This is a genomic window from Streptomyces aurantiogriseus (genome assembly GCF_014649375.1).
GTDB lineage: Bacteria > Actinomycetota > Actinomycetes > Streptomycetales > Streptomycetaceae > Streptomyces > Streptomyces aurantiogriseus.
The window spans coordinates 56,176-109,081 of record NZ_BMSX01000030.1; the positions used below are offsets into that span (position 1 = coordinate 56,176).

The window sequence follows — 52,906 nt, forward strand, 5'->3', positions numbered from 1 at the left end:
GACGCCGGGAAGAAGGCGTACACGGTGCAGACGTACAGCGAGCAGGGCGCGATCTGGTCCTCCGTCCAGCAGGGCCGCAGCGACGTCGTGATGTCCACCATCAACGGCCTGCGCTACGCCGTCGCGCACCAGGAGGGCGTGAAGTTCCTCAACGAGTTCCACCGCCTCGACGTCGGCTTCGCCTTCAAGAAGGGCACGAAGCTCGCCCCCGCCGTCCAGGCGGCGGTCAACAAGCTCATCGCGGACGGCACGTACGCGAAGATCCTGAAGAAGTGGGGCACGACGGGCTCGGCGATCGAGAAGTCACAGATCTCCCCGCCGGAACTCACCGACTGAGTGCTGCGGGGCCGCGGCGCGACTAACAGTCGCAGCCGCAGCCGTCGCAACAGCAACCGTCACAGCAGTTCCCGCAGCCGTCACAGCAGTCGCAGCAGTCGGAGCAGTCGTCGCAGCGGTGGCAGAGGCCCTCCTTGCGCTCCCCCGTCCACGGGTCGTCGTACTCGCCGCAGCACATCTGGCACGTACAGGCGAGCCCCGCCCAGACGAGGCACCCCGCGAGGAGGCCGCGCCGGTCGCGACGCGGCGGCTCCGGGGGCGAGGGCGGGCCGCCGGGACCGGACGGCGCGTAAGGGTTCCCCGGCGGCGGCCCGTACTGCTCCGCCGGATGGGCGTGCCCGCACGAGGTGGTCCCGAAGGCGCGGTCGACGGAAGCCCGCAGCTCGTGCACGAGCAGCACATGGGCCAGCTTCGGGTCACTGAACTCGGCCTCCCGCAACGCCAGCCGGATCCCGTGCACGGCGTCGTCGGCGAGCCGCCGGGCCTCGGCGAGGGAGGTGCCGGTCGCGGTGAGCGGGTTCCACGCGCCCGACGCGGCGTCGGCCTCCCGGTCCTCCACGGCGTCCAGGAGGTGCGCGAGCCGGCCGAAGAGGCGCCCGGCCTCGGCGAGCGGCTCGGCGTTGCCCGGCCGCCCCGCCAGGACCGCGGTGTGCGCGAAGGCCGCAGCGGTGGCCGTCTCGGTCGGCTCGGTGACCGTCAGGATCGGCGTCCCGGGCCCGGCGAGCGCCTCGATGCCGACCTGCCGGTCCACGGCGTCGACGAGTACGGCGGTGTCGAACCCGACGGCGGATCCGGTACGGGCCCCCGCCGCGCCCCAGCTCGCGGCGACCCGGCGCGCGGCCAGGGCCACCGGCCGCCGGGCCAGCCATCCGTCCCCGTCGGCGACGTGGTCGCGCACCTTGGCGGAGGCCAGCACCAGCGAGACGGCGGCCGCGAGCCGCGCCCCCTCGCCGTGCGCGACGGACGCGCCGCGCATCCCGCGCAGCGGACAGGGCCCGGCCGTACGCCGCCCCCCGCCGCCCCGCTCGGCGGCCTGAGCCTCCGTCAGGACCGATATCAACAGCCCGTCGTAATTGGTCACGACCCGTGCGAACTGCCCGTGATCCCTGCGCAGCGCGAGGCACAGCCCGCACAGGTGCGCCATCCACTGGGTCTTGAGCCCTTCACCGAGCCGATGACGGCACGGCCTGACGATTCCGAACACGACGATCCCCCGTGATCCGTACGATGTTGAGCTGCCGCATCGTATCGACGGATTGTCACGCGGGAAGGCCTCACCCCGTTCACCCGTACGCTCCGGCCGTCACCCGTACGCCGCGAAGAATCATATTTCACTCACAGTCAGCAGCCGTATACACCAAGACCCTTGGGAGACACGGACTCTCGACGGATCGGCTGTGCACCAGTACCGTCACAAACCCCCCGCGCGGCGTCTATCCACTTGGCGCGACATCCGCATCATGGACGACCATGGGGAATGCGGAAAGCAAGAAAGACCGCTGTGAGAGGAGGCGTCCATGGGATCGGTACGCAAGGCGAGTGCCTGGCTTGGCCTCGTCGACGACAACGATGACGAGCGTTACTACGACGACGACTATTCCGAGGGGACCGACTCCGGTGACGCCTGGGTCACCGACCCGCGAGTCAAGGTCGCCGCGGACACGGCCGAGGAAAAGGGCCGCCGGATCGGCACCGTGACCCCGGACAGCTTCCGGGACGCGCGGGCGATCGGTGAGCTGTTCCGCGAGGGTGTCCCGGTCATCATGAACCTCACGGCCATGGAGGCCGCCGACGCCAAGCGCGTCGTCGACTTCGCGGCCGGGCTCATCTTCGGCCTGCGCGGTTCGATCGAGCGGGTGTCGACCCGAGTGTTCCTGCTCACCCCCGCCCACACGGAGATCGTCAACGGGGACCCGGCCGGGCACCGCGCGGACGGCTTCTTCAACCAGAGCTGAGGCGGGGCCGCTCACCGGCCCTGCCTCCGGCGGGCTCCACCGCAAGGCGCCGAACCCGGTGAGCGCCCCGCCCGGCACGAGCTGACGCATCTCGAGGATGCCCTCGCAACTGAGCACCGACCCGAGGGTGGCCGCGTGCCGCGTGACGGGGTGGAGACGATCACGGTCGGGCGGCGCGTGGGCGGGCTCCCCCGGCGTCAAGCCGAGACGCGGGACTCCGTGGCATCCCGAGGCCCGGGCAGCTCCACCGCGCAGGACTCGGCCTCGTCGCAGGACTCGACCTCGTCGCAGTGCATGACCCGCGGCAAGCGCAACGCCATCACCGCCCCCAGCAACAACAGCCCCGCGCTCACCAGCAAGGTGACATGCAGCCCGTGCACGAAACAGTCCCGGGCCGTCTGCCGCAGGGCCACCCCCGCCGGCCCCCCGAGCCGCCCGGCGACCTCGTAGGCCTCCCCCAGCGAATGCCCCGCCGCGGCCGACGCCGACGCCGGCACCCCGGGCACCGACGACAATCCGGGCGCGTACGCCGCGTTCATCACGCTGCCCAGCAGGGCGATCCCGATTCCGGCCCCCAGCTGGTACGACGTCTCCCCGATCGCCGCAGCCCCACCCGCCTGCTCCGGCGGAGCCTCGCTCAGCATCGACTCGTACGCCGCGAACAGGGTCGTCTCCAGCCCGAAGCCGAGCAGCACGAACCCGAACAGCAGCAGGCCCGTGTTGTCCGCCTCGCCCATCGCGGTCAGCGTCAGCACCGCCGCCGCCGTGAGACAGAACCCCCCGCTCACCATGCGCCGCGGCCCGAACCGCCGTAGCAACCGTGCCCCGGCCAACCCCGCGGCCATCGCCGCGAAGGTCAGCGGCAGCAGCCGCAGCCCCGTCTCCAGCGGGGACAACCCCAGCACCAGCTGCAGGTACTGCGCCGCGATCAGCTCGAGCCCCACCAGCGCCAGCATCGCCAGCACGATGCACCCCACCGATGTGCTGAACGCCGGCCGGCCGAACATCCGCAGGTCCACCAGCGGATGGGTCCGCCGCCGCTGACGCCGTACGAAGACGAGGATCAGCGCCACGCCCGCCACCAGCGGCACGAGGGTGAACGCGCCCACCTCCCCGCCGCCCAGCCGCTTTACGCCCAGCACGACGCCGAACAGCCCGGCGGCGGCCATCAGCGCGCCGACGACGTCCCACGGCCCGTCCCCCGCGCCCCGCGACTCCGGCAGCAGCAGCCGTCCCACCGGGAGGCTGACCAGCATGAGCGGGATGTTGACGAGGAAGACCGAGCCCCACCAGAAGTGCTCGAGCAGGAAGCCCCCGAGCAACGGCCCCACCGCCGCCCCCACCGCGGCCACCGCACTCCAGATACCGATGGCGAGCGCCCGCTCCCGTCGGTCGGGAAACACCTGCCGCAGGATCGACAACGTCGCCGGCATGATCATCGCACCGCCGACACCGAGCAGCGCCCGCGCGACGATCAGCACCTCGGCACTGCCGGCGAACGCCGCCATCGCGGAGGCGACACCGAACAGCGCGTACCCCAGCAGCAGGACCCTTCTGCGGCCCACCTTGTCACCGAGGGTGCCGAAGAGGATCAGCAGCGAGGCGCAGACCAGCGGGTAGGTGTCGACGATCCAGAGCAGCTCGATCGCGCCGGGCCGGAGGTCCTCGGTGACGGCGGGCACCGCGACGTGCAGCACGGTCGCGTCGACGGCGACCAGCAGCAGGCTGACGCACAGCACCACGAGCACGATCCAGCGGTTGGCACCGGCCCCGGCCGCCCGACGGCGCAGCCCGACGGCAGCCGTGGTCGTCCCGGACATGTACGTACCTCCCAGGTGTTCCTCGGGTTCGGCGGGCTCGCGGGGTGGGGACTCCCCGCGACTCGGCCGGAGAGGAGCGGTGGTCTCCGGCCCGCGCAGACGAACGGCGAGTGACACGCAGCGTACGCGAGTTCGCGGCGCGGCCACGTGGCGGACCTCTCACAGTCCAGGGGGATCGGTGTGGCGTACACCACTCTCCTCACAGCCCGTACACCCCGGCACACCCTCCGGTGGTGCGCCCGGCCGATAATCGAGCCCGTGACCGATCTTGAAACGCGCGCGGCGCCCGGCTCTGCGGCCCTGCGCCGGGCGGCCCCGGCCCTCCTCGGGTACGCGGCCGTCCGCGCCCTGGGGCTGCTCGCCCTCGCCCTGTGGAGCGCCGCGCGCGACAAGAGCGCGTACACATTGCTGACGGCCCGCTGGGACTCCCTGTGGTACGTGCGGGTCGCCGAGCTGGGGTACGGCTACGAGGTGCGCCTGCCGAACGGCGACGTGCACTCCAACCTCGCCTTCTTCCCGCTGCTGCCGTGGCTGGAGCGCCTGCTGCACGCGACGACCCCGCTGTCGTACGCCGGCGCCGGTTTCACCGTCTCCCTGCTCGCCTCGCTCGCCGCGGCCTGGGGGATCTTCGCGGTCGCCGACCATGTGTACGGGCGCCGGGCCGGGGTGTGCGCCGTCCTGCTGTGGGCGGTGCTGCCCGTCGGGATCGTGCAGTCGATGGCGTACAGCGAGTCACTGTTCACCGCGCTGGCCGCCTGGTCGCTGTACGCGGTGCTGACCGGCCGGTGGGTGACCGCGGGCGCGCTGGCGTCGCTGGCCGGTCTGACCCGGCCGGTGGGGCTCGCCGTGGTGGCGGCGGTGTGGGTGTCGGGTGTGCTCTCGTTCGTGCGAGACAGGAGCGCGGCGCGGACCGAGGGCGCACAGACGGCCGCACGCGCTCCCCAGTCGCCCCCTGGCGCCCCTCCCCGGCGTGCACCGACCCCAGGAGGCGGGGGCGTCGCGGAACGCGCCCTCGGCCTCCTTCTCGCGCCCCTCGGCGCCGTCGGCTATGTCCTCTGGGTCGGCCACCACACCGGCAAGGGCCCTCTCGGCTATCTCGACGTCCAGGCGGGCTGGCGCAACGGCTTCGACGGCGGCTACGCCTTCGCCCGCTTCATCATCGACAAGTTCACGTCAATTCCGTCGGCCTTCGCCGGGCTCGGCCTGATCGTCGGCGTCGCCCTGCTGCTCTGGCTGTATCTGGTCTGCGTACGACAGCGCCAGCCGCTTCCGCTGCTGGTGTACGCGGGTGTCGTCCTCGCGCTCGCCCTGTGCGCGTCGAGCTACTTCGGCTCGAAACCGCGCCTGCTGCTCCCCGCGTTCCCGCTGCTGCTCCCCCTCGCCCTGGCCCTCGCCCGGCTGCGGACGCCGAGATCCGCGCTGGTGGTGGCCGGTGTCGCCGTGGCGTCGGCGGTGTACGGCGCCTGGTGGCTGAACGGCTCCGGTCCGCCATGATCATCTCCGTACTACCGGTGAGCGGGCCGGGAATGCCGCCCGAGGATTCGGTGAACTCATTCATAAGCCCCCTAAAACTATCCCTCGAAATGATCAAAAGAATTGAAGGGAAGGGCGTTCGACGATTACCGAATCCTGAGGAATAAAGGCCGTCCTGAGAGCAATCCCACATCACATGGTCATCACAAACCCGTGGATTCGACCGAGAACTGAGCTCACTCGCTGTAACGTCGATTGGGTGCGTACCAAACGAACCCTCACCCGTCTGGACCGGGTGTTCGCCAGGCTCGACCGGGAGCCGGAACGGCCGACCCACATCGATGTGCCGAAGATGAGCCGGCACCGGGTCGCGCTGTTCGCCTCGACCCTGGCCTTCTATCTGGCGATCGTGTGGCTCGTGGTGATCACCTCGTGGCTGGTCCGCCTCGACTGGCAGGTCATGTTCTTCCGGCCGTACCAGCAGTGGTCCGAAATCCACTGGTTCGTCGACTACTACGTGGTCCTCGGCCAGCGCGGCCCCACCGCCGTGATGGTCGCCGCCTGGCTCGGCTGGAGATCCTGGCGCCAGCACACCCTGCGCCCGCTGCTCACACTCGGCACCTCGCTGCTGCTGCTGAACATCACCGTGGGCGCCGCGAAGATCGGCATGGGCCGTCTCGGACCGCACTACGCCACCACGATCGGCTCGAACGAGATGGGTCTGGGCGGCGATATATTTCCCAGCGGCCACACCGCCAACGCGGTCGTGACCTGGGGAATCCTGGCATATCTGGCCTCCACCCCGAGAGCCCGCAGATGGCTGTCCGCCCTCTCCGCGGTCACCTCGCTCGGCGTCGGCCTGGCCACGGTCTACCTGGGTACGCACTGGCTGAGCGACGTGGTCCTCGGCTGGGCCGCCGGTCTGCTGATCCTGCTGGCGCTGCCCTGGTTCGAGCCGCTGATCGCCCGCGCCGAGGTCTGGATCTTCACCCTGCGCGACCGCTGGCGTGCCCGCAGCGCCGGTACGGTGCCCGCGCCCGTCCCGGTCCCGGTGCCCGTGCCGCTCAAGCCGCGCGCCGCGGCCCAGGACGAGGCCGCGGCCCGTGCGCCCAGGGCGCCGGTCTACCTCGCTCCCAGCCCGCACACGGTCCGTTCGGAGCGCACCCCGGTCACCCCCGTCGGCAGCCGCCGGCCGCCGCACCCCGACCGGCTGCCACGGGGTACGACCACCTCGACGGCCCGCCCCTGACAGGCGGCTGACCGGCTGCGGGGCCCTCGGTACGCACAGCCCGGCCCCGCACGCCAAGGCCCCGGTTCCTGGTCCAGGAGCCGGGGCCTTCGTCGTCGGTACGGGTGTCCGGGGGTCTCAGCCCTTCCAGGCGCGGACCACGCGGCCGTCGCTCACCTCGAAGTTCAGCCGGCCCACGCGGTACTCCATGGTGATGATCGTTCCGGGCGCCAGCGAGCGCACCGTCGACCACCCCCGTTCCCGGGCGAGGTGCTCGGCCCGCGCGGCCTCGAGGCCGACGTACCCGTCCGGACTGTCCTGGGGCTCCGCTGGCGGAGTGGGAATCGGTGCCATACCGCCACGCTAGGCCGAGGGCGCCGCTCCGGGAACCCCGAACCAGAGATGTGGATCACTCCGGTCACACTTCTGTCACAGGATCACGACGTGCGTTTCGGCCGCGATGACATCGGTTCCGCCACAGCGGACCGTCACACGTACGAGCGGTTCCGTACGCCTTCCGCGCGCATTCGAACGCAATTCCCGCGTGTCGTCCCGGCTGCCCGGAATAACCCGGCGGAAAGTTCCCGGAGAACCGTCCCCGGGCCCCGTTCCATTCCGATTCCGTGCGGCTCCGCCGGAGCTGATTCCTCATAGGAAATACACGGCTCCCTCACACATCCTCCGTCCGCTCCTGCCGGTGCACGCGGCGGCGCGAGCATCACGGCGGCAGCTCGCGGGCACCCGTGCGGCGCGGGCGACGGCGGGCCCGGGGCGCGACGAGCGAAGGGGCGAGCGAGCGATGGGGACGGAGACCGTACCGGCGACGGCGCGAGCCGTGGGGGCCAGACGGGCCGGCCGGGTCGTCGTGGACTGGCTGACCACCACCGACCACAAGAAGATCGGTCACCTCTACCTGATCACGTCGTTCGCGTTCTTTCTGATCGGCGGGGTCATGGCACTGATCATGCGGGCCGAGCTCGGCCGGCCGGGGATGCAGATCGTGAACAACGAGCAGTTCAACCAGCTGTTCACGCTGCACGGCACGATCATGCTGCTGCTGTTCGCGACCCCGAGCTTCGCGGGCTTCGCCAACGAGCTGATGCCGCTGCAGATCGGCTCCCCCGATGTGGCCTTCCCACGGCTGAACATGTTCTCGTACTGGCTGTTCCTCTTCGGCGGTCTGATCGTGCTCGGTTCGCTGCTCACGCCGGGCGGGCCTGCCGCCTTCGGCTGGTTCGCCTACGCCCCGCTGAACAGCCTGGAGCGCTCCCCCGGTGTCGGCCCCGACCTGTGGATCATGGGGCTGGCGCTGGCCGGCTTCGGGACGATCCTCGGCGCGGTCAACTTCATCACCACCATCGTCGGGATGCGCGCGCCCGGCATGACGCTGTTCCGGATGCCGATCTTCACCTGGAACACCCTGTTCACGTCGATCATGATCTTGATGGCGTTCCCCGTGCTCGCCGCGGCGCTGCTGGTCCTGGAGTCGGACCGGCGGTTCGGCTCGCAGGTGTTCCAGGCGGCCAACGGCGGGGCGCTGCTGTGGCAGCACCTGTTCTGGTTCTTCGGGCATCCCGAGGTATACATCATCGCGCTGCCGTTCTTCGGGGTCGTCACGGAGATCATCCCGGTCTTCAGCCGCAAGCCGATCTTCGGCTATCTGACGCTGATCGGCGCGACGATGGCGATCACCGGTCTCTCGATGATCGTGTGGGCGCACCACATGTTCGCGACGGGCGCGGTGCTGCTGCCGTTCTTCTCCTTCCTGTCGTTCCTCATCGCGGTGCCCACGGGCGTGAAGTTCTTCAACTGGACCGGGACCATGATCAAAGGCTCGGTGTCCTTCGAGACGCCGATGCTGTGGGCGGTGGGCTTCCTGGTGACGTTCCTGCTGGGCGGTCTGACCGGGGTGATCCTGGCGTCGCCGCCGATGGACTTCCACGTCACCGACTCGTACTTCGTCGTCGCGCACTTCCACTACGTCGTCTTCGGCACGGTGGTCTTCGCGATCTTCGCCGGGTTCTTCTTCTGGTGGCCGAAGTTCACCGGCAAGCTGCTGGACGAGCGGCTCGGCAAGATCCAGTTCTGGACGCTGTTCGTCGGCTTCCACGCCACATTCCTGGTGCAGCACTGGCTGGGCGCGGAGGGCATGCCGCGCCGCTACCCGGACTATCTGGCCGCGGACGGCTTCACCGCCCTGAACACCGTCTCCACGATCGGCTCGTTCCTGCTCGGCCTGTCGACACTGCCGTTCCTCTACAACGTCTGGAAGACCGCCAAGTACGGCAAGAAGGTCGAGGTCGACGACCCCTGGGGCTTCGGCCGCTCCCTGGAGTGGGCGACCTCCTGCCCGCCGCCCCGGCACAACTTCACCGCACTGCCCCGGATCCGCTCGGAGTCCCCGGCGTTCGACCTGCACCATCCGGAGTACGCGGCCGGGATCCCGCAGCCCGAGCCGGAGAAGCACCAGGCCGGCCGCGAGCCGTCCTGACCGCCTCGGCGGCCCGACCCGACGAGCCCCGGCTGCCACAACGGCTCCTGGCGTACGACGGTGCTGCGCGCGCCGGCCGGAACGGTGCCGCTCGCCGCCGGCACGCGGTCACGTCCTCGCCGTCCCACACCACCGCGCCCCCGCGACGGCAGGCGGCCCCACCCGGTCCGCGCACCGGGTGGGGCCGTGCGGCCCGGGAGCCTCAGAAGGTCAGGCGGAGCCCCGGCATGATCAGGTCGGGGTTCTTGCCGATGGCGGCCTTGTTGGCGGCGTAGATCCGCTGCCAGGTGGTCCCGTTCCGGGCGGCGATGGTGCTGAGCGTGTCGCCCTCGCGGACGGTGTGGTCGCCGCGGGAGCCGTTGCGTGAGCTGTGGCCCGTCGAGCGCTCGGAAGCCTGCGCCGACGAGGCCGAGGCACCGTTCGTGGAGGAATTCTTCTTCGACGAGCCCGACTTGTTCGAACCCGACTTCGTCGACCCCGACTTGGTGGAGGCCGAGCCGGCCGAGGAAGCGTCGGGTGCGCTGCCGGACGCCCCGGCGCGCGTCGAGCAGGTGGGCCACGCGCCCCACCCCTGGGCCCGCTGGACCTTGGTGGCGACGGCGATCTGCTGTTCCCTGGTGGCCTGGTCGGCGGTGGGTGCGTAGGCGGTACCGCCGTAGGCGCGCCAGGTGGAGGCGGAGAACTGCAGTCCGCCGTAGTAGCCGTTGCCGGTGTTGATGTGCCAGTTGCCGCCGCTCTCGCACTGGGCGATGCGGTCCCACACTCCGCCGTCCGCCGCAGCGGCGTTGCCGGTCGCGGCCAGCAGTCCGAGGGGGGCGAGGAGCGCCGCCCCGGCGAGGACCGCCGTCGTACGCGCCTTGCCGGCGCGAGCGTTGACGCGAGTGTTATCGGCACATTCGGACATGTAGATCCCTCTCTACGGACCCGGGCCTCCCCCTGCGGGGCACGCCGTCCGCGCGAGGGCGCGGGCGTCGCGCTCCGCCCCGTCCGTCGGCGGTCGTGCTGCGCGATGTCTGGTTCTGCGCGGCCGGCGGACGTACCCGAGCGGTGCTCGTTGCACACGGCGGAGCAATCTAGGGACCCTGACAAGTCGTTAGCAACCAACTCCCCGTCATCGCAGGCCAGTTCGCCGTTACCGGGGGTAGTAGGAGTTTCCGGTCACCCCCTTCATTCGCTGATTTCCGGATTTGTCGGCCGGTGATTCGGAGAAGCTGTGAGCCAGTTCACGGAACCAACTTCCGTGACCTCCCCGTTACTTGACGTGGAGTGCTCAGTTCCGTACGCATCGTGACCGTCCGCGTTCGACGGTTCGATTCCGTTCGCCGTACAGCGTGACTCCCACCACAGATCGTCCGTTGTCTTCTTCATGAGCCGGGGAGCCAACCCGGTCCCGCCAACGCACCGTATTCCGAGGGAGTCACCCGTGCCGCGCATGCTCGACGTCAGCGACGAGGTACGCGCCGAGATCGGCGACGAAGAAGCCAACCGGCTGCTCGCCGGAGAGAACGCCCCGGGCAGTTACGACTGCACGTCCTGCCGCACCCCGGGCGACTCCGAGCTCGAGCGCACCAGCACCGTCCTGTTCATCGGGGACGAGACCGCCGTCCTCGCCTTCGCCCACGCCACCTGCCTCCCCTCACAGGTCGTCCAGGTCACCGAGGAGCAGCTCCGGGGCGCGGTCCGCTCCATCAGTGGCGAAAACACCGTCGACCCGGAGGCCGAGAAGGTCGTACCCGAGCAGGCCATGCTCGGGGTGACCAGCGGACTCGTCCTGATCGCCGGGGAGTTGCACCCGGCCCTGGTCGTCGAACCGACCGCGCCCATCGTCCGGCCCGGCAGCACCGGGTCCGGCGACGACTTCCTGCCGCTGCTCATCGAGCAGGGCTTCATGCCGCTGACCGAGCTGTCCGAGGTTCCGCCGGTGCAGCACGGGTGGTCCGTGCTGCTGGCGATGGGGCAGCTGCACGCGGTGCTGCAGCCTTCCCCGAACGGGGGGCAGCCGGTGGCCTGGTGGCAGGCGCACCAGCCGCTTCAGGTGACCGACGGGTGGCGGGCCGCCGCCAACAAACACCAGCAGGTGCTGATGTACGCGGCGCCGGTCGGTTCCATCGGGCGCCAGCCCAGGGAGGACCTGCTGCGGGACGCGCTGGACAAGGCCGCGGCGAACGGAAAGCTGGTCGGTGCGGCTCTCCCTCTGGCCGGGACCTGAGTTCACCCCCCGCTCCCCGGGGCCCGTCCAGCCGCATCTCTTCCAGTCCAACCTCGTTTGGACATACGTGCACACCTACGACGTTCCTCGCCGCCAGGCCTACCAGTCGATCCCGTCCGCGCGACCGGCTCAGGAACCCCAGGGAGGCCCATCGGCCACGCCGATCTACGACGCGCTCTACGCCGAGTACGTCAGGTCGTTCCGCTCGCTGCCGGGGGACCGCAGTGGGGAGGAAGACCTGGGGTTCACCGCCTTCGGGAACATCCCGCACAGCACGGGGTCGTTCAGCAGCTCGTTCAGCAGCTCCTACAGCGCGTACAGCGCGGGCGCGCAGAGTGCGCGCAGCGGACTCGGGCAGCAGTCGCAGTGGCAGCGGGTCGGACCGCTCGGACAGGCGGGCCAACAACAGACGGGGCGGCAGCAGACGGGCCGGCAACAGGCGAACACGCAGCAGGCCAGCACGGGGATGCACCCCCTCCCGGCGGCGCTCCCGCCGGGGCCACGGAGAGGCCGGTGAGCCACGGAAGTCCGTGACACGGCTGGAGGGCGGCACCCCACACTCGGGGGCCGCCCTCCAGCCGTTGCGTCACTTCTTCCTGCCGCGCTTCTCGCGCACCCGCACCGAGATGTGGATCGGCGTGCCCTCGAAGCCGAACTCCTCGCGCAGCCGGCGTTCGATGAAGCGCCGATAGCCCGCCTCGATGAAGCCGGAGGCGAACAGCACGAACCGCGGCGGCTTGGTGCCGGCCTGGGTGCCGAAGAGGATGCGCGGCTGCTTGCCGCCCCGGATCGGGTGCGGGTGGGCCGAGACCAGCTCGCCGAGGAAGGCGTTCAGCCGGCCCGTGGGGACCCGGGTCTCCCAGCCGGCCAGAGCGGTCTCGATCGCGGGGACCAGCTTCTCCATGTGCCGTCCGGTGCGCGCCGAGACGTTCACCCGAGGCGCCCAGGCGACCTGGCCGAACTCGGTCTCGATCTCCCGCTCCAGGTAGTAGCGGCGCTCCTCGTCGAGGGTGTCCCACTTGTTGTACGCGATGACCATCGCGCGGCCCGCCTCGACGGCCATGGTGACGATGCGCTGGTCCTGGACCGAGATGGACTCGGAGGCGTCGATCAGGATGACCGCCACCTCGGCCTTCTCAACGGCGGCCGCGGTACGCAGCGAGGCGTAGTAGTCGGCGCCCTGCTGGAGGTGGACGCGCTTGCGGATGCCCGCCGTGTCGACGAACTTCCAGGTGACGCCGCCGAGTTCGATCAGCTCGTCGACCGGGTCACGGGTGGTCCCCGCGAGTTCGTTGACGACGACGCGCTCCTCGCCGGCCACCTTGTTCAGCAGCGAGGACTTGCCGACGTTCGGGCGGCCGATGAGCGCGATGCGGCGCGGGCCGCCGATCGCCGTGCCGAAGGTCTGCTCGGGCGCCTCCGGGAGCGCCTCCAGGACGGCGTCCAGCATGTCGCCGGTGCCCCGGCCGTGCAGCGCGGAGACCGGGTGCGGCTCGCCGAGGCCCAGGGACCACAGGTAGGCCGCGTCGGCCTCGCCGCTCGGGCCGTCGACCTTGTTGGCGGCGAGCACGACGGGCTTGCCGGCCTTGCGCAGCAGTCGTACGACCGCCTCGTCGGTGTCGGTGGCGCCGACCTTGGCGTCGACGACGAAGACGACGGCGTCGGCGGCCTCGATCGCGTACTCGGCCTGCGCGGCCACGGAGGCGTCGATGCCGAGGACGTCCTGCTCCCAGCCGCCGGTGTCGACGACCTTGAAGCGGCGGCCCGCCCACTCGGCCTCGTAGGTGACGCGGTCGCGGGTCACACCCGGCTTGTCCTCGACGACGGCCTCGCGCCGCCCGATGATCCGGTTCACCAGGGTCGACTTGCCGACGTTCGGCCGGCCGACGACGGCGAGCACCGGCAGCGGACCGTGACCGGCCGCCTCGATGGCGCCCTCGACGTCCTCGAGATCGAAGCCCTCTTCCGCGGCGAGCTCCATGAACTCCGCGTACTCGGCGTCGCCGAGCGCCCCGTGATCGTGCTCGAAACCGTCCGAGCCGTCGGGCTGGATGTGGTCGTTCATGAAGTCCGTACCTCGTTCATCGTGGTGATCGGTGGAATGCCCGGTGTCGTCCGGTTGATCCACTACTCAGTGTCGCCTAGCGGCTGGTCAGCCGCCTCGCGTTTTCCAGGTGCGCGGCCAGCTGCTTCTGGATGCGCTCGGTCGCCTCGTCCAGCGCCTTGCGCGTACGCCGTCCGCTGCCGTCGCCCGCCTCGAAGGGGTCGCCGAAGACGACGTCGACGCGGGACCGCAGCGGGGGCAGCCCCTTCATCAACCGTCCGCGCCGCTCGGAACTTCCCAGCACCGCGACGGGGACGATCGGCGCCCCGCTGCGCACCGCGAAGTAGGCGAGGCCGGCCCGCAGGGAGGCGAAGTCGCCCTCGCCCCGGGTGCCCTCGGGGAAGATCCCGAGAACACCGCCGTTCTCCAGGACACCCAGCGCGCGGGTGATCGCGGTGCGGTCGGTGCTCCCGCGGTCGACCTTGAGCTGGCCGATGCCGGTCAGGAAGGGGTCGAGAGGGCCGACGAACGCCTCCTTCTTGATCAGGAAGTGCGTCGGCCGGGGCGCCACGCCCATGACCATCGGCCCGTCGATGTTGTGGGAGTGGTTGACGGCGAAGATCACCGGGCCGGTCGCGGGCACCTTCCAGGCACCCAGCACCCGCGGCTTCCACAGCCCGTACATCAGGCCGACGCCGATGCGCCGCCCGACCTCCGCACCCCTCTCCGAGGGCAGTTCGCTCACCGTGCCGCCCGCTTCTCCTCGACGAGCGTGACGACGCACTCGATGACCTGGGCCAGCGTCAGCTCGGTGGTGTCCACCTCGACGGCGTCGTCCGCCTTGGCGAGCGGGGAGGTCTTACGGGAGGAGTCGGCCGCGTCCCGCTTGATCAGCGCCTCCCGGGTGGCGTGGACGTCGGCGCCCTTCAGCTCACCGTTGCGGCGGGCGGCGCGGGCCTCCGGCGAGGCGGTGAGGAAGATCTTCAGATCGGCGTCCGGCAGCACGGTCGTCCCGATGTCGCGCCCCTCGACGACGATCCCCTTCTCCACGGAGGCGGCCAGCGACCGCTGCAGCTCCGTGATCCGCGTCCGCACCTCCGGTACGGCACTCACCGCGCTGACCTTGGAGGTGACCTCCTGGCTGCGGATCGGGCCGGCCACGTCGGTGCCGTCGACCGTGATCGTCGGGTGGGCCGGGTCGGTGCCGGAGATGATCTCCGGCTTGCCCGCGACGGCGGCGATCGCCGTGGGGTCCTCGATGTCGATCCCGTTGTTCACCATCCACCACGTGATCGCCCGGTACTGCGCCCCGGTGTCCAGGTAGCTCAGGCCGAGCTGCGCGGCCACGGCCTTGGACGTGCTCGACTTGCCCGTGCCGGAGGGGCCGTCGATGGCGACAATCACGGGCTGGGCGGCGCCGTTTTCCACGGGGGGACACCTTCCTGGTGCGAGGCGGTGGGCTGCGGGGCGAGACTGTGCCCCGCACAAGGTTACTGGGTGCGGGTCACTCGTCCGGCCGCACAGGGGGTGCCGCACCGGCCCTGGTCCAGTAAGCGCGTCCGGCGCCTTGTCGGCGAGGGCAGGCATATCCAGCCCGTCCGGCGTTTGAGGACGAGGCCCGTTCAGGGCCGATGCGGGGGTCTGGGGGCGCAGCCCCCAGGGCACGGCCACTTCTCGGCCGACCGAGACGGGCGGGTGGGCACAGGCCCAGAGGTCGAAGGCGGAGCCCCCAGCGCCCTACTGCCGGATGGCCCACCCCCGCTCCCGCAACGCCGCCGACAACACCGCCGCCGACTTCGGTTCCACCATCAACTGCACCAGCCCCGCCTGCTGCCCCGTCGCGTGCTCGATCCGCACGTCCTCGATGTTGACCCCCGCCACACCCGCGTCGGCGAAGATCCTCGCGAGCTGCCCGGGCTGGTCGTCGATCAGCACGGCGACGACCTCGTACACCCGCGGAGCGGACCCGTGCTTGCCGGGGACACGCACCTGCCCCGCGTTGCCGCGGCGCAGGACGTCCTGGATGCCGTCGACGCCCTCGCGGCGCTTGTCCTCGTCGGAGGACTGCAGCGCCCGCAGCGCCTGGACGGTCTCCTCCAGGTCGGCGGCGACGTCGGTGAGCAGGTCGGCGACCGGCCCCGGATTCGCGGACAGGATGTCGATCCACATCCGGGGGTCGGAGGCGGCGATCCGGGTCACGTCCCGGATGCCCTGCCCGCACAGCCGTACGGCGGCCTCCTCGGCGTTCTCCAGACGCGCGGCGACCATGCTGGAGACGAGGTGGGGCATGTGGGAGACCAGCGCGACCGCCCGGTCGTGGGCGTCCGCGTCCATCACCACGGGAACGGCCCGGCAGTGCGAGACCAGCTCCAGGGCGAGGTTCAGCACCTCGGTGTCGGTGTCCCGGGTGGGCGTGAGCACCCAGGGCCGGCCCTCGAACAGGTCGCCGGTCGCGGCCAGCGGGCCGGACTTCTCACGGCCCGACATGGGGTGGGTGCCCAGGTACGCCGAGAGGTCGAGCCCGAGTGCCTCCAGCTCGCGCCGCGGCCCTCCCTTGACGCTGGCCACGTCGAGGTAGCCGCGCGCCACACCCCGGCGCATGGCGTCGGCGAGCACGGCGGCCACATGGGCGGGCGGGGCGGCGACGATGGCGACGTCCACGGGGCCGTCGGGGGCCTCGTCGGTGCCGGCGCCGAGCGCGGCCGCCGTACGGGCCTGCTCGGGGTCGTGGTCCTCCAGGTGGACGACGACGCCCCGCTGGACGAGGGCCAGGGCCGCGGAGGTGCCGATGAGTCCGGTTCCGATGACGAGCGCGGTCCTCACTGGGCGATGTCCTTGCGCAGGGCGGCGGCGGCACCGAGGTAGACGTGGTTGATGCCGGCGCGGGGCTTGTCGGACTCGATGTGCGCGAGGACGCGGACGACCCGCGGCATGGCGCCCCGGACGTCGAGTTCCTGGGCGCAGATCAGCGGCACGTCGGCGATGCCGAGCTTGCGGGCGGCGGCCGCCGGGAAGTCGCTGTGCAGGTCGGGCGTGGCCGTGAACCAGATGCTGATCAGGTCGTCGGCGCTGAGGGAGTTCCGCTCCATGATGGCGGTCAGCAGGGCCCCGACCTGCTCGTCCATGTGGCCGGCCTCGTCCCTCTCCAGCTGGACGGCCCCCCGGACCGCTCGTACCGCCACGTCCCTGCTCCTCGCTCACGTAGGTATCGGCTTCTCGCCCGTCCAGCCTAGTCAGCCCGAGTCCGCCGGGTGGGCCGCGCCCGCCCGCTGAGACGGGGCCCGGACTCTGCCAATGTCACCTGTATCGCCGCATTCGGCCACTTGGTGCGGTAACGCCCCCGTGCGCCTCTTTACGCCGGGTGCGCCCTGCGCTCTCATGACTGTCTGACGGCAGGAAGCCCGCCTCGGGGAAGGCCCGACATGAAGCGTCCAGGACCCCTGCTCACCCTTCTCGCGGGACTGGTGCTCGGCCTGTTCCTGCTGACGCTCAACGCGACGACGGGGACGAAGCCCGCGTCGTCCTCGTACCAGTCGCCGAAGCCGTACCAGTCTCCGAAACCGAGCGCGAGCCCGAGCCCGACGCCGACGAGCACCCCGTCACCCGCCCCCAGCCCGTCGGCCACACCGATCCCGGACGCCGACTACGCGGGCCGCACCGACGACGACTCGGCGGCGATCGCCGTGACCCTGCGCGACGGCAGGGCGATCGCGTACTTCTGCGACGGCCGCGCCGAGGAGGCCTGGCTGAAGGGCCCGGTCGCCGAAGACGGCACGCTGCGGCTCACCGGGAAGAACGGCGCCCGCCTGGACGGCACGCTGAAGGAGGGCAAGCAGATCCGCGGCACGGTCGACGTCGGCGGCGCGCACCACTCGTTCACCGCGGACAGGGCGAAGAAGCCGTCCGGGCTGTACCGGGCGACCGCGACCGTGCGCGGGGCGACGATCGACGGCGGCTGGATCGTGCTGAAGGACGGCTCCCAGGTCGGCATCCTCACCCGCGACGGCAAGCCCTCCCCCGCGCCTCGGATCGACCCGGAGACCGGCACGGTGACGGTCGACGGACAGCAGCTCACGGCCCGTCCCGCGACCCCCTGACCCGGGAGCCACCATGACCGTCGACCCGAACGCCGCCACCCAGGGCTTCCCCACGCCGAGCCCGGCCCACGGCCGCCCGCACCCGGCCCGCTACCTCGTCCCGGCCCTCGTCGCCGCCGCCGTCGCGCTCGCGCTGGGCGCGTACGGCAAGGTCCACGACCCGGCCGGCACCGCCTTCAACCTGGCCGGCTTCAGCAGCACGGGCGCGGTGAAGTCATGGCTGGCGACCGCCGCGTTCGCCTTCGCCCTCGTCCAGGTCGTCTCGGCCCTGATGGTCTACGGCAGGCTGCCCGGCCCGGGCTGGTCCGGGGCGCTGCACCGCTGGTCGGGCCGCGCCGCCTTCCTCGTGTCGGTCCCGGTCGCGGTGCACTGCCTGTACGCGCTGGGCTATCAGACGTACGAAACGCGTGTTTTGTGGCACTCTCTCCTGGGTTGCTTCTTCTTCGGTGCCTTCAGTGCCAAGATGCTGTTGCTCCGTTCGGAGCGACTTCCCTCCTGGCTGCTGCCGATCGTCGGCGGGCTTGTCTTCGCCGTGTTCACGATCGTCTGGCTGACCTCCGCCCTCTGGTTCTTCCGCACCTTCGGAGTGACGACATGACCCACCCCGCCACGCGCCGGACGGTTCTCCTCGCGACGGGCGCGGCGGCACTCGCCGTCGGCTGCAGCGAGTACGACGACAACGGCGACTCCTCGTCCAGGACCACGTCCCCCGCCACCCCCGGAGGCCGGCAACTGACGACGACGGCCGAGATCCCCGTCGGCGGCGGCAAGATCTTCAAGGACGAGAAGGTCGTCGTCACCCAGCCGACGAAGGGCGACTTCAAGGCGTTCTCCGCGGTCTGCACCCATCAGGGCTGCACGGTCGCCACCGTCGCCGACGGCACCATCAACTGCGCCTGCCACAAGAGCAGCTTCCGGATCACCGACGGCTCGGTGACCGGTGGCCCGGCGACCAGGCCGCTGCCCGCCGAGCAGATCACGGTGGAGGGCGACACCATCAAGCTCGCGTGATCAAGCAGGGGTGAGAGCCGGTGTGAGATCCGGTGTGATCGAGCGGGCCCGGTCACAGGTCCCAGAGCGCCCCGAGCGTCACCAGCTCCCCCTGGTACTCGATCCGGTCCGCCCACTCCGTGGGCCACGCCTCGGCCCCGGCGTACGCGCCCGCGAAGGCGCCCGCCAGGCAGGCGATGGAGTCGGAGTCGCCGGACGAGCAGGCGGCCCGGCGCAGGGCGGTCACCGGCTCGTCGGGGAAGAGCAGGAAGCAGAGCAGCCCGGTCGCCAGGGCCTCCTCGGCGATCCACCCCGCCCCCGTGGCCAGGCACGGGTCGGTCTCGGGCGACGGGTCGCGCAGTGCCGCCCGGAGGCGGTCCAGAACGGCCAGACACTCGTCCCAGCCGCGCGCGATGAAGTGCTCCGGGCTCGGGTCCTGGCTGCGGGTCCACAGGTCCCCGAGCCAGCGCTCGTGGTAGCGGCTGCGGTGTTCGAGGGCGTACGAGCGCAGCTGCCCGACCAGCCCCGCGGGCTCGGCGCCCTGCGCGAGCAGCCGTACGGCGTGGGCGGTGAGGTCGGAGGCGGCGAGAGCGGTGGGGTGGCCGTGGGTGAGGGCGGACTGGAGCTGGGCGGCACCGGCCCGCTGCTCGTCGCTGAGGCCGGGCGCGAGACCGAGGGGGGCGACGCGCATGTTGGCGCCGCAGCCCTTGGAGCCGATCTGGCTGGCGTCCTGCCAGAAGCGCTTCTCGTCCTTCAGCAGGTTGCAGGCGGTCAGGCAGGTCCGGCCCGGGGCCCGGTTGTTCTCGGGCGACTGGTACCAGTCGATGAACTCCTCGCGCAGCGGCCGTTCGAGACGCGAGGGCACGAGCAGCCCCCGGTCCATGGCCGTGCGCAGGGCCCGTCCCACCGCGAGCGTCATCTGAGTGTCGTCGGAGACGAAGGCACGCTCCGGCAGCTGCATCTCGCGCCACGGCCCGCACTTGGCGAGGATCGACGGGACGTCGTTGAACTCGGTCGGAAACCCGAGCGCGTCCCCCAGTGCGAGGCCCACCAGGGCCCCGGTGGCGGCGCGCTTCCTGACGGTGGTGGTGGCGGTCATGCGGAACGTCCTTCCCGGGGCGGTCGCAACAGCGGTGGGTGGAGGGTGGTGGCGGGGCCCGCGCGGTAGAGGGCGGCCGGTTTGCCGCGGCCGCCGGTCAGCCGCGCGGCGCCTCCGGGGACGGGCTCGACGAAGCCCGGGGTGGCGAGCACCTTGCGGCGGAAGTTGGGCCGGTCCAGTCCCGTGCCCCACACCGTCTCGTAGACCTGCTGGAGCTCGCCCAGGGTGAACTCGGGCGGGCAGAAGGCGGTCGCGAGGCAGGTGTACTCGAGCTTGGCGCCGACCCGTTCGTGGGCGTCGGCCAGGATCCGGTCGTGGTCGAAGGCGAGCGGCCTGGCGTCGTCGTACGGCAGCCAGCGGGCCTGGGCCGCGTCGCCGCCGCCGTGCGGTTCGGGCGCGTCGGGCAGCAGCGCGGCGAAGGCGACGGAGACGACCCGCATCCGGGGGTCGCGGTCGGGTTCGCTGTAGGTGCGCAGCTGCTCGAGGTGGAGCCCGGAGACGTCCTCCAGGCCGGTCTCCTCGGCGAGTTCGCGCCGGGCTGCGGTCTCGGCGGACTCGTCCGGCAGCACGAAGCCACCGGGCAGCGCCCACCGTCCGGCGTACGGCTCCTGGCCGCGCTCGACGAGCAGGACGTGCAGCGCGCCCCCGCGGAGGGTGAGGACCGCGAGGTCCACGGTGACGGCGAAGGGCTCGTAGGCGTACTTGTCGTAGCCCTGCATGACTCGCACCCCCTTTTATAGTCGTCACGACTATAAAAGGGGGTGCGGGTAGGTCACAAGCCCTTGAGGTCGATCGATCCCTGGAGGTCGATCCCTAGAGGTCGACTTCCTTCATCAGCATGCCGACCTCGGTGTTCGACAGCCGCCGCAGCCAGCCCGACTTCTGGTCGCCGAGGGTGATCGGGCCGAAGGCGACCCGCACCAGCTTGTCGACCGGGAAGCCGGCCTCCGCCAGCATGCGACGCACGATGTGCTTGCGCCCCTCGTGCAGGGTCACCTCGACCAGGTAGTTCTTGCCGGTCTGCTCGACGACCCGGAAGTGGTCCGCGCGCGCGTAGCCGTCCTCCAGCTGGATGCCGTCCTTGAGCTTCTTGCCCAGGTCGCGCGGGATGGGGCCCACGATGGCGGCGAGGTAGGTCTTCTTCACGCCGTACTTGGGGTGGGTCAGGCGGTGCGCCAGCTCACCGTGGTTGGTGAGCAGGATGACGCCCTCGGTCTCGGTGTCGAGCCGCCCCACGTGGAAGAGCCGGGTCTCGCGGTTGGTGACGTAGTCCCCGAGGCACTGCCGGCCCTCGGGGTCCTCCATCGTGGAGACCACACCGGCCGGCTTGTTCAGCGAGAAGAACTGGTACGACTGCGTGGCGACGGTCAGGCCGTCGACCTTGACCTCGTCCTTCTCCGGGTCGACCCGCTTGCCCTGCTCCAGGACGATCTCGCCGTTGACCTCGACCCGCGCCTGCTCGATCAGCTCCTCGCAGGCGCGCCGGGAGCCGTAGCCCGCGCGCGCGAGGACCTTCTGCAGCCGCTCGCCCTCCTGCTCGGCGCCGGGGAAGGTCTTGGGCAGCTTGACGTCCTTCTTGCCGGCGTACCGCTCACGGTTGCGCTCCTCCGCCCGTGCCTCGTACTCCCGGGAGCGCGCGGGGGCCGTACGCCCGCCCTGCGGCTGGGGCTTCTTCGGGCCGCCCTTGGCGCCGCCGCGAGCCGCGCCGCCGCGCCCCGACTTCGGGCCGTCCGGAGAGGCGCCGGGACCCACGTCGTAGCGGCGCTCCTCGGGACGGGGCTTGCGCGGACGCCCCTCGCCCTGCTTCTGGTCCCTGTTGTTGCCGGCGCCGCGGTAGTTACCGCGCCCGCCGCTCTTGCCGCTACCGCTGCCGCTGCTTCGCATCAAAGTTCCGTCGTTGTCCTTTTAGGCATGTCCGTCGCAGGACCGTCGTCCGTGGCCGGAGCCTCCGTGTCCGGGGCGTCCGGATCGAACGACGGTACGCCTTCCTGGGTCTCGGCCTCGATCGCCTCCGCCTCCGGGAGGAAGGGCGCGAGCTCCGGGAGCTCGTCCAGACCGCGCAGGCCCATCCGCTCCAGGAAGTAGTTCGTCGTCCTGTACAGGATCGCACCTGTTTCGGGTTCCGTGCCCGCCTCCTCGACCAGACCGCGCTGCAGGAGGGTGCGCATGACGCCGTCGCAGTTCACTCCGCGGACGGCGGAGACCCGGCTGCGGCTGACCGGCTGGCGGTAGGCGACGACCGCCAGGGTCTCCAGCGCGGCCTGGGTGAGGCGGGCCTGCTGCCCGTCCAGGACGAAGCGCTCGACGGCCGGGGCGTACTCGGCGCGGGTGTAGAAACGCCAGCCGCCGGCGACGAACCGCAGCTCGAAGCCACGCCCCTGCACGGCGTACTCGTCGGCCAGCTCCCGCAGCGCGTCCGCGACCTGCCGCCGCGGCCGCTCCACGATCTTCGCCAGGTGCTCCTCGGTCGCGGGCTCGTCCACGACCATCAGGACGGCCTCCAGGGCGGGCTTGAGGTCGAGGTCGGCGACGGTGCGCAGCCCGGCCGGGACCTCGGTGGTCTCCTCGCTCACGGCTTCTTCTCCTCCTTGGGCTCCTCGGGCGGCCGGTCGAACTCGTCGGTCACCCGCGGCGTCTCGTCCCCGTCCCCGCCCGTCCAGCGCACCAGCAGCTCCCCGAGCGCGGTCTCCTGGTCGAGGGCGACGGCCTTCTCCCGGTACAGCTCCAGCAGCGCCAGGAACCTCGCCACGACGGTCAGGGTGTCGTCGGTGTCCTCCACGAGCGTGCGGAAGCTGGCCTCCCCGAGCTCCCGCAGCCGCGCGACCACGATCCCGGCCTGCTCCTGCACACTCACCAGCGGCGCGTGGATGTGGTCGACGTACACCTGCGGCTTGGCCCTGGGCTGCATCGCCTTGACCGCGAGCTTCGCGAACCCCTCCGCGCCGATGCTGATGACCACCTCGGGCAGCAGCTCGGCGTGGTGCGGTTCGAGGCCGACGGTACGGGGGTAGCGGCGGGCCTCCGCGACGAGCTTGCCGTTGAAGATGTCGGCGACCTGCTTGTACGCGCGGTACTGCAGCAGCCGCGCGAACAGCAGGTCGCGGGCCTCCAGCAGCGCCAGGTCCGCCTCGTCCTCGACCTCCGCGGCGGGCAGCAGCCGGGCCGCCTTCAGATCGAGCAGCGTCGCGGCCACGACCAGGAACTCGGTCGTCTGGTCCAGGTCCCAGTCCGGCCCCATCGCCCGGATGTGCGCCATGAACTCGTCGGTCACCTTCGACAACGCGACCTCGGTGACGTCCAGCTTGTGCTTGGAGATCAACTGGAGGAGCAGATCGAAGGGGCCCTCGAAGTTGGCGAGCCGAACCTTGAAGACGCCGTCGGACGGCGCCGAGCCGACGGGTGCCGGAGGCTCCCCGGGGGATTCCGGTTCGGGCGCCGGTTCCGGTTCCGCCACGACGGGCTCCGGTTCCGCTGCCCCAGGCTCGGGCTCCGGTACGACGGGCTCGGCCTCGGGCTCCGGTACGACGTCCTCGGGCTCACGCTCCGGCAGCGCATCGGGGACCGGCGGCTCCTCAGGCGCCGCAGGGGAGACAACCGGTTCGACCGGCGGAGCCCCCGGTCCCCGACCCAGCGCACGCCGACGACCGCCGGCTGCTGCGCCGGGGCCGGAGGCGGGAACGTCGTTCGAGGTCATGGCCTCCGCAGGCTACCGCTACCGCCCACGCAGCCGACGTACGAGGATGCTGGCGTCCCCCCGGGTCTCCAGATCGGCGAGGACGACCGCGACCGCCTCCCGGACGATCCGCCCCCGGTCGACCGCGAGCCCGTGCTCACCGCGGAGCACCAGACGCGCGTGCTCGAGGTCCATCAGCTCCTCGGCGGACACGTACACCGTGATCTTCTCGTCGTGCCGCTCCCGGCCGCTGGGCCGGCGCGTCGACGACCGCCCACGCTTGCGCGGCTGGGCAGTGGCTGCGGCACCGGCACCGGGCGCGGCAGAACCTTCCTGCGCCCCCTGACGTCGCGCGGAGCGCTCCGCGCCGGCGGCCCGGCTGCGCGACTCCCCGGCGTCGGCCTGCTCCGCGTCGGCCGCCACATGCTCGGCGCCCTCGCCGTCACCGCCCTGTGCGGGCACGGCCTGCGGCGCGTCCTCGGCGGTCGCGGCCGCCACCCCGTCGCTCTCCCCCGCGGGAGCGGGGACCCGGGCCTCGCCGTTGGCCTGGCGCCGGGGTGCGGACGGCTGCAGCGCCGTTCCCCCTGTCGTACGGAAGAGTTCGTCGGCCCCCGGCAGACTCACTCGGCGTGACACCGGGCGAGCACCTCCCTGGCGAGCTGACGGTAGGCGGCGGCGCCGACGGAGTTGGAGGCGTACGTGGTGATCGGCTCACCGGCGACCGTGGTCTCCGGGAAGCGGACCGTGCGCCCGATGACCGTGTGGTAGACGTGGTCGTCGAACGCCTCGACGACACGCGCGAGCACCTCACGGCTGTGCACGGTGCGCGAGTCGTACATGGTCGCGAGGATCCCGTCGAGCTCCAGCTCCGGGTTGAGCCGCTCCTGGACCTTCTCGATGGTCTCGGTCAGCAGCGCCACACCACGCAGGGCGAAGAACTCGCACTCCAGCGGCACGATCACCTTGTGCGCGGCCGTCAGGGCGTTGACCGTGAGCAGGCCGAGCGAGGGCTGACAGTCGATGACGATGTAGTCGTAGTCGTCCATCAGCGGCTTGAGCGCCCGCTGGAGGGTCGACTCGCGGGCGACCTCGGAGACCAGCTGGACCTCGGCGGCGGACAGGTCGATGTTGCTCGGCAGCAGGTCCATGTTGGGGACCGCCGTCTTCAGGAGCACCTCGTCGGCCGACATGCCCCGCTCCATGAGCAGGTTGTAGACCGTGAGGTCGAGCTCCATCGGGTTGACACCGAGACCGACCGACAGCGCGCCCTGCGGGTCGAAGTCCACGAGCAGCACCCGGCGTCCGTACTCCGCGAGCGCGGCACCCAGGTTGATGGTCGACGTCGTCTTGCCGACGCCGCCCTTCTGGTTGCACATCGCGATGATCGTCGCGGGACCGTGGTTCGTGAGCGGTCCCGGGATCGGGAAGTACGGCAGCGGGCGACCGGTCGGGCCGATGCGCTCGCGACGCTGGCGGGCAGCGTCGGGCGCGAGCGTGGCCGCGTACTCGGGGTCGGGCTCGTACTCGGCGTCGGGGTCGTAGAAGTGCCCGTCGGGCAGTTCGTCGTAGTCGGCGAAGTGGTTGTGGGGCGCGCCACTTCCGTCGCCGGCCATGGCGTTCACGTGATGGCCATCCATGCTCTGGTGTGCTGACAGAGCCGTCTTGGGGCTTCTCTGGCTCTGGTGGGCTGCGAAGGTTCGGACAGCGACGGAGCCGACAGCCTCGAGCCCCGTGGAGCCCTGGCCCCGCGTAGGCATTCCTGGTTGACCACCCCCGGGAGCAAATGTCGACTCATTCACAAGTCGTCTTACCTCCTTGGTGACCAGGAAACTTCTAGACAGGTCAGCGTGGCACCATGCCGACGGTTGGCGACTCTATGGCGTGTCGGCGGTCCGCAGCAACACAATCCGCCGGACCCGGCCCGATGTGTCGGCAATGAAACATCCCGCTGTCAAGGGCGTACGGCCGTCGCACGGCAGGATTCACCGGTGTGCGAATCGGTCGAAGGGTTACGTTCGAGGCGAGTTGACCGAGAGCCGCAAAGTGACCATACACACATCCGGCCGGACCTTGTCGGGCAAGGTCCGGCCGGCCGTGCGAGGTTGACGACCTCTGTTGACGAATCGCCTTTTACTCCATGATGACTTGGCGACTTACCAGGTGGGGGGCGCTGGGGGCTCAGCCGAGCAGCGAGTCGAGCTCCACGTGCTCCAGGCCGTGCGCCTCGGCGATCTCCCGGTAAACGACCTTGCCGTCATGGGTGTTGAGACCCTTGGCCAGCGCGGGGTCACGGCGCAGCGCCTCCACCCAGCCCTTGTCGGCGAGTTCGACGATGTAGGGCAGCGTCGCGTTGGTGAGCGCGTAGGTGGAGGTGTTGGGGACCGCGCCGGGCATGTTGGCGACGCAGTAGAAGACCGAGTTGTGGACCTGGAAGGTCGGCTCGGCGTGGGTGGTGGGGCGGGAGTCCTCGAAGCAGCCGCCCTGATCGATCGCGATGTCGACAAGGACACTTCCCGGCTTCATCCGGGAGACCAGCTCGTTGGTGACCAGCTTCGGGGCCTTGGCGCCCGGGATGAGAACGGCGCCGATGACGAGGTCGGCCTCGAGGCAGGCCTTCTCCAGCTCGAAGGCGTTGGAGACGACCGTCTGGATCTTCGTACCGAAGACCTTGTCGGCTTCCTTGAGCTTGTTGATGTCCTTGTCGAGCAGGGTCACGTGGAAGCCCATGCCGATGGCGATCTGCGCGGCGTTCCAGCCGGAGACGCCACCGCCGATGACCACGGCCCGGCCGGCCAGCACGCCGGGGACGCCGCCGGGCAGCACACCGCGGCCGCCGTGGGCGCGCATCAGGTGGTAGGCGCCGACCTGGGGGGCGAGCCGGCCCGCGACCTCGGACATCGGGGCGAGCAGCGGCAGTGCGCGGCTGGGCAGCTCGACCGTCTCGTAGGCGATCGCCGTGGTGCCGGACTCCAGGAGGGCGTCCGTGCACTCCTTGGAGGCGGCCAGGTGCAGGTAGGTGAAGAGCGTCTGGTCCTTGCGGAGGCGGTGGTACTCCTCGGCGATGGGCTCCTTGACCTTCAGCAGCAGGTCGGCGGCGGCCCACACCTCGTCGGCGGTCTCCAGGATCTCGGCACCGGCGGCGACGTACTCGTCGTCCGTGATCGACGAACCGACACCGGCGTTGCGTTCGACGACGACCTGGTGGCCGTGGCGCACCAGCTCGTGCACGCCGGCCGGGGTGATGGCCACCCGGAACTCGTTGTTCTTGACCTCGCGGGGGATGCCGACCTTCACGTCGATCACGGTCCTTGGCTCAGAGGGTGTGGGGCATAGCAAGGGAAACCCGGATGCAAGGGGCACACCGGGATACACCGCAGGAGAACGTGCGGCAGAGCCAGTCTAATGAAGGTGTTCCCGCTGTCTAGCCTTTCAATGCATCAATCTTCAGCGGATGTACTGCGGATTTCGCAGGCGTTAGCGTCGTGTTCCGGCTGTTCCGGCTCCGGATCACGGTCCGGGAGCTCCTCTCCCAGGATGCGCTCGGCCGCGCCCCGGTGCAGGCGGGCGGCCGCCGGGTCGCCGAGGTGGTCCAGGGTGTCGGCCAGCCGCAGCTGCAGCGCGGCCTGCAACCGCCGGTCCCCCGCGCGGCGGGCCCACTCCACCGCCTCCTGGCAGGTGTGCAGCGACTCCTCGGGCCGGCCCGCGTACTCCTGGACCCGGGCCAGCTCGCTCAACGCCCGCGCGTGTGCGGCGACATCGCCGTTTCTGCGGTGTCCGGCCGCCGCGGCCCGCCAGCCACGCTGCGCCTCGCCGTAGCGGCCCGCGTAGGTGTGCGCGGTGGCGATCCGGCCGTACAGGCGGGCGGCGTCCGCCCGCTCGTCGCGGGCGAGCCGCTGGGCGAGGGCCCGGCCGAACCAGTCGGCGGCCCGCTCGTAGTCCCCCAGCTCCAGGTGCGCACCGCCTACGGATTCCATCGCGCGGCCGGTCGCATACGGATCGTTCGCCTCGCGTCCGGCGTCCAGCGCGGCCCGGTAGCGCACCAGCGCCGCCGCCGTCCGCCCGGTCCGGGCGTCCACGTCGGCCAGGTTCAGCAGGGCGGCGGCCTTCTCGCGGGGCAGGCGCCGGCGCTCGGCCACGTCCAGCACGAGCTGGTGGACGCCGTACAGGTCGGGGGCCGCGGCCTGGGTGCCGAAGTGCGCGACCATCGCCCTGACCAGCTGGGACATCAGACGCCTGGCCAGGGTGTCCAGCTCTCCGTCGGCGACCGCGAGCCGGGCCGAGGCGAGCAGGGCGGGGCGGCGCAGGCGCAGCCAGTCGGCGGCCGCGCGCGGAGTGGGGAAGCGCAGGGCGCGGGGCAGACCCTGGAGCTTCTCGCGGGCCTGCGGGCTGTCCGTCTCGGTGATCGCCCGGCAGGACTGCAGCAGCCGGACCGTCCGCTCCAGCATGCGGGCGCGGGCCAGCTGGAGCTCGCCCGGGCGCTCGTGGGTCTCGGCGGCGGCGCGCAGCAGGGGGTGCAGGCAGCCGGGCACCTCGTACTCGGGCAGGGGCGAGTCCGCGGCCCGCAGCAGGCCGAGGGCGACGAAGTCGTCCAGGGTGGTGCGGGCGGCACCGATCGAGCAGCCGGCGAGCGCGGAGGCGGTGTGGGGGTCGACGAGCCCGGCCGGGGCGAGGGAGAGCAGTCGCAGTATCCGCGCGGCGGCCGGCGGCAGGGTGCTGTGCACGAGCCGGAACACACGGCTGAGGGGTGTCCCGTCGTCGCCCTCGGCGTGCAGTTGCTTGGCGAGGTCGGCGACGGCCGCCTTGGGGCGGGCGGCGAGCCAGCCGCCCGCGAGGATCAGCGCGGCGGGCTGGCCCTGGCAGGCCTCGACGAGGCCCTCCGCGGCGCGCGGGTCGACGGTGATGCGGACCGAGCCGGTGGAGCGGGTCAGCAGGTCGAGGGCGGACTTGGTGTCCAGACCGCCCAGCGTGCAGGGGCGCACGTCCGCGATTCCGGTGAGGGGGCCCGCGGAGACGGCGACGACCAGGCAGTCGGGGGTGTCCGGGAGCAGCGCGTCGACCTGTTCGGCGCCGGCCGCGTCGTCGAGGAGGAGCAGCGCGCGCCGCTCGGCGAGGGCCTCGCGGAGGGTGGCCGACAGATCGTCCTCGGAGGCGCCCGGTGGGATCGGCAGGTCCAGGGCGGCGAGAAGGTCGCGGGCGGCGCGCTCGACGGGCACGGGGGTGCCGTCGGGCTCGCCGAGACGGGCACGCAGCACGCCGTCGTGGTATCGGCCGGCGATCTGCCGGACGAGTTCCTCGGCGAGCGCCGTGCGCCCGGAGCCGGGCCGGCCGGCGATGAGGAGCACGCGTGCGCGTGGGGCCTTCTTCCCGGAGATGGTGTCCAGTCCCGCGCGCTCGATGTCGGCGCGCAGTTCCTTCAACTCCCGGGTGCGGCCCAGGAAATGGCCCTCTGGCGCAGCGTGTCCCGACAGCTGCACGCCGCCTGTGTCCACTGCCTGATCCGTCACGGGCCACACTCCCGTCCCACCGCACGCGCAAGCCCGCCGGGACTCCGGATCGGGCGATTCCCGAGCCTAGTTCACGCTCTGCGACGTTCCGGGAGGAGCACGGCGGTGACGTCGCCCGATCGGATCAGGCGATCGTCACACCGGTGGGGGCGTTCGCCCGGTCACGGTTTTTTCCGAGAACGACTTTCCCGATCACGCCTCGAAGGGACGCGCCGGCCACGGCGCCTGAGCCGGCCGCAGCGCGTCGAGTCCGTCGCCGTTCCTCGCGGCGACCAGGGAGAGGACACCCACCACGAGGCAGTTGTTGTGCAGCTCGCCCGCGAGCACGCCCCGGACGAGCTCGTCGACCGGCACACGCGCGTGCTCCATGTCGGCCTCCTCGTCCTCCACCGCGAAGCGCTCGCCGTCGGCCTCGGACAGATCGCGGGCCAGGAAGATCCGCACCGCCTCGTCGCAGCCACCGGGAGTCGTGTACACGTCGGTGAGGACCCGCCAGTCCTCGGCCTTGACGTGGGCCTCCTCGTACAGCTCGCGCTGGGCGGCGTGCAGCGGGTTCTCGCCGGGCACGTCGAGCAGGCCGGCCGGGATCTCCCACAGCTTCTGCCGCACGGGGTGGCGGTACTGCTTGATGAGCAGGACGCGGTCCTCCTCGTCGAGGGCGAGGACGGCCACGGACCCGGGATGGACCTGGTAGTCGCGGTGGACCACGGACCCGCCCGGCATGACCACGTCATCCGTGCGGACGGAGGTCTTGTTGCCCACGAAGGGGGTCTGTGTCGCCCGGATCTCCCACGCCTCGGGGGTGTCCTTGATCGTCATGCCCTGTCCTTCCACACGTACAAGGGTGACCGGCCGCTGCGCACACAGAGGACCGGCCGAAAGAAAACCGGGGTGCCCACCTTTGAAGGTCTGCACCCCGGCCACCGTACAACTGGTGTGTTACTTCGAATTCTTCCGCGCGCCCTCGTCCCGCTGGCGCTCGACCGCCGCCTTCACGAGGCCGGCGAACAGCGGGTGCGGACGCGTCGGGCGCGAGCGCAGCTCGGGGTGCGCCTGCGTGGCGACCAGGTAGGGGTGGACGTCACGCGGGTACTCGACATATTCGACGAGCTTGCCGTCCGGGGACGTGCCGGAGAACAGGATGCCCGCCTTCTTCTCCAGCTCCGCGCGGTAGGCGTTGTTGACCTCGTACCGGTGACGGTGCCGCTCCTCGACGTACTCCTTGTCGTCGTACACCTCGCGGACGATGGAGCCCTCGGCCAGCTTGGCCGGGTACATGCCCAGGCGCATCGTTCCGCCCATGTCGCCCTCACCGGCGACGATGTCGAGCTGCTCGGCCATGGTGGAGATGACCGGGTGGGCGGTGGCCGGGTCGAACTCGGTGGAGTTGGCGTCCGAGATGTCGGCGAGGTTGCGGGCCGCCTCGATCACGATGCACTGCAGGCCGAGGCAGAGACCGAGCAGCGGGATCTTGTTCTCACGGGCGTAGCGGATCGCGCCGACCTTGCCGAGCACACCGCGGTCGCCGAAGCCGCCCGGGATGCAGATCCCGTCGACGTCGGCGAGCTGGGCCTTGGCGCCGGCCGGGGTCTTGCAGTCGTCGGACGTGACCCATTTGATCTTCACCCGGGCCTTGTGGGCGAAGCCGCCCGCACGCAGGGCCTCGGTGACCGAGAGGTAGGCGTCGGGCAGGTCGATGTACTTGCCGACCAGGGCGAGGGTGATCTCGTGGTCGGGGTTGTGGACGCGGTCCAGCAGGTCGTCCCAGGTCGTCCAGTCCACGTCACGGAACGGCAGGTCCAGCTTGCGGACGACGTAGGCGTCCAGACCCTCGCCGTGCACGGTCTTGGGGATGTCGTAGATCGAGCGGGCGTCGGGGCAGGCGACCACCGCTGCCTCGTCGACGTCGCACATCAACGAGATCTTGCGCTTGATGGCAGTGGGGACCTCGCGGTCGCAGCGCAGCACGATCGCGTCTGGCTGAATACCGATGTTGCGCAAGGCGGCCACACTGTGCTGGGTGGGCTTGGTCTTCAGCTCACCGGAGGGGCCGATGTAGGGAAGGAGGGAGATATGGACCACAAAGACGTTGTCCCGGCCGACCTCGTGGCGGACCTGACGGACGGTCTCCAGGAACGGCAGCGACTCGATGTCGCCGACCGTGCCGCCGACCTCCGTGATCACGACGTCCACCTCGTCCGTCGCCATGCGGCGGATGCGGTGCTTGATCTCGTTGGTGATGTGCGGGATGACCTGCACGGTGTCGCCCAGGTACTCACCGCGGCGCTCCTTGGCGATCACCGTCGAGTAGACCTGACCGGTGGTGACGTTGGCGGAGCCGTCCAGATCGCGGTCGAGGAAGCGCTCGTAGTGGCCGATGTCCAGGTCGGTCTCGGCGCCGTCGTTGGTGACGAACACCTCACCGTGCTGGAACGGGTTCATCGTGCCAGGGTCGACGTTGAGGTACGGGTCCAGCTTCTGCATCACGACGCGCAGACCCCGGGCCTTGAGCAGCATGCCGAGGCTGGAGGCCGTCAGACCCTTGCCGAGAGAGGAGGCGACACCCCCGGTGACGAAGATGTGCTTGGTCGTCGTGGTGCTGTTTCGAAAAGCAGCGGGCGGCATGGCCAAGAGGGGGCTCCCGTGGTCGCGGTCTGGGGTTGCGGTGCGGCTCCCGGAGGCTTTCACCAGCGGTTTGTGCCGGAGGTTTCCGGGGGAGCCGTCGCTGCGGTTCGGGGGTTTCGAGCCCACCGGTCCACGGGCTACCAGGGTATCAGCGCCTCAGGGAGATGGCTTCCGGCCACGCTCCGCGCACGCGCCGACACGGGCATGCGCACATGCATGGTTTCTCACCCGGCGCTCACCCGTTCGGCTCACTCGCGTTGCCCGGAGCGGCACGCACATCATGTACGTGCGTCGTATCCTGCTCGGACACTCGCTGCCGAGCCCGGCCGGCCGAACACGGCACCACCCCCGTCCGTATCCACCGGAACAACGAGAGCTCGTCAGTTCGTTGAGCAAGAATTGGCGTTTTGCCAACACGGCTGAGCGACTGCTTTCCTTCAAAGCTCAACGACGTATGACAAAGACCCCTTGACCGCATTAGCGAAAGCCCCCCAGCGGGGTGACGTGGCCGTTCGACTGGAGTTGCACGTGGCCGGGCGCATCGAAGACTACGCACTCATCGGAGACATGCAGACCGCTGCCCTGGTCTGCCGTGACGGGACAGTGGACTGGCTGTGCCTGCCCCGCTTCGACTCGCACGCGATCTTCGCCGGTCTGCTGGGCAACGAGGAGCACGGCTTCTGGCGGCTCGGCCCCGCCTACGCCTCCGACCAGCAGCCGCCCACCGCGGCCCGGCGCTCCTACCGCGGCGACTCGCTGATCCTGGAGTCCGAGTGGGACACCCCGCGCGGCACGGTCCGGGTGACCGACTTCATGCCCCCGCGTGACGGCGCCCCGCAGCTGATCCGCATCGTCGAGGGCGTCTCGGGCCGTGTCCCCATGCGCTCCGCCCTGCGCATGCGCTTCTCGTACGGCCGGGTCGTGCCGTGGGTGCACAAGCACGAAGGGCGCACGGTCGCCGTCGCCGGCCCGGACTCGGTGTGGTTCGACACCGACTGCGAGACCTACGGCAAGTCGCTGACGACGTACGCCGACTTCACGGTCGCCCCCGGTGACCGCATCGCCTTCACCATTTCCTGGCAGCCCTCGCACAAGGAGCCGCCGCCGCTGCCGGAGCCGGAGCAGTCGCTGGAGGCGACGGAGGAGTTCTGGCGCGAGTGGGTCGAGCACTGTACGTACCACGGGCCCTACCGCGAGGCCGTGATCCGCTCGCTGATCACGCTGAAGGCGCTGACCTACGCCCCCACCGGCGGCATCGTGGCGGCCCCCACCACCTCCCTCCCCGAGGACATCGGCGGCGTCCGCAACTGGGACTACCGCTACACCTGGCTGCGCGACGCGGCGATCACCCTGTCCTCGCTGCTGCGCACCGGCTACCGCGAGGAGGCCCGCGCTTGGCGCGAGTGGCTGCTGCGGGCGGTCGCGGGCGACCCCGAGAACCTGCAGATCATGTACGGCATCGCGGGCGAGCGCGAGCTGGGCGAGGCCGAGCTGGACTGGCTGCCCGGCTACGAGAACTCCGCCCCGGTCCGGGTCGGCAACGGCGCCGCGCACCAGCTCCAGCTGGACGTGTACGGCGAGGTCACCGAGGCCCTGCACCTGGGCCACATGACCGGCCTGGCCCGCAACGACTACGCCTCCCTGCTCCAGCTGAAGCTGATCCGCTACCTGGAGGACCACTGGGACGAGCCGGACGAGGGCATCTGGGAGGTGCGCGGCCCGCGCCGCCACTTCGTGCACTCCAAGGTCATGGCCTGGGTCGCGGTGGACCGCACGATCAAGCTCATCGAGTCCGGTGACGCGGACGGCCCGCTGGAGAAGTGGCGCGAGCTGCGCGACGACATCCACCGGGACGTGTGCGAGAAGGGCTACGACAAGGAGCGCAACACCTTCACACAGTCCTACGGCTCGAAGGAGCTGGACGCGTCCCTGCTGCTCATCCCGCAGATGGGCTTCCTGCCCCCGGACGACAAGCGTGTGATCGGCACCATCGAGGCGATCCAGCGGGAGCTGTCCACGCCGGACGGCTTCATCCTGCGCTACCCGACGCAAGGGGATCACGAGGGCGTCGACGGCCTCCCCGGCGACGAGGGTGCCTTCCTGGCCTGCTCGTTCTGGATGGCGGACGACCTCGCGATGATCGGCCGCGTCGACGAGGCCCGCAGGCTCTTCGAGAAGCTACTGTCCCTGCGCAACGACCTCGGCCTCCTCGCCGAGGAGTGGGACCCGCGCCTGCAACGCCAGGTCGGCAACTTCCCGCAGGCCTTCAGCCACGTGCCGCTGATCGACACGGCCCTGCGGCTGACGGCGTCGGGGGCCTACGGCGGCTGAGGCCACCCTTCCCGAACAGGACCGTCGGGCCGCGCGCGCCTAGGGTGGAAGCCATCAGCCCCTGCACGAAGGGGGGCGCCCGATGGCTTCCCGATCGAAGGCGGGCGCGGCCCTTGCCGCGTTGCGCGAGGATCTCTCCGGTGATGTGTTCGCCCCGGCGGATCCGGGGTACGACGAGGCCCGGACCGTCCACAACGGCATGATCGACCGGCGTCCGGCAGTGATCGCGCAGTGCGTGGACGAGGCCGATGTCGTGCGTTCCGTGCGCTTCGCCCGGGACCTCGATCTGCACGTCGCGGTGCGCGGCGGCGGGCACAGCGTGGCGGGGATGGCGCTGAACGACAACGGACTGGTGGTCGACCTGCGCCATCTGCGCGCGGTCACGGTCGATCCCGCGGCCGAGGCGGTACGGCTCGCAGGCGGCGCCACGATGAGCGACCTGGACCGGGCCACCCAGCCGTACGGCCTCGCCACCACCGGCGGGCGGGCCTCGACCACCGGCGTGGGCGGCTTCGTCCTGGGTGGCGGCACCGGCTGGCTGGACCGCTGCTGCGGTCTCGCCGTCGACAATCTGCTCGGCGTCGAACTGGTCACCGCCGACGGCGACCGGATCCACGCCAACGCCGACGAGAACCCGGACCTGTTCTGGGCCCTGCACGGCGGCGGCGGCAACTTCGGCATCGCCACCGCGCTCACCCTCAAGCTGTACGAGCTGCCCGAGTTCTCCCTCGCGCTGGTGCTGTACCACCCCGAGCAGGGCCCCGAGGCCGTCCGGACGTTCCGTGAACTGATCAAGGTCGGCCCGGTGGAGGCGGCGGGCGGCGTCATCCATCTCACCGGCCCGCCAGAGGAGTTCGTGCCACCGCACCTGGTGGGCACACTGCTGTGCGCGGTGCTGCTGACGTACGCCGGGGCCGAGGACGACCTGCGCAAGCTCGCCGAGCCGCTGCTGGCACTGCCGCACGAGGGGGAGGTCGTCGGGACGATGCCGTACGTCCAGCTACAGCGCATGTTCGACGATCCGCCCGGCCTGCGGAACTACTGGTCGGCGGAGTACCTGACGGACGCGCCCGACGACTTCGTGGACGTCTTCTGCGCCCGCGCGGGCTCGATGCCCGTGCCGTCCCACACCCAGCATCTGCTGTTCCCGCAGGGCGGCGCGATCGCCGACGGGCCGCACGAGTTTCCCGTGCCGTACCGGGACGCGCCGTGGACGGTGCACCCCTTCGCGGTCTGGGAGGACCCGGCCGAGGACGAGCGGTGCGTCCAATGGGTGCGCGACGTCCGTGCCGACGTCCGCCCGTGGAGCACCGGCGCGGTCTACCTCAACTTCATCGGCGACGAGGGCACGGAGCGCGTGGTGGCGGGCCTGGGCGCCGAGAACACCCGCCGCCTGGCGGACCTGAAGCGGCGGTACGACCCGGACAACGTCTTCCGCTTCAACCACAACATCAAGCCGACCTGACCATCGACAGCTCCGCACCCCGCCGCATCACCGGCTCCGCGGCACGAGGGCGCCCCCCGCCCCGACGTCACCCCGGCCTGAGCGCCGTCAGCGTCCGCTCCCCCGCCGGATCGCCGGCCGTCGCCGGGACGAGGGCGATCTCGTCGAGGCCTGCCTCGGCGTAGGCGTAGATCCGGGCGCGTACGGTGCCGGCGTCGCCGACCAGGCCGACTGTGGCCGCCGCCTCGGCGGGCAGGGCGCGGACCAGGGTCGCGCGGTCGGCGCCGGAGGCGGCCAGTTCGACGGCCTCGCCGAAACCGGCCTCGACGAAGACGTCGGCGTACCCCGGCACCGTCAGGTAGCCCGCGATGCTGCCCAGCATCTGCGCGAGCGACGCGGGGTCCGGGTCGACGGCGGCCGGCAGCCAGGCGGCGAGCGTGGGCGGTGTACGGCCCGCCTTCTCGGCCGCCGTGAGCAGTTTGGCGCGCAGGTCGCGCACCTGCTGCGGGGAGACGAGGTCGAGCAGCATGCGGTCGGCGTGCGCGGCGGCCGCGGCGATCGCACGGTCCCCGAACGCGGCGACGGTGAGCGGTCCGCCGGGCGGTGGCAGGCGGCGCCGGAAGGTGCTGCCGGGCACGATCGGTTCGCCCGGCGCCCCGTGCAGCAGGTCGCGTACGGCCGCCGCCGTCTCCGTCAGGACGGTGGCGGGTCGGGTCCGCGGCCTGCCGTGCACGCCCTCGACCACCCGCTTGCTGGAGGTGCCCAGCGCCACGCCGACCGCCCGTCCGGTGACGGCCGCGACCGACGCGGCACCCCGGGCGATGGTCAGCGGGTCGCGCACCGACACCGGGACGGGACCGGCCGTCAGCGCGGCCCGCTCGGTGACCCGCGCCAGCGCGGCCGCGAGCACGAACGCATCCCAGGTCGGCCCCTCCCCCGCCCACACCTCCCGGTAGCCGAGCCGATCGGCGAGCGCCGCGACCCGCAGCGGCTCGTCGACCGGGCTGTCGTCCTCACGTGCCACAGCGACCACACTCATCTCCATGGCCCGCCGCTACCCGACCGGTGGCGCCCTAACCCGGCGCGAAATCCGCGGCGGAAGAGGAGGGCGCCCACGGCGGTGATACGGCGGGCCATCGCGTGGCGCACGGCGGGCCATCGTGGCGCGCGGGGCGACGCGACGTCGGCCGCGGCACCTCGGAGATCGCCCCGTCACCGCGCGGAGCCGCGCGGAGATGTTGCCGGAACGTCTCCGCAGGTAGCGTCCGCTGCATGGACAGCCGCACGGACCATCGATTCGACAGCCAGGCCGCCGGCATCACCGTGCAGCGCGCGCTGGAGCTGCCCGGGCTGCGCAGCGGGCTGCCGGAGGTCCTCGCGGGCGCGGACCGGCTGGGCCGCACCGTGCGCTGGGTGCACGCGGGCGAGGTCCCGAACATCGCCTCCCTGCTGAAGGGCGGCGAGCTGCTGCTGACCACGGGTTACGGCCTCGGCACCCGTCCGGCGGAACAGCGGGCGTTCGTCCGCACCCTGGCCGACCGGGGCATCGCGGCCCTGGTGATCGAACTGGGTACGCGCTTCACGCGCCTGCCCTCGGCCCTGGTGGAGACGGCACGGGCGACCGGCCTCCCGCTGGTCCAGCTGCACCGAGAGGTGCCGTTCGTGACGGTGACCGAGGAGGTCCACACCGAGATCGTCAACGGCCACTACGCCCTGCTCCAGCGGGCGGAGGAGGTGCACCGCCGCTGCACGGAGGCCCTGCTGGGCGGCGGCGGGATCCCGCAGGTGCTGGGGATCCTGGCGGACTTCAGCGGCAACCCGGTGTTCCTGGAGACGACCGACGGGCAGCTGCTGTACGCCGCCGGGGCCGGACCCGAGGGCGCGGATCCGCTCCAGGTGTGGGAAGGGCTGCGCGGCCCGCACAAGGACGCTCCGCCGCCCGCCGGTTCGGTACTGGTGGACGTGCCCGGCGGCGGACCGGGGGCGGGTTCCGTCCGCGCCCGGCTCGTCCTCCTGCCCGTGCGCGCCCCCCTCGCTCCGGTGCACCGGATCGCCGCCGAGCGGGCGGCCGGGATCCTGGCGGTGGTGCTGATGCAGGCGCGCCAGGAGGAGGAGCTGGCGGCGCGCGGCCGGGGCGACTTCCTGACCGACCTCGCCGAGGGGCGGATCGCGGCGGAGGACGCCCCCGCGCAGGCGCGCGTCCTCGGCTTCAAGCCCGGCCGCAGTCCGCTGCTGCCGGTCGTCATGCGCCTCGGCGACGCGCTGTCCCCCGGGGGAGGCTGGGCGGTGCTGGCCCGCGCGGTCGCGGAGGAGCTGGCGTCGTTGGGCGTGCCGGTCCTGCTGGGCGTACGGCCCGTGGAGGGCCGCGTGCCGCTGCTGCTGGGCCTGCGCTCGGAGTCGGAGCGGTCGGCGGTGGCGGACCGGGTGGCGGCCGCGTTGCGGGCCGGCGTGGAGCGGGCCGGGATGCAGCGGCCGGGCGCCCAGCCGCCGGTCGTGGTCGTCGGGGTCGCGGGCGGCTGGGCGGCGGCCTCGGCGGGCCTGCGGCACGCCGCGGAGACGGCGACCGCCGCCCAGGGTCTGTCGGACCGCCCGTGGTACGACGCCCGTCGTCTGGACATCGACCTGCTGTTGTGGCGGCTGCGCGACCACCCCGACCTGGCGGCCTTCGTGGACCGCGCGATCGGCCCGGTCCGCGACCACGACCGCCGCTCCAGGCCACCCCTGCTGCCCACCCTGGAGACCTACCTGGCTCACGCGGGCCGCAAGGCGGAGACGGCCCGCGAACTGCATCTCAACCGCCAGACGCTGTACAACCGCCTCGCTCGCATCGGCGAGTTGCTCGGCACCGACCTCGACGACCCGCAGACCGTACTGGCGTTGAGCCTGGCCCTGCGAGCGCGGCGGCTGGTGCCGTGAGCGGGACAACGAGGTCCGCCGCTTTCACGGAAGACGGCCCCGCCCCTCAGATCATCGGCAGGGGTTGCGTCAATTCGTCGTAGACGCTGAGGACCTGGGCGACGGTGTCGTCCTCACTCGGCCAGGTGGCGGCCTGCCGGGTGCCCGACTCCCGGAGCCGCTCGCACCGTTCGGGGTCGTCGAGGAGCCGGACGACGGCCTCGGAGAGGGCCTGTGCGTCGCCGTGCGGCACGAGTTCGGCCGCGTCGCCGACGAGTTCGCGGACTGCGCCGGCCAGGGCGGCGACCAGCGGCACGCGCGCGTGGAGGGCCTCCTGCGCCAGGACCGACCGTGACTCCTCGCCGCCGGGTAGCAGGGCGAGGTCGGCGGCGGCCAGCAGTTCGCCGACGTCGTCCCGTCGTCCGATGAGCCGGACGGGCAGCCCTTCGTCCTCGATACGGCGCTGCAGCTCCGCCCGCAGCGATCCCTCGCCCGCGATCACGAGCAGGGGCGCGGGGTCCCGTCGGCGCCACGCGCGCGCGGCGTCCAGCAGGACGTCGTAGCCGCGGTGGCGCTCCAGGGAGCCGACGGCGATCAGCAAGGGGCGGCCGATCGCGCCGAGTTCGGCCCGCATCTTGGGGCGCGGCCGGTCGGGGTCCTCCGCGGCCGGCCGGGGCCCGGAAAGCGCCACGGCGGCGAGCCGGGCGTCCCGCGCACCGGTCCGGCGCGCACGGTCCACGAGGTCGGAGGTCGTGCCGAGCACCACGGCGGCCGCCTTCGCGACCCGCCGCTCCAGCAGGCGCAGCAGATGGGCGCGCGCGCCCTCGGCGTACGCCCGGTTGTGCCAGGTGACGACGAGCGGCGTGCGCCGGCCGCTGAGCGCGAGCACGGCGCGGAAGGATGCGTGCAGCCCGTGTGCGTGGACGAGGTCGACGTCCGTGCAGGCCGCTCGCAGCGCCGCCACGGACGCGGGGTCGCTGCTGCGCGGGACGTGGACGTGTTCGGCTCCGGCACCCCTGAAGTCGTAGGTGTGATCCGCCTCGACGGGGGCGCACACCGTCACCCGCACGCCCCGTGCGACGAGCCCCGCGGCCAGGGAGCGCACATGCGCGCTGCTGCCGGCGTTGCCGCCGCCCAGCACCTGCACGGTGCGCAGCGGCGACTGGCCGTGCGGTGAGTGGCTGCTCACGTGGCCGGGGCTCCTGGTTCGGCGTCGGACGGTCACGAAGAAACGTACAGAGGGGGCCGGCGGAGGGGTGGACCGCTCGCATTCCTCCACGTACTACGCCAAGGATGCCAGCACGTACGGGTGTTCCGTGCCGCCGAGCGCCCGGGGTCCCGGCAACACGGCCCCGCACATCACCCACACGAGTGAAGGAGGTCGGGGTTCCGTTCGATTGCCGTCACATCGGCGCGTCGAGCTGCGGTCGCCCCGCCGAACGTGCCACCTCACTCACCCGCTCCCCGCAGACAGCCGCACCCACCAGGGCGACGGCGTGCGCGAGCAGGCCTGCGCGCGTGTTGCCCGCGACGACCGCCGCACCGAGCAACGCGCCCAGTGCGTGCGCCCCGGCGTCCCCCAGCATCGCGCGCTCCCCGAGATCGTCGGGCAGGACGGCCACGGCCGCCCCCGCCGACACAGCGGACAGCTCCCCGGCCGCCCCCGCCCGCAGCAGCCCCGGCGCACTCAGCGCGAGCACGGCACCGGCCGCCCTGCCGGGGCGTACGTCGACGAGGTTGACGAAGTGCGCGGCCCCGGCGATCACCACGCCCGCGAGCACCTTGTCGAGGGGGCGCTCCTTCAGCAGCGCCCCGGCCACCAGCCCGGCCGCCGAGATCCCGAACAGCTTGACCGCCCCGCTGGTGACCTCGCCCTCGCGCAGCGCCCCCAGATGCGCCCGGAACCCGCGCCGCGCATCACCGGCGCCGACGACGTCGTCGTACGCCCCACAGGCCCCGGCGGCCAGCACGGCCCCCGCGACGGCGGGCCGCACACGGGCCGCTCCCACCGCGCCCGCGACCACTGCGGCGGGCCCGGCATACAACTCCACGGTCCGCCCGGCGAAGTTCGTCCGCTCCCAACGCTCCCGCCCACCCGGCGCCGCCTTGCGCAGGACGGCCACTCCCGCCCACGTCAGCCCGGCCCCGACGGCGAACGCGACGCTCCTGCCCCTTCTCGTGATCATGAGCCCACCCTAGGCAGACCGAAGACCGGCACCGACCACATGGCTCCGTGGGAAGGCCGAGGGGACGGGACCGGCCACGCGGGCCCCTGAGAAAGCCGAGGGACGAACCGCCCCCACGGGCCCCGCGGCCTCCGTGCGCCCCCAGCCCACCCCGCGCAACCCCGAGCCACACCGCGCGTCCCCGCCGCTCCAGGCCACCGGCACCCAATCGCCGCGAAGGCCCCGCCCAGCGATGCGGACCCCGACCCGAGAAGGAAGGCCGAAGGGGGACCGGCCAAGTGGGGCCCCGGGAAAGCCGAGGGGCGGGAGCGACCCCGAGGGTCTCGTCCCGCCCCGCACGCGCCGGCGGTGCCCTACGCGTCCGCGCGTGCCGTGGCCAGCAGTTCCTCCGCATGTGCCCGAGCCGTCTCCGAGTCCTCCTGGCCGGCGAGCATCCGGGACAGCTCCCGGATGCGCTCCTCGCCTTCGAGGACCTTCACGCCGGACCGGGTCACCGACCCGTCGTTCGTCTTCTCGACCAGCAACTGCCGGTCGGCGAAGGCGGCGACCTGCGGGAGGTGCGTGACCACGACGACCTGCGCGGTCTTCGCGAGCCGCGCCAGCCGCCGTCCGATCTCGACCGCGGCCTTGCCGCCCACACCCGCGTCGACCTCGTCGAAGAGATACGTCGGCACGGGATCCGTCCCCGCGAACACGACCTCGACGGCCAGCATCACGCGCGAGAGCTCACCGCCGGACGCGCCCTTGGCGATCGGCCGGGGCGGTGCGCCCGGGTGCGGGGCGAGCAGCAGTTCGACCTCGTCGACGCCGGACGGCCCGTAAGCGACCGTGCGTCCGCCGACCTCCACGCCGTCGGGGTCCTCGGTCTGCCGGATCTCGAACGACACGCGCGCGTGCGGCATCGCCAGCGAGGCGAGCTCGGCGGTCACCGCGGCCGCGAACCGCTCGGCGGCCTCCGTTCGCGCGTCCGTCAACGCCTGTGCGAGCCCGCCCAGTTCGGTCCGCAGCGCGTCCCGCTCGGCGGTCAGCTCGTCGATCCGCTCGTCGTCACCGTCCAGTTCGGTCAGCCGCGCGGCACCCCGCTCGGCCCACGCGAGCACCGCGTCGACGTCCTCGCCGTACTTCCGCGTCAGCGCGGTGAGCGCGGCCCGCCGCTCCTCGACGGCCGCCAGCCGCAGCGGATCGGCGTCGAGGTCGTCGGCGTACCCCGCGAGCTCCCCCGCCACATCACCGAGCAGGATCCCGATCTCCCCGATCCGGTCGGCGAGCGCGGCCAGCGCCGGATCGTGCGACCGCACGGCCTCCAGGGCCCGCTGAGCGCCCGCGACGAGCGTGGCGGCGTCGATGCCCTCGGGGTCCTCGGGATTGCCCGCCAGAGCGGCGTGAGCGGCCGTGGCGGCCGAGGACAGCGCCTCCGCGTGCCCGAGCCGCTCCGCCTCCTCCGCGAGCTCCACGTCCTCCCCGGCGCGCGGCTCCACGCCCGCGATCTCCTCGAGCCCGTAGCGCAGCATGTCGGCCTCCTGGGCCCGCTCACGCGCGCGCGTGGTGATCTCGTCGAGCTCGACGGACACGGCCCGCAGCCGCCGGTACGCCTCCGTGTACTTGGCGAGCGGCACGGCGACGGCGTCCCCGGCGTACCGGTCGAGCGCCTGCCGCTGCCGGGACAGCTTCAGCAGCCCCTGCTGGTCGGTCTGCCCGTGCACGGCCACCAGCTCGTCGGCGAGGTCGGCCAGCACGCCCACCGGCACGCTCCGCCCCCCGACATGCGCCCGCGACCGCCCCTCGGCGGAAACGGTACGGCTGATCAGCAGCGCCCCGTCGTCGAGCTCGGCCCCGGCCTCCTCGGCCCGGACGACCACCGAGGCGTCCGCGGGCACGGCGATCCGTCCCTCCACGACCGCCCGGCCGGCGCCGATCCGCACGAGCGCGGGATCGGCGCGCCCGCCCAACAGCAGCCCGAGGCTGGTGACCACCATGGTCTTGCCCGCGCCCGTCTCACCCGTGACTGCGGTGAATCCGGGCGACAGCTCGACGACCGCGTCGTCGATGACTCCGAGCGACCGTATCCGCATCTCCTCCAACACGGACATGACCATACGAGGTCCGGCCACCCGAGTGCGAGGCACCCTGTCACCCGGGCGAGTGGACGTCCCTCCCCCGCACCCCCTGCGAGCGGCTAAGGCCTGGCCCCGCGCCACCCGGCGACGGGCAGAGCGAACTTGGCCACCAGCCGATCGGTGAACGACGCGTGGTGCAGGCGAGCCAGCCTCACGGGCACCGCCCCGCGCCGCACCTCGACCCGGGCCCCCGGAGGCAGTTCGAAAGTCCGCCGCCCGTCACACCACAGGACCCCCGGCGGAATGTGCGGCAGCAACTCGACGGCGAGCACCGAGTTCGGCGAGGTGACCAGCGGCTTGGCGAACAGGGCATGCGCGCTGATCGGCACCATCAGCAACGCCTCGACCTCGGGCCACACCACGGGCCCGCCCGCCGAGAACGCATACGCCGTGGACCCGGTCGGCGTCGACAGCACGATCCCGTCACACCCGAACCCCGTGACCGGCCGCCCGTCGATCTCCAGCACGACCTCGAGCAGCTTCTCCGCGCCGGCCTTCTGCACCGCCGCCTCGTTCAGCGCCCAGTCCGTGTGCACGATGTCCCCGTTGCGGTGCACGACGACATCGACGGTCATCCGCTCCTCGACCTCGTACGCCTTCGTCACCACCCGGTCGACGACCTTGTCGAGATCATCGCGCTCGGCCTCGGCCAGGAAGCCGACACTCCCGAGGTTCACGCCGAGCATCGGCACCCCGGACGCCCGCGCGAACTCCGCGCCGCGCAGCAGCGTGCCGTCACCGCCGAGGACGATGAGCAGCTCGCAGCCCTCCAGGCACTGCGGGGTGGCCTCGGCGACCAGCTCCACCTCGTCCGGCAGGGGCAGGTCGCGCGCCTCGTACTCCAGGACGCGCACCCCGATGCCCTCGCGCAGCAGCCCCTTCACCACCAGCTCCGCGCTGCGGATCGCGGCGGGCCGTCCCGTGTGGGCCAGCAGGAAAACAGTACGAGCTCGGTTCTGTGTCAACGCGGCCCCTCCGCCACTGCACGGTCAACATCGGCCGGGTCCAGAGCAGGTGCCCCGGCCCGGAGCCACAGAAAGTACTCGACGTTCCCGGAAGGTCCGGGCAGCGGGCTGGCGGTGACACCCTTCACCCCGAGTCCCAGGTCCCACGCCTTCTCGGCCACGCCCCGCACGGCCTCGGCCCGCAGCTGCGGGCTGCGTACGACGCCCCCGCTGCCCAGCCGTTCCTTCCCCACCTCGAACTGCGGCTTCACCATCATCACCAGGTCGGCGTCCGGCTTGGTGCACCGCGCCAGGGCCGGCAGCACCAGCCCGAGCGGAATGAAGGACAAGTCCCCCACGACAAGATCCACTGGCTCCCCATCGATCGCTTCGAGCGTCAACTCGCGTACGTTCGTACGGTCCTTGACGGTGACGCGTTCATCGCTTTGGAGAGACCAGGCGAGTTGCCCGTATCCGACGTCGACGGCGACGACATGGGCGGCCCCCGCCCGCAGCAGTACGTCGGTGAAACCCCCGGTGGACGCGCCGGCGTCCAGCGCCCGCCGCCCCGCGACGACGAGCCCCCGCGGCACGAACACCTCGAGTGCGCCGGCGAGCTTGTGCCCGCCCCGCGACACGTACTCGGGATCGCTGTCGTCGACCGCGACGACGATGGCCGCCGCGGTCTCCACCTGCGTGGCTGGCTTGGTCGCGACGGTCTTGCCGACGGTGACCCGCCCCGCGGCAATCAGCTGGCCGGCGTGCTCACGCGACCGCGCGAGCTTGCGGCGCACCAGCTCCGCGTCCAGACGACGACGTGCGACTCCTGCCACGTTCTGTTCAGCTCCTACCGCTGTACGACGATCAAAAGGTGTGACCCGAAGGGTCTCGTTGAGGGGTGGTGGCCGGGTGACCGGTGGGAGCCGGAGGTCCCGGGCGGACGTCGAGCGCGGTGAGCGCGTCGCGCAGCCCCCCGTGTACATCCTCGTACACCTCGAGGTGGCCGTCCGTGGCGAGGTGGTCGGCGTCGGCCAGCCGCTCCAGGTGGGCGTCCACCTCGGCGTTGCCGGTGGGCGTGCGGGGCACGTGCAGCGGGGCGGGGGCGGCGGGGTCGTCCGCGGGCTCACCGAGGGCCTCCGCCTCCGGCGACGCCGCCTCCTGGGCTTCTTCCACCTCGGGCACAGAGTCGCTCATGCCCCGACGCTACCGCGAACCGCTGGGGTACCGTCGAGCGCGATGGCCACGATCGAGGAGTGCCGCGCCGCACTGGAGAAGCTCTCGGAGAACATGCGGGACGCCGAGGGCGACGTCCGCGACGCCGCGGCCATGGACCGCTCGGTGAGCTGCCACATCACCGACCTGGACGTCACCTTCGTCGGCCGCCTCACCGACGGCCGCATCGAGGTCGACGAGACCCTCCAGGGACCCCCGCGCGAGAAGGCACAGATCCGGCTGACGATGACCGGCGACGACCTGGTCGCCATGGTCGACGGCGAGCTGAACTTCGCCAAGGCCTGGGCCTCGGGCCGGGTGAAGCTGGAGGCGGGCCTGCGCGACCTGTTCCGGCTCCGGAAGCTGCTGTGAACCCCGGAGGGCCGGCCGGCCTCAGAAGGCTTCCGTGGCGGCCACCTTCTCGGCGTCCTTCTCGACATCGGCCTTCGCACCCGCCCGCGCCTTGCGCGCCGCCGGCACCACCAGCGGCGTCCCCGTCTCCGGGTCGTCGATGACCTGGCAGCGCAGCCCGAAGACCTCCTCCACCAGCCCGGCCGTGACGACGTCGTTCGGCGCGCCCTGCGCGATGACCTCGCCGCCCTTCAGCGCGATGAGGTGGGTGGCGTACCGGGCGGCGTGATTGAGGTCGTGCAACACGGCGACGAGCGTGCGGCCCTGCTCCTCGTGCAGTTCGGCACAGAGGTCGAGGACGTCGATCTGGTGCTGGATGTCGAGGTACGTCGTCGGCTCGTCGAGCAGCAGCAGCGGGGTCTGCTGGGCGAGGGCCATCGCGATCCACACGCGCTGACGCTGACCGCCGGACAGCTCGTCCACGTACCGGTCGGCGAGTTCGGCGACGCCGGTCTGCGCCATGGACTCCTGGACGACCCGCTCGTCCTCGGTCGACCACTGGCGCAGGATGCCCTGGTGCGGATAGCGGCCGCGGCCCACCAGGTCGGCGACGGTGATGCCGTCGGGCGCGATCGAGGACTGCGGCAGCAGGCCCAGCGTCCGCGCGACCTTCTTCGCGGGCATCGACTGGATGACCTGTCCGTCGAGGAGCACCCGGCCCTCGCTCGGCTTCAGCATCCGCGACAGCGCCCGCAGGAGCGTCGACTTGCCGCAGGCGTTGGGGCCGACGATCACGGTGAAGGAGTTGTCGGGAATCTCCACCGACAGCTGTTCGGCGATGACCCGCTGGTCGTAGGCGAGGGTGACGTTCTCGGCGGACAGGCGGTTCACGGTGCTCCTTTGGTTGTTCAGCCCGTGGCTGACACGGGTGGTGGCGCTCATGTCCGGGCCCCGAGGCAGATCCGGCCCGGCTTCATATCCGGCCCGCCCTGCGCTCGGTGACGAGCAGCCACAGCAGGTAGACGCCACCGAGCACGCCGGTGACCACGCCCACGGGCAGCTGTCCGTCGCCGAAGAGCCGCTGCGAGGCCCAGTCGGCGGTGACCAGGAGGGCGGCGCCCATGCACAGGGCGGGCACGAGGTTCGGCCCGGGCGAGCGGGTCAGGCGCCGGGCGAGCTGCGGCGCGGTGAGCGCCACGAAGGCGACGGGGCCGGCGGCGGCGGTGGCGGCCGCGGTGAGCAGCACGGCGCAGACCATCAGCAGCAGCCGTACGCGCTCCACCCGTACCCCGAGGGCGTGGGAGACGTCGTCGCCCATCTCCATCATCCGCAGCCCGCGCGCGTTGGCGAGGACCAGCGGGACGAGTAGACAGCACAGCCACAGCAGCGGCCAGACCTGCTTCCAGTCACGGCCGTCGAGCGAGCCGGTCATCCACACCACCGCGCGGGCCGCGTCGACGAGGTCGGCCTTGGTGATGAGATAGCCGTTGACCGCGGTCGCGATGGCCGACACGCCGATACCGACCAGCACGAGCCGGTAGCCGTGCACACCTCGCTTCCAGGCGAGCAGATAGATGGCGGCGCCGGTCACCAGACCGCCCACGAGCGCCCCGACGGCGACCTGGTTGGCGCTGCCGGACATCAGCACGATCACCACGAGCGCGCCGGCCGTCGCCCCCTGCCCGAGCCCGAGCACGTCCGGACTGCCCAGCGGATTGCGGGAGACGGCCTGGAACACCGCGCCCCCGAGCCCCAGCGCGGCACCGACCAGCAGCCCGACGAGGACACGCGGCAGGCGCAGATCGTTGACGATGAACTCCTGGGCGACGGTGCCCTCGCCCGCCAGGGTCTTCAGCACGTCCCCGGCCGGGATCGGGAAGTCGCCGGTGCCGATCAGCACCACACTCGCGGCGAGTGCGGCGACGACCAACAGGACGACGACGATCAGCGCCCTCAGGTCCAGCCGGAGAGAGAGCCCGCCGGGCGTGCGCAGGGCACGCGGACCACCGGGCACACGGGTCCTCCGCCGCACGGCGGGCGCGCTCTCCGTGGTCCTCTCCGGTGCGGTCTGGGATGCGGTCTTCACAGCTGGGCCGTCCTCCGCCGTCGTACGAGAAAGATGAAGACCGGGCCGCCGATGATCGCGGTGATGATGCCGACCTGGACCTCCGACGGCCGGGCGACGACCCGGCCGATCACATCGGAGCCGAGCAGCAGCACCGGCGAGAGGATCGCCGCGTACGGCATGATCCAGCGCAGGTCGGGGCCCGTGAACGAGCGGACGACGTGCGGGACCATCAGCCCGACGAACACGATCGGCCCGCAGGCGGCGGTCGCGGCACCGCACAGCACGGTGGCGGCGAGCATGGACAGCGCCCGGGTGCGATTGAGGTGGGCGCCGAGGGCCTTGGCGGTGTCGTCGCCCATGGCCATGGCGTTCAGGGGCCGGGCGAGGACGAACGCCAGGAGCGTGCCGGCCACGAGGAAGGGCAGCACCTGCCAGATCGTCTCGTCGGTCGCGGAGGTCAGCGAACCGACCGTCCAGAAGCGCATCTTGGCGAGCGCCGCCTTGTCCAGGATCATCACGGCCTGGACATAGCCGAAGAGCGCGGCGGCGATCGCGGTGCCGGCCAGCGCGAGCCGCACCGGCGTGGCGCCCCGGCTGCCGCCGAGGAACCAGACCAGCGCACCGACCGCGGCCGCTCCGAAGAACGCGAACCACACATAGCCGCTCAGGCTCGTGACGCCGAAGTAGGTGATGGCGGTGACGACGGCGGCCGAGGCGCCCGCGTTGATGCCGAGCAGTCCGGGATCGGCCAGCGGGTTGCGCGTGAGGGCCTGGAGCACGGCTCCGGACAGCCCCAGCGCGGCGCCGACGAGCAACCCGAGCACGGTCCGCGACAGCCGCTCCCCCACGACCACGTCACCGTAGGTCCCCGTGTCCTCGAACAGGCCGTGCCAGACCTGCGCGAGAGACAGTTCCTTGGCCCCGATGGCGATGCTCGCCACCGCCACCAGCAGCAGGACCGCGACGGAGACGAGCAGCCCGACGGAACGTATCGCCCGGCGGGTTGGGGGCGCGGGGGCGGTTTCCGCGCGCTGTTCGGGAACACTGTCGACCAACACGTAGTTAGGTTAGCCTACCCTCCCAACCCGACTCGTTCCCTGGTCACGGGCCACTGCCGGGTTCACAGGTTCACGGCGACGGGCACGTGCCCGTCGTGGCCGGCCGCCTCACAACCCCAGCCGAGCGAGCGCCTTCCCCCCATCCAGCGCGCACGAACCCGCACCCGCCACCGTCCAAGCGGCCGCGCACAACGCCCGCAGCCCGTCCAAGGCGCCGCCGTCCCCCTCGAGTTCCAGCCGCTCGGCACCCGCCGTCGCCGTCCAGCCCCCACACCGGAAGCCGCCCCCGTCCGCCGTGACCTCCGGCTGCCCGGTGAGCATGCCGCGCAGATCGGCGTCGACATACGTCGGCCGGTGCTGCGGCGGCGCCGCGAGCAGCTGCGCGCCGTCGGTCACACCGGTGAGGACGAGCAGCGAGTCCACGTCCCCGTTGAACGCCCCCTCGATGTCCGTGTCCAGCCGGTCCCCCACCACCAACGGCCGCTCGGCGCCCGTGCGCAGGATCGTCTCCCGGTGCATGGGGGGCAACGGCTTGCCCGCGACCTGCGGCTCGGCCCCGGTCGCGATCCGCACGACCTCCACCGCGGCCCCATTGCCCGGAGCGATCCCGCGCCCACTGGGAATCGTCAGGTCGGTGTTCGACGCGAACCACGGCACCCCGCGCGCGACGGCGTAGGACGCCTCGGCGAACCGCCCCCACGGCAGGTCCGGCCCGCCGTACCCCTGCACGACGGCCGCCGGATCGTCGTCCGCCGACTCCACCGGTACGAGTCCCCGCTCGCGCAGCGCGACCCGCAGCCCCTCCCCGCCGATCACCAGCACCCGGGCCCCCGCCGGCACCTGCTCGCTGATCAGCCGGGCCACCGCCTGAGCCGAGGTGATGACCTCGTCCGCCCCGGTCGGTATGCCCAGCTCGGTGAGGTGCCCGGCCACAGTCCCGGGCGTCCGCAGCGCGTTGTTGGTGACGTACGCGAGCCGCATCCCGCCCGCACGGGCCGTGGCCAGCGACTCGACGGCGTGCACGATGGCGCTCCCGCCCGCGTACACCACCCCGTCAAGATCGAGCAGCGCCGTGTCGTACGCCTCGCTCAGGGCCTGCCCACTGCCCTCGGGCCTCGTCCTGACGCCCTGGCTCATTCCACATCGCTCCTCGTTCGCTCCGCTTTCCCCCGATCATCCCGCATGCCACTGACACACGTACGATGCCGGGATGAACACAGCAGGTCACTCGGAAGCAACGGCGCCCCGAGGCCTGGAACTCACCCCGTTCCGAGGCCTGCGCTACGACCCCGACCGGGTCGGCAGCCTCGCCGCCGTCACCTCCCCGCCCTACGACGTCGTCGTCCGCCCCGACGGCCTGCACCACCTCCAGGACGCGGACCCGCACAACATCGTCCGCCTCATCCTGCCCCAGGCCACCACCGCCGGCGCCCGCAACGAACAGGCCGCCACCACCCTCCGCCGCTGGCTCTCCGAGGGCGTCCTCACGGCCGACCCCGAACCCGCCCTGTACGTCTACGAGCAGCGGCACGCCGACGGCATGCTCCAGCGCGGCCTCATCGGCACCCTGCGTGTCTCCGAACCCTCGGCGGGCATCGTCCTCCCCCATGAGGACGTCATGCCGCACATCGTCGCCGACCGCGCGGCCCTGATGCGCGCCACCTCGGCGAACCTCGAACCGCTCCTGCTGACCTACCGGGGCAACGACACGACCGCGGACGTCGTCGAACGCACCGCCGAACAGCCCCCGCTCCTGTCGACGACCACGGAGGACGGCTTCAGCCACCGCCTCTGGTCGCTCACCGACCCCGACGAGGTGGCCCGCGTCCAGGCCGACCTCGCCCACCACCAGGCCCTGATCGCCGACGGCCACCACCGCTGGGCGACGTACCGGCGTCTACGCGCGGAGCACTCCTCTCCCAGCCCCTGGGACCACGGCCTCGTCCTCCTCGTCGACACGGCCCGCTATCCGCTGCGCGTCCGCGCCATCCACCGCCTCCTGCACGGCCTGCCGGTCCCCGAGGCCCTGGCCGCCGTCGAGAACCTGTTCCGCGTCCGCCGCCTGGAGGTGCCGCTGCCGGAGGCGCTCGCCGCCCTGGCGGACGCGGCCTGCACGGGCAACGCCTTCCTGCTGGCCGGCGACGGCGCCTTCCACCTCCTGGACCGCCCCGACCCGGCCCTCCTCGCCCGCACGGTCCCCACCGACCGTCCGCCCGCCTGGCGCACCCTCGACGCGACGGTCCTGCACGCCACGCTCCTCGCCCACGTCTGGCACATCCCCGAGGACGACCCCACCCGCATCGCCTACATCCACGACACGGCCGCCACGGTCGAGAAGGCGGAACGCGACGGCGGTACGGCGGTCCTGCTGCACCCGGTCCGCGAGGAGGTCGTCCGCGACCTGGCCCGCCAGGGCGTCACGATGCCCCGCAAGTCGACGTCGTTCGGCCCGAAGCCGGCCTCCGGCCTGGTCCTGCGCGCCCTGGACCTCTGAACCCGGCACACGCAAAAGGGGCGGGACCCCGGCACCGGAATCCCGCCCCCTCATTCACCCGCGTCAGTCCTGACCGTCGGCCTTGTCCTCGCCCGGCTCACTGTCGACCGTGTCCTCGTCCAGCGCGTCGACGAACTCCACGCCGTCCAGCTCGGCCAGCCGGTCCGAGGCGTCGGTGCTGCCGTCCCGGTCGGCCTCGACGGCCTTAGCGAACCACTCCCGCGCCTCGCTGTCCCGCCCGGCGGACAACAGCGCGTCGGCATACGCGTACCGCAGCCGCGCGGTCCACGGCTGCACGGAGTTGGAGGCCAGCTCGGGGCTCTGCAGCGTCACGATGGCCGCGTCCAGCTGCCCCATGTCACGCCGGGCACCGGCCGCGACGAGCCGCATCTCGACCTGTCCGGCCTTGTCGAGCTTGTGCACCTCGGGCGCGCCGGCCATGTCCAGCGCCTTCTCCGGCCGCCCGAGCCCACGCTCACAGTCGGCCATGACGGGCCACAGGTCCACGGTCCCCGTCATCCGCCGCGCAGCCCGGAACTCGGCAAGCGCCTCGCTGTACTTCTGGTTGGCATACGCGGCGAACCCGGCCGCCTCCCGCACAGCAGCGACCCTCGACGCCAGCCGCAGGGCCACCCTGGAGTACCCGTAGGCCCCCTCGGGGTCCTCGTCGATGAGTCGCGCGACCATCACCAGGTTCTTCGCGACGTCATCGGCCAGCGTCTTGGGCAGACTCTGCAGCTCCTGCCGTACGTCCTTGTCAATCTCGTCCCCGGTGACGTCCTCCGGGATCGGCAGCCGCTTGATCGGCTCCCGGTCCCGGTCACGGTCCCGCTCGTCACGGAACCGGCCACCGCCGCGCCTGTCGTCACGTCCGCCGCGGTCGTCACGTCCCCGGAAGCCACCGGGCCGACCACCACGGTCATCACGGCGGGGCCCGCGTCCACCACGGTCGTCCCGCCCGCGGTACCCGGCACGCTCGCCGCTCCGGCTGTCCTCACGCCGGAAGCCACCGCGGTCCCCACGGTCATCGCCCCGCCGGTCATCGCGGCGGTCGTCACGCCGCTCGTCACGCCGGCCATCGCGGCGGTCATCACGGACGTAGTCCCTACGGAACCCACCCCGGTCGCCGCCACGGTCGTCCCGGCGGAAGCCACCGCGGTCCCCACGGTCGTCGCCCCGCCGCTCGTCACGCCGGTCGTCCCTACGGAACCCACCCCGGTCACCGCCACGATCGTCACGGCGGAAGCCACCGCGCTCACCTCGGTCGTCGCGATGGCCGTAACCACCGCGGTGGTCGTCCCGACGGTCATCGCGCCGATCATCACGGCGGTCGTCCCGACGGTCATCGCGCCGATCATCACGGCGGTCGTCACGGCGGAATCCGCCGCGCTCACCTCGGTCCCCACGGGCACGGTCATCGCGGCGGTCGTCCCGCCGACCGTAGCCACCACGATGGTCATCGCGCCGACCGTAACCGCCGCGGTCGTCGTCACGCCGGCCATAACCGCCGCGGTCGTCGTCACGCCGGAAGGCAGGCCGGTCGCCGCGGTCCCCACGGTCATCCCGACGGAATCCACGATCGCGGTCGTCCCGCTGGAACGCCGGACGAGAACCCCGGTCCCCTTCGCGACGGTCGTCACGCCGACCGAAGCCACCACCACGGTTGTCACCGCGACGATCATCCCGACGGAACCCGCCGCGCTCTCCACGGTCGCCCCGGTCTCCGCGGTCGCCACGGTCCCGATCGTCCCGGCGGTCGTCACGCCGACGGTAGCCACCACGGTCGTTGTCGCGGCGGAAGCCGCCACGATCGCCGCGATCCCCACTGTCCCGGCGCCGCTGGTCGCGCTCCGGTCGGTCGTCGGGAGAGTTGGTGGACATGGTGACTCCTGTCTTCGGTACCGCAAGTCATTCTCGCGCAGTCGGGTACCCGGCGCGCCATGGAAAAACGAAAAGGACCCCTGGTCCCAGCTGAACGCTGGTGACCAGGGGTCCTTCCCAAAGATTGTTCGGCGGCGTCCTACTCTCCCACAGGGTCCCCCCTGCAGTACCATCGGCGCTGTAAGGCTTAGCTTCCGGGTTCGAAATGTAACCGGGCGTTTCCCTCACGCTATAACCACCGAAACCCTAATGGTTTCGAGCGAACAAGCACACTTTTCACTTGTTTTCACTCAAAGCCGGCAACGGTCGTTGCCTCAGAACTAACACAGTGGACGCGAGCAACTGAGGACAAGCCCTCGGCCTATTAGTACCGGTCACCTC

General features: G+C 71.8%; 48 protein-coding genes and 1 rRNA gene (1 of these 49 cut by a window edge). 15 read left to right on the top strand and 34 right to left on the bottom strand.

The window, feature by feature from the left end:
• Positions 1 to 336, top strand: partial view of an ABC transporter substrate-binding protein gene (locus IE263_RS41580; RefSeq protein WP_189943307.1) — the final stretch only. 621 nt of this gene lie to the left of the window's left edge; only the last 336 of its 957 coding nucleotides appear in the window; its start codon lies beyond the left edge, outside the window; the stop codon is at positions 334 to 336.
• A 22-nt stretch (positions 337 to 358) separates the two neighbouring features.
• Here the strand turns inward: IE263_RS41580 and IE263_RS41585 are convergent, their stop codons facing one another.
• Positions 359 to 1,540, bottom strand: a complete 1,182-nt coding sequence (locus tag IE263_RS41585) for a DUF5685 family protein (protein ID WP_189943308.1) — start codon at positions 1,538 to 1,540, stop codon at positions 359 to 361.
• 313 nt (positions 1,541 to 1,853) lie between these two features.
• Between IE263_RS41585 and IE263_RS41590 the strand changes: the two genes are divergently transcribed.
• Positions 1,854 to 2,291 (top strand): cell division protein SepF, encoded by a 438-nt coding sequence (locus IE263_RS41590; protein ID WP_189943309.1) that lies wholly within the window; start codon positions 1,854 to 1,856, stop codon positions 2,289 to 2,291.
• Between the two features lie 197 nt (positions 2,292 to 2,488).
• Here IE263_RS41590 and IE263_RS41595 read toward each other — a convergent pair whose 3' ends face one another.
• Entirely contained in the window at positions 2,489 to 4,111 is a 1,623-nt protein-coding gene (locus tag IE263_RS41595; protein ID WP_189943310.1) for an MFS transporter, read from the bottom strand.
• Positions 4,112 to 4,369: 258 nt separating this feature from the next.
• Here IE263_RS41595 and IE263_RS41600 point away from each other — a divergent pair, with 258 nt between their 5' ends.
• Positions 4,370 to 5,605 carry a mannosyltransferase family protein gene (locus tag IE263_RS41600; protein ID WP_189943311.1) on the top strand — a complete coding sequence of 412 codons (1,236 nt, stop codon included), beginning with the start codon at positions 4,370 to 4,372 and terminating at the stop codon, positions 5,603 to 5,605.
• Between the two features lie 238 nt (positions 5,606 to 5,843).
• Positions 5,844 to 6,833 (top strand): phosphatase PAP2 family protein, encoded by a 990-nt coding sequence (locus IE263_RS41605; protein WP_189943312.1) that lies wholly within the window; start codon positions 5,844 to 5,846, stop codon positions 6,831 to 6,833.
• Between the two features lie 117 nt (positions 6,834 to 6,950).
• Here IE263_RS41605 and IE263_RS41610 read toward each other — a convergent pair whose 3' ends face one another.
• A complete protein-coding gene (locus tag IE263_RS41610; protein WP_189943313.1) occupies positions 6,951 to 7,166 on the bottom strand; it encodes an I78 family peptidase inhibitor in 216 nt (71 codons plus the stop codon).
• 445 nt (positions 7,167 to 7,611) lie between these two features.
• Between IE263_RS41610 and ctaD the strand changes: the two genes are divergently transcribed.
• Positions 7,612 to 9,303, top strand: coding sequence for an aa3-type cytochrome oxidase subunit I (ctaD, locus tag IE263_RS41615; protein ID WP_189943314.1), 1,692 nt, complete (start codon positions 7,612 to 7,614; stop codon positions 9,301 to 9,303).
• Between the two features lie 202 nt (positions 9,304 to 9,505).
• Here the strand turns inward: ctaD and IE263_RS41620 are convergent, their stop codons facing one another.
• A complete protein-coding gene (locus tag IE263_RS41620; RefSeq protein ID WP_189943315.1) occupies positions 9,506 to 10,207 on the bottom strand; it encodes a LysM peptidoglycan-binding domain-containing protein in 702 nt (233 codons plus the stop codon).
• A gap of 519 nt (positions 10,208 to 10,726) precedes the next feature.
• Here IE263_RS41620 and IE263_RS41625 point away from each other — a divergent pair.
• Positions 10,727 to 11,512, top strand: coding sequence for a DUF8842 C-terminal domain-containing protein (locus tag IE263_RS41625; RefSeq protein ID WP_189943316.1), 786 nt, complete (start codon positions 10,727 to 10,729; stop codon positions 11,510 to 11,512).
• A 67-nt stretch (positions 11,513 to 11,579) separates the two neighbouring features.
• Positions 11,580 to 12,029, top strand: coding sequence for a hypothetical protein (locus tag IE263_RS41630; RefSeq protein WP_189943317.1), 450 nt, complete (start codon positions 11,580 to 11,582; stop codon positions 12,027 to 12,029).
• Between the two features lie 69 nt (positions 12,030 to 12,098).
• Here IE263_RS41630 and der read toward each other — a convergent pair whose 3' ends face one another.
• The 5 genes from der to aroH form a co-directional block, all read right to left on the bottom strand.
• Positions 12,099 to 13,577 (bottom strand): ribosome biogenesis GTPase Der, encoded by a 1,479-nt coding sequence (der, locus tag IE263_RS41635; RefSeq protein ID WP_189943318.1) that lies wholly within the window; start codon positions 13,575 to 13,577, stop codon positions 12,099 to 12,101.
• A gap of 76 nt (positions 13,578 to 13,653) precedes the next feature.
• Positions 13,654 to 14,301, bottom strand: coding sequence for a lysophospholipid acyltransferase family protein (locus tag IE263_RS41640; RefSeq protein WP_189943319.1), 648 nt, complete (start codon positions 14,299 to 14,301; stop codon positions 13,654 to 13,656).
• Positions 14,298 to 14,984 (bottom strand): (d)CMP kinase, encoded by a 687-nt coding sequence (gene cmk / locus IE263_RS41645; protein ID WP_189943320.1) that lies wholly within the window; start codon positions 14,982 to 14,984, stop codon positions 14,298 to 14,300. Before cmk ends, IE263_RS41640 begins: the two co-directional genes overlap by 4 nt.
• Positions 14,985 to 15,293: 309 nt before the next feature.
• Positions 15,294 to 16,379 (bottom strand): prephenate dehydrogenase, encoded by a 1,086-nt coding sequence (locus tag IE263_RS41650; protein ID WP_189943321.1) that lies wholly within the window; start codon positions 16,377 to 16,379, stop codon positions 15,294 to 15,296.
• Positions 16,376 to 16,738, bottom strand: a complete 363-nt coding sequence (gene aroH, locus IE263_RS41655; RefSeq protein ID WP_189943322.1) for a chorismate mutase — start codon at positions 16,736 to 16,738, stop codon at positions 16,376 to 16,378. The genes IE263_RS41650 and aroH overlap by 4 nt, the downstream gene beginning before the upstream one ends.
• 240 nt (positions 16,739 to 16,978) lie before the next feature.
• Here aroH and IE263_RS41660 point away from each other — a divergent pair, with 240 nt between their 5' ends.
• Genes IE263_RS41660 through IE263_RS41670 form a run of 3 tightly spaced genes read left to right on the top strand, consistent with a single transcriptional unit; the run spans position 16,979 to position 18,664 of the window.
• On the top strand, positions 16,979 to 17,653 hold the full coding sequence (locus IE263_RS41660) for a hypothetical protein (RefSeq protein WP_189943323.1): 675 nt from the start codon (positions 16,979 to 16,981) through the stop codon (positions 17,651 to 17,653).
• A gap of 13 nt (positions 17,654 to 17,666) precedes the next feature.
• Entirely contained in the window at positions 17,667 to 18,251 is a 585-nt protein-coding gene (locus tag IE263_RS41665) for a DUF6529 family protein (protein ID WP_189943324.1), read from the top strand.
• Positions 18,248 to 18,664 (top strand): Rieske (2Fe-2S) protein, encoded by a 417-nt coding sequence (locus IE263_RS41670; protein WP_189943325.1) that lies wholly within the window; start codon positions 18,248 to 18,250, stop codon positions 18,662 to 18,664. The genes IE263_RS41665 and IE263_RS41670 overlap by 4 nt, the downstream gene beginning before the upstream one ends.
• A gap of 52 nt (positions 18,665 to 18,716) precedes the next feature.
• On the opposite strand, the gene IE263_RS41675 is transcribed toward IE263_RS41670, so the two are convergent.
• From IE263_RS41675 to pyrG, 11 genes are all read right to left on the bottom strand, one after another.
• Positions 18,717 to 19,742, bottom strand: a complete 1,026-nt coding sequence (locus tag IE263_RS41675) for an ADP-ribosylglycohydrolase family protein (RefSeq protein WP_189943326.1) — start codon at positions 19,740 to 19,742, stop codon at positions 18,717 to 18,719.
• Positions 19,739 to 20,461: an NUDIX hydrolase gene (locus IE263_RS41680; RefSeq protein ID WP_189943327.1), complete on the bottom strand. Its 723-nt coding sequence runs from the start codon at positions 20,459 to 20,461 to the stop codon at positions 19,739 to 19,741. The genes IE263_RS41675 and IE263_RS41680 overlap by 4 nt, the downstream gene beginning before the upstream one ends.
• Before the next feature lie 94 nt (positions 20,462 to 20,555).
• On the bottom strand, positions 20,556 to 21,626 hold the full coding sequence (locus IE263_RS41685; RefSeq protein ID WP_189943328.1) for a pseudouridine synthase: 1,071 nt from the start codon (positions 21,624 to 21,626) through the stop codon (positions 20,556 to 20,558).
• Entirely contained in the window at positions 21,626 to 22,315 is a 690-nt protein-coding gene (scpB, locus tag IE263_RS41690; protein WP_189943329.1) for an SMC-Scp complex subunit ScpB, read from the bottom strand. Before scpB ends, IE263_RS41685 begins: the two co-directional genes overlap by 1 nt.
• Positions 22,312 to 23,436 (bottom strand): segregation and condensation protein A, encoded by a 1,125-nt coding sequence (locus IE263_RS41695; protein ID WP_189943330.1) that lies wholly within the window; start codon positions 23,434 to 23,436, stop codon positions 22,312 to 22,314. Before IE263_RS41695 ends, scpB begins: the two co-directional genes overlap by 4 nt.
• Positions 23,437 to 23,454: 18 nt before the next feature.
• Positions 23,455 to 24,051, bottom strand: coding sequence for a hypothetical protein (locus IE263_RS41700; protein WP_189943331.1), 597 nt, complete (start codon positions 24,049 to 24,051; stop codon positions 23,455 to 23,457).
• Positions 24,036 to 25,172, bottom strand: a complete 1,137-nt coding sequence (locus IE263_RS41705; protein WP_189943332.1) for a ParA family protein — start codon at positions 25,170 to 25,172, stop codon at positions 24,036 to 24,038. The genes IE263_RS41700 and IE263_RS41705 overlap by 16 nt, the downstream gene beginning before the upstream one ends.
• A gap of 421 nt (positions 25,173 to 25,593) precedes the next feature.
• Positions 25,594 to 26,718, bottom strand: a complete 1,125-nt coding sequence (ald, locus tag IE263_RS41710; RefSeq protein ID WP_189943333.1) for an alanine dehydrogenase — start codon at positions 26,716 to 26,718, stop codon at positions 25,594 to 25,596.
• A gap of 134 nt (positions 26,719 to 26,852) precedes the next feature.
• Positions 26,853 to 28,919, bottom strand: a complete 2,067-nt coding sequence (locus IE263_RS41715) for a tetratricopeptide repeat protein (protein ID WP_189943334.1) — start codon at positions 28,917 to 28,919, stop codon at positions 26,853 to 26,855.
• A gap of 192 nt (positions 28,920 to 29,111) precedes the next feature.
• A complete protein-coding gene (locus IE263_RS41720) occupies positions 29,112 to 29,738 on the bottom strand; it encodes an NUDIX domain-containing protein (RefSeq protein WP_189943335.1) in 627 nt (208 codons plus the stop codon).
• A 120-nt stretch (positions 29,739 to 29,858) separates the two neighbouring features.
• Positions 29,859 to 31,544: a CTP synthase gene (gene pyrG, locus IE263_RS41725; RefSeq protein WP_189943352.1), complete on the bottom strand. Its 1,686-nt coding sequence runs from the start codon at positions 31,542 to 31,544 to the stop codon at positions 29,859 to 29,861.
• Positions 31,545 to 32,072: 528 nt separating this feature from the next.
• Between pyrG and IE263_RS41730 the strand changes: the two genes are divergently transcribed.
• Entirely contained in the window at positions 32,073 to 33,875 is a 1,803-nt protein-coding gene (locus IE263_RS41730) for a glycoside hydrolase family 15 protein (RefSeq protein WP_189943336.1), read from the top strand.
• A gap of 82 nt (positions 33,876 to 33,957) precedes the next feature.
• The gene (locus IE263_RS41735) at positions 33,958 to 35,340 is read left to right on the top strand and encodes an FAD-binding oxidoreductase (RefSeq protein WP_189943337.1); all 1,383 of its coding nucleotides are present in this window, start codon (positions 33,958 to 33,960) and stop codon (positions 35,338 to 35,340) included.
• A gap of 67 nt (positions 35,341 to 35,407) precedes the next feature.
• Here IE263_RS41735 and IE263_RS41740 read toward each other — a convergent pair whose 3' ends face one another.
• A complete protein-coding gene (locus IE263_RS41740) occupies positions 35,408 to 36,364 on the bottom strand; it encodes an LLM class F420-dependent oxidoreductase (protein ID WP_189943338.1) in 957 nt (318 codons plus the stop codon).
• 227 nt (positions 36,365 to 36,591) lie between these two features.
• On the opposite strand from IE263_RS41740, the gene IE263_RS41745 reads away from it, so the two are divergent.
• Entirely contained in the window at positions 36,592 to 38,235 is a 1,644-nt protein-coding gene (locus IE263_RS41745) for a PucR family transcriptional regulator (RefSeq protein WP_189943339.1), read from the top strand.
• A 46-nt stretch (positions 38,236 to 38,281) separates the two neighbouring features.
• On the opposite strand, the gene IE263_RS41750 is transcribed toward IE263_RS41745, so the two are convergent.
• The 6 genes from IE263_RS41750 to IE263_RS41775 all read right to left on the bottom strand — a co-directional run bounded on the left by IE263_RS41750 (position 38,282) and on the right by IE263_RS41775 (position 44,655).
• Positions 38,282 to 39,403: a glycosyltransferase family 4 protein gene (locus IE263_RS41750; RefSeq protein WP_229911458.1), complete on the bottom strand. Its 1,122-nt coding sequence runs from the start codon at positions 39,401 to 39,403 to the stop codon at positions 38,282 to 38,284.
• A gap of 214 nt (positions 39,404 to 39,617) precedes the next feature.
• Positions 39,618 to 40,400 carry a hypothetical protein gene (locus tag IE263_RS41755; protein WP_189943341.1) on the bottom strand — a complete coding sequence of 261 codons (783 nt, stop codon included), beginning with the start codon at positions 40,398 to 40,400 and terminating at the stop codon, positions 39,618 to 39,620.
• A 353-nt stretch (positions 40,401 to 40,753) separates the two neighbouring features.
• Entirely contained in the window at positions 40,754 to 42,496 is a 1,743-nt protein-coding gene (recN, locus tag IE263_RS41760) for a DNA repair protein RecN (protein WP_189943353.1), read from the bottom strand.
• Between the two features lie 80 nt (positions 42,497 to 42,576).
• The gene (locus IE263_RS41765) at positions 42,577 to 43,482 is read right to left on the bottom strand and encodes an NAD kinase (RefSeq protein WP_189943342.1); all 906 of its coding nucleotides are present in this window, start codon (positions 43,480 to 43,482) and stop codon (positions 42,577 to 42,579) included.
• On the bottom strand, positions 43,479 to 44,294 hold the full coding sequence (locus IE263_RS41770; RefSeq protein ID WP_189943343.1) for a TlyA family RNA methyltransferase: 816 nt from the start codon (positions 44,292 to 44,294) through the stop codon (positions 43,479 to 43,481). Before IE263_RS41770 ends, IE263_RS41765 begins: the two co-directional genes overlap by 4 nt.
• A 31-nt stretch (positions 44,295 to 44,325) precedes the next feature.
• Positions 44,326 to 44,655 carry a hypothetical protein gene (locus IE263_RS41775; RefSeq protein WP_189943344.1) on the bottom strand — a complete coding sequence of 110 codons (330 nt, stop codon included), beginning with the start codon at positions 44,653 to 44,655 and terminating at the stop codon, positions 44,326 to 44,328.
• Positions 44,656 to 44,697: 42 nt separating this feature from the next.
• Here IE263_RS41775 and IE263_RS41780 point away from each other — a divergent pair, with 42 nt between their 5' ends.
• Complete coding sequence (locus tag IE263_RS41780; RefSeq protein WP_189943345.1) at positions 44,698 to 45,045, top strand: SCP2 sterol-binding domain-containing protein; 348 nt, start codon at positions 44,698 to 44,700, stop codon at positions 45,043 to 45,045.
• Between the two features lie 21 nt (positions 45,046 to 45,066).
• Here IE263_RS41780 and IE263_RS41785 read toward each other — a convergent pair whose 3' ends face one another.
• The 4 genes from IE263_RS41785 to IE263_RS41800 all read right to left on the bottom strand — a co-directional run bounded on the left by IE263_RS41785 (position 45,067) and on the right by IE263_RS41800 (position 49,287).
• Entirely contained in the window at positions 45,067 to 45,966 is a 900-nt protein-coding gene (locus IE263_RS41785) for an ABC transporter ATP-binding protein (protein ID WP_189943346.1), read from the bottom strand.
• 31 nt (positions 45,967 to 45,997) lie between these two features.
• Positions 45,998 to 47,056: a FecCD family ABC transporter permease gene (locus tag IE263_RS41790; protein WP_189943354.1), complete on the bottom strand. Its 1,059-nt coding sequence runs from the start codon at positions 47,054 to 47,056 to the stop codon at positions 45,998 to 46,000.
• A 50-nt stretch (positions 47,057 to 47,106) separates the two neighbouring features.
• Positions 47,107 to 48,150, bottom strand: a complete 1,044-nt coding sequence (locus tag IE263_RS41795) for a FecCD family ABC transporter permease (RefSeq protein WP_189943347.1) — start codon at positions 48,148 to 48,150, stop codon at positions 47,107 to 47,109.
• A gap of 108 nt (positions 48,151 to 48,258) precedes the next feature.
• Positions 48,259 to 49,287, bottom strand: a complete 1,029-nt coding sequence (locus IE263_RS41800) for an HAD hydrolase-like protein (RefSeq protein ID WP_189943348.1) — start codon at positions 49,285 to 49,287, stop codon at positions 48,259 to 48,261.
• A 73-nt stretch (positions 49,288 to 49,360) separates the two neighbouring features.
• On the opposite strand from IE263_RS41800, the gene IE263_RS41805 reads away from it, so the two are divergent.
• On the top strand, positions 49,361 to 50,644 hold the full coding sequence (locus tag IE263_RS41805) for a DUF1015 domain-containing protein (protein WP_189943349.1): 1,284 nt from the start codon (positions 49,361 to 49,363) through the stop codon (positions 50,642 to 50,644).
• 63 nt (positions 50,645 to 50,707) lie between these two features.
• Here IE263_RS41805 and IE263_RS48115 read toward each other — a convergent pair whose 3' ends face one another.
• The 3 genes from IE263_RS48115 to rrf all read right to left on the bottom strand — a co-directional run bounded on the left by IE263_RS48115 (position 50,708) and on the right by rrf (position 52,768).
• Complete coding sequence (locus IE263_RS48115; RefSeq protein ID WP_194517076.1) at positions 50,708 to 51,439, bottom strand: tetratricopeptide repeat protein; 732 nt, start codon at positions 51,437 to 51,439, stop codon at positions 50,708 to 50,710.
• On the bottom strand, positions 51,331 to 52,422 hold the full coding sequence (locus tag IE263_RS48120; protein WP_194517079.1) for a hypothetical protein: 1,092 nt from the start codon (positions 52,420 to 52,422) through the stop codon (positions 51,331 to 51,333). Before IE263_RS48120 ends, IE263_RS48115 begins: the two co-directional genes overlap by 109 nt.
• A gap of 229 nt (positions 52,423 to 52,651) precedes the next feature.
• A 5S ribosomal RNA gene (gene rrf / locus IE263_RS41815) occupies positions 52,652 to 52,768 on the bottom strand.
• Between the last annotated feature and the right edge of the window lie 138 nt (positions 52,769 to 52,906).

Coding starts and splice junctions, on each gene's coding strand:
- IE263_RS41590 (WP_189943309.1), top strand. CDS start 1,854: ATGGGATCGGTACGCAAGGCGAGTGCCTGGCTTGGCCTCGTCGACGAC.
- IE263_RS41595 (WP_189943310.1), bottom strand. CDS start 4,111: ATGTCCGGGACGACCACGGCTGCCGTCGGGCTGCGCCGTCGGGCGGCC.
- IE263_RS41610 (WP_189943313.1), bottom strand. CDS start 7,166: ATGGCACCGATTCCCACTCCGCCAGCGGAGCCCCAGGACAGTCCGGAC.
- ctaD (WP_189943314.1), top strand. CDS start 7,612: ATGGGGACGGAGACCGTACCGGCGACGGCGCGAGCCGTGGGGGCCAGA.
- IE263_RS41620 (WP_189943315.1), bottom strand. CDS start 10,207: ATGTCCGAATGTGCCGATAACACTCGCGTCAACGCTCGCGCCGGCAAG.
- der (WP_189943318.1), bottom strand. CDS start 13,577: ATGAACGACCACATCCAGCCCGACGGCTCGGACGGTTTCGAGCACGAT.
- IE263_RS41660 (WP_189943323.1), top strand. CDS start 16,979: ATGAAGCGTCCAGGACCCCTGCTCACCCTTCTCGCGGGACTGGTGCTC.
- IE263_RS41665 (WP_189943324.1), top strand. CDS start 17,667: ATGACCGTCGACCCGAACGCCGCCACCCAGGGCTTCCCCACGCCGAGC.
- IE263_RS41670 (WP_189943325.1), top strand. CDS start 18,248: ATGACCCACCCCGCCACGCGCCGGACGGTTCTCCTCGCGACGGGCGCG.
- IE263_RS41675 (WP_189943326.1), bottom strand. CDS start 19,742: ATGACCGCCACCACCACCGTCAGGAAGCGCGCCGCCACCGGGGCCCTG.
- IE263_RS41680 (WP_189943327.1), bottom strand. CDS start 20,461: ATGCAGGGCTACGACAAGTACGCCTACGAGCCCTTCGCCGTCACCGTG.
- IE263_RS41685 (WP_189943328.1), bottom strand. CDS start 21,626: ATGCGAAGCAGCGGCAGCGGTAGCGGCAAGAGCGGCGGGCGCGGTAAC.
- IE263_RS41695 (WP_189943330.1), bottom strand. CDS start 23,436: ATGACCTCGAACGACGTTCCCGCCTCCGGCCCCGGCGCAGCAGCCGGC.
- IE263_RS41705 (WP_189943332.1), bottom strand. CDS start 25,172: ATGCCTACGCGGGGCCAGGGCTCCACGGGGCTCGAGGCTGTCGGCTCC.
- IE263_RS41720 (WP_189943335.1), bottom strand. CDS start 29,738: ATGACGATCAAGGACACCCCCGAGGCGTGGGAGATCCGGGCGACACAG.
- pyrG (WP_189943352.1), bottom strand. CDS start 31,544: ATGCCGCCCGCTGCTTTTCGAAACAGCACCACGACGACCAAGCACATC.
- IE263_RS41735 (WP_189943337.1), top strand. CDS start 33,958: ATGGCTTCCCGATCGAAGGCGGGCGCGGCCCTTGCCGCGTTGCGCGAG.
- IE263_RS41740 (WP_189943338.1), bottom strand. CDS start 36,364: ATGGAGATGAGTGTGGTCGCTGTGGCACGTGAGGACGACAGCCCGGTC.
- IE263_RS41745 (WP_189943339.1), top strand. CDS start 36,592: ATGGACAGCCGCACGGACCATCGATTCGACAGCCAGGCCGCCGGCATC.
- IE263_RS41755 (WP_189943341.1), bottom strand. CDS start 40,400: ATGATCACGAGAAGGGGCAGGAGCGTCGCGTTCGCCGTCGGGGCCGGG.
- recN (WP_189943353.1), bottom strand. CDS start 42,496: ATGGTCATGTCCGTGTTGGAGGAGATGCGGATACGGTCGCTCGGAGTC.
- IE263_RS41775 (WP_189943344.1), bottom strand. CDS start 44,655: ATGAGCGACTCTGTGCCCGAGGTGGAAGAAGCCCAGGAGGCGGCGTCG.
- IE263_RS41780 (WP_189943345.1), top strand. CDS start 44,698: ATGGCCACGATCGAGGAGTGCCGCGCCGCACTGGAGAAGCTCTCGGAG.
- IE263_RS41785 (WP_189943346.1), bottom strand. CDS start 45,966: ATGAGCGCCACCACCCGTGTCAGCCACGGGCTGAACAACCAAAGGAGC.
- IE263_RS41800 (WP_189943348.1), bottom strand. CDS start 49,287: ATGAGCCAGGGCGTCAGGACGAGGCCCGAGGGCAGTGGGCAGGCCCTG.
- IE263_RS41805 (WP_189943349.1), top strand. CDS start 49,361: ATGAACACAGCAGGTCACTCGGAAGCAACGGCGCCCCGAGGCCTGGAA.